General features: G+C 67.5%; 51 protein-coding genes and 1 pseudogene. 30 read left to right on the top strand and 22 right to left on the bottom strand.

Going from position 1 to position 54,992, the window contains the following annotated elements; genetic code table 11:
- From FFS49_RS35000 to FFS49_RS35020, 5 genes are all read right to left on the bottom strand, one after another.
- On the bottom strand, positions 1-266 hold a 266-nt coding region (locus FFS49_RS35000; RefSeq protein WP_283204869.1), incomplete at its 3' end, for an acetyl-coenzyme A synthetase N-terminal domain-containing protein.
- A 193-nt stretch (positions 267-459) separates the two neighbouring features.
- Positions 460-2,367, bottom strand: coding sequence for a sigma-70 family RNA polymerase sigma factor (locus FFS49_RS35005; RefSeq protein ID WP_137910381.1), 1,908 nt, complete (start codon positions 2,365-2,367; stop codon positions 460-462).
- A complete protein-coding gene (locus FFS49_RS35010; RefSeq protein ID WP_039369413.1) occupies positions 2,351-2,665 on the bottom strand; it encodes a high-potential iron-sulfur protein in 315 nt (104 codons plus the stop codon). The genes FFS49_RS35005 and FFS49_RS35010 overlap by 17 nt, the downstream gene beginning before the upstream one ends.
- A gap of 98 nt (positions 2,666-2,763) precedes the next feature.
- Entirely contained in the window at positions 2,764-3,972 is a 1,209-nt protein-coding gene (locus FFS49_RS35015; protein ID WP_137910382.1) for a c-type cytochrome, read from the bottom strand.
- Between the two features lie 80 nt (positions 3,973-4,052).
- Entirely contained in the window at positions 4,053-5,774 is a 1,722-nt protein-coding gene (locus tag FFS49_RS35020; protein ID WP_039369421.1) for a methanol/ethanol family PQQ-dependent dehydrogenase, read from the bottom strand.
- Between the two features lie 416 nt (positions 5,775-6,190).
- Here FFS49_RS35020 and FFS49_RS35025 point away from each other — a divergent pair, with 416 nt between their 5' ends.
- Entirely contained in the window at positions 6,191-8,536 is a 2,346-nt protein-coding gene (locus FFS49_RS35025) for a TonB-dependent receptor (protein ID WP_137910383.1), read from the top strand.
- A 79-nt stretch (positions 8,537-8,615) separates the two neighbouring features.
- Here FFS49_RS35025 and FFS49_RS35030 read toward each other — a convergent pair whose 3' ends face one another.
- Positions 8,616-9,641, bottom strand: a complete 1,026-nt coding sequence (locus FFS49_RS35030; protein ID WP_137910384.1) for an alpha/beta fold hydrolase — start codon at positions 9,639-9,641, stop codon at positions 8,616-8,618.
- A 315-nt stretch (positions 9,642-9,956) separates the two neighbouring features.
- On the opposite strand from FFS49_RS35030, the gene FFS49_RS35035 reads away from it, so the two are divergent.
- From FFS49_RS35035 to FFS49_RS35075, 8 genes are all read left to right on the top strand, one after another.
- Positions 9,957-11,975: a sigma-54-dependent Fis family transcriptional regulator gene (locus FFS49_RS35035; protein ID WP_039369430.1), complete on the top strand. Its 2,019-nt coding sequence runs from the start codon at positions 9,957-9,959 to the stop codon at positions 11,973-11,975.
- Between the two features lie 332 nt (positions 11,976-12,307).
- Entirely contained in the window at positions 12,308-12,382 is a 75-nt protein-coding gene (pqqA, locus tag FFS49_RS35045) for a pyrroloquinoline quinone precursor peptide PqqA (protein WP_006485436.1), read from the top strand.
- A 61-nt stretch (positions 12,383-12,443) separates the two neighbouring features.
- Complete coding sequence (gene pqqB, locus FFS49_RS35050; protein WP_137910385.1) at positions 12,444-13,367, top strand: pyrroloquinoline quinone biosynthesis protein PqqB; 924 nt, start codon at positions 12,444-12,446, stop codon at positions 13,365-13,367.
- Positions 13,368-13,369: 2 nt separating this feature from the next.
- Positions 13,370-14,089, top strand: coding sequence for a pyrroloquinoline-quinone synthase PqqC (pqqC, locus tag FFS49_RS35055; RefSeq protein ID WP_071332047.1), 720 nt, complete (start codon positions 13,370-13,372; stop codon positions 14,087-14,089).
- Positions 14,086-14,367 carry a pyrroloquinoline quinone biosynthesis peptide chaperone PqqD gene (gene pqqD, locus FFS49_RS35060; RefSeq protein ID WP_039369440.1) on the top strand — a complete coding sequence of 94 codons (282 nt, stop codon included), beginning with the start codon at positions 14,086-14,088 and terminating at the stop codon, positions 14,365-14,367. The genes pqqC and pqqD overlap by 4 nt, the downstream gene beginning before the upstream one ends.
- 1 nt (position 14,368) lies before the next feature.
- Positions 14,369-15,508, top strand: coding sequence for a pyrroloquinoline quinone biosynthesis protein PqqE (gene pqqE, locus FFS49_RS35065; RefSeq protein ID WP_137910386.1), 1,140 nt, complete (start codon positions 14,369-14,371; stop codon positions 15,506-15,508).
- Between the two features lie 138 nt (positions 15,509-15,646).
- Entirely contained in the window at positions 15,647-16,429 is a 783-nt protein-coding gene (locus tag FFS49_RS35070; RefSeq protein WP_171026885.1) for an energy transducer TonB, read from the top strand.
- A 255-nt stretch (positions 16,430-16,684) separates the two neighbouring features.
- Positions 16,685-16,951: a hypothetical protein gene (locus FFS49_RS35075; RefSeq protein WP_083417568.1), complete on the top strand. Its 267-nt coding sequence runs from the start codon at positions 16,685-16,687 to the stop codon at positions 16,949-16,951.
- Positions 16,952-17,011: 60 nt separating this feature from the next.
- On the opposite strand, the gene FFS49_RS35080 is transcribed toward FFS49_RS35075, so the two are convergent.
- Positions 17,012-17,350 carry a helix-turn-helix transcriptional regulator gene (locus FFS49_RS35080; protein WP_039369453.1) on the bottom strand — a complete coding sequence of 113 codons (339 nt, stop codon included), beginning with the start codon at positions 17,348-17,350 and terminating at the stop codon, positions 17,012-17,014.
- 79 nt (positions 17,351-17,429) lie between these two features.
- On the opposite strand from FFS49_RS35080, the gene FFS49_RS35085 reads away from it, so the two are divergent.
- Together FFS49_RS35085 and FFS49_RS35090 are read left to right on the top strand one after the other, a co-directional pair.
- Positions 17,430-18,329: a hypothetical protein gene (locus FFS49_RS35085; protein WP_039369455.1), complete on the top strand. Its 900-nt coding sequence runs from the start codon at positions 17,430-17,432 to the stop codon at positions 18,327-18,329.
- A 207-nt stretch (positions 18,330-18,536) separates the two neighbouring features.
- Positions 18,537-18,770, top strand: a complete 234-nt coding sequence (locus FFS49_RS35090; RefSeq protein ID WP_039369627.1) for a hypothetical protein — start codon at positions 18,537-18,539, stop codon at positions 18,768-18,770.
- A gap of 103 nt (positions 18,771-18,873) precedes the next feature.
- On the opposite strand, the pseudogene FFS49_RS35095 reads toward FFS49_RS35090, so the two are convergent.
- The 7 genes and pseudogenes from FFS49_RS35095 to FFS49_RS35125 form a co-directional block, all read right to left on the bottom strand.
- Positions 18,874-19,131: pseudogene (locus FFS49_RS35095) on the bottom strand (aldo/keto reductase); the annotation flags it as partial.
- 11 nt (positions 19,132-19,142) lie between these two features.
- On the bottom strand, positions 19,143-19,469 hold the full coding sequence (locus FFS49_RS35100) for a carboxymuconolactone decarboxylase family protein (protein WP_039369463.1): 327 nt from the start codon (positions 19,467-19,469) through the stop codon (positions 19,143-19,145).
- A gap of 132 nt (positions 19,470-19,601) precedes the next feature.
- Entirely contained in the window at positions 19,602-20,495 is an 894-nt protein-coding gene (locus FFS49_RS35105; protein ID WP_039369467.1) for a LysR family transcriptional regulator, read from the bottom strand.
- 82 nt (positions 20,496-20,577) lie between these two features.
- The gene (locus FFS49_RS35110) at positions 20,578-21,468 is read right to left on the bottom strand and encodes an alpha/beta hydrolase family protein (protein ID WP_137910388.1); all 891 of its coding nucleotides are present in this window, start codon (positions 21,466-21,468) and stop codon (positions 20,578-20,580) included.
- Positions 21,469-21,565: 97 nt separating this feature from the next.
- On the bottom strand, positions 21,566-22,306 hold the full coding sequence (locus tag FFS49_RS35115) for an alpha/beta hydrolase (protein WP_137910389.1): 741 nt from the start codon (positions 22,304-22,306) through the stop codon (positions 21,566-21,568).
- Positions 22,303-23,109: a DinB family protein gene (locus FFS49_RS35120; RefSeq protein WP_137910390.1), complete on the bottom strand. Its 807-nt coding sequence runs from the start codon at positions 23,107-23,109 to the stop codon at positions 22,303-22,305. Before FFS49_RS35120 ends, FFS49_RS35115 begins: the two co-directional genes overlap by 4 nt.
- 88 nt (positions 23,110-23,197) lie before the next feature.
- Positions 23,198-23,968 carry an alpha/beta hydrolase gene (locus tag FFS49_RS35125; protein WP_039369476.1) on the bottom strand — a complete coding sequence of 257 codons (771 nt, stop codon included), beginning with the start codon at positions 23,966-23,968 and terminating at the stop codon, positions 23,198-23,200.
- A gap of 182 nt (positions 23,969-24,150) precedes the next feature.
- Between FFS49_RS35125 and FFS49_RS35130 the strand changes: the two genes are divergently transcribed.
- Positions 24,151-24,747: a TetR/AcrR family transcriptional regulator gene (locus tag FFS49_RS35130; RefSeq protein ID WP_137910391.1), complete on the top strand. Its 597-nt coding sequence runs from the start codon at positions 24,151-24,153 to the stop codon at positions 24,745-24,747.
- 69 nt (positions 24,748-24,816) lie between these two features.
- On the opposite strand, the gene FFS49_RS35135 is transcribed toward FFS49_RS35130, so the two are convergent.
- Positions 24,817-25,248, bottom strand: coding sequence for a YciI family protein (locus tag FFS49_RS35135; RefSeq protein ID WP_137910392.1), 432 nt, complete (start codon positions 25,246-25,248; stop codon positions 24,817-24,819).
- A gap of 159 nt (positions 25,249-25,407) precedes the next feature.
- Positions 25,408-27,171, bottom strand: a complete 1,764-nt coding sequence (locus tag FFS49_RS35140) for an ATP-binding protein (protein ID WP_137910393.1) — start codon at positions 27,169-27,171, stop codon at positions 25,408-25,410.
- Between the two features lie 161 nt (positions 27,172-27,332).
- On the opposite strand from FFS49_RS35140, the gene FFS49_RS35145 reads away from it, so the two are divergent.
- Entirely contained in the window at positions 27,333-27,563 is a 231-nt protein-coding gene (locus FFS49_RS35145) for a hypothetical protein (RefSeq protein WP_039369487.1), read from the top strand.
- Positions 27,564-27,908: 345 nt separating this feature from the next.
- Here the strand turns inward: FFS49_RS35145 and FFS49_RS35155 are convergent, their stop codons facing one another.
- The 3 genes from FFS49_RS35155 to FFS49_RS35165 form a co-directional block, all read right to left on the bottom strand.
- Positions 27,909-29,318, bottom strand: coding sequence for an MFS transporter (locus tag FFS49_RS35155; protein WP_137910394.1), 1,410 nt, complete (start codon positions 29,316-29,318; stop codon positions 27,909-27,911).
- 164 nt (positions 29,319-29,482) lie between these two features.
- Positions 29,483-30,244 carry an ABC transporter permease gene (locus FFS49_RS35160; protein ID WP_039369495.1) on the bottom strand — a complete coding sequence of 254 codons (762 nt, stop codon included), beginning with the start codon at positions 30,242-30,244 and terminating at the stop codon, positions 29,483-29,485.
- A 3-nt stretch (positions 30,245-30,247) separates the two neighbouring features.
- Positions 30,248-31,192, bottom strand: a complete 945-nt coding sequence (locus FFS49_RS35165) for an ABC transporter ATP-binding protein (protein WP_137910395.1) — start codon at positions 31,190-31,192, stop codon at positions 30,248-30,250.
- Between the two features lie 434 nt (positions 31,193-31,626).
- On the opposite strand from FFS49_RS35165, the gene FFS49_RS35175 reads away from it, so the two are divergent.
- The 10 genes from FFS49_RS35175 (at position 31,627) to FFS49_RS35225 (ending at position 41,840) form a co-directional block, all read left to right on the top strand.
- A complete protein-coding gene (locus FFS49_RS35175) occupies positions 31,627-31,923 on the top strand; it encodes a cupin domain-containing protein (protein WP_137910396.1) in 297 nt (98 codons plus the stop codon).
- Positions 31,924-32,539: 616 nt separating this feature from the next.
- A complete protein-coding gene (locus FFS49_RS35180) occupies positions 32,540-34,153 on the top strand; it encodes a DUF2957 domain-containing protein (protein WP_137910397.1) in 1,614 nt (537 codons plus the stop codon).
- Between the two features lie 71 nt (positions 34,154-34,224).
- Complete coding sequence (locus FFS49_RS35185) at positions 34,225-35,478, top strand: DUF2957 domain-containing protein (protein ID WP_071332060.1); 1,254 nt, start codon at positions 34,225-34,227, stop codon at positions 35,476-35,478.
- A 73-nt stretch (positions 35,479-35,551) separates the two neighbouring features.
- On the top strand, positions 35,552-36,376 hold the full coding sequence (locus tag FFS49_RS35190; protein ID WP_137910398.1) for an OmpW family outer membrane protein: 825 nt from the start codon (positions 35,552-35,554) through the stop codon (positions 36,374-36,376).
- A gap of 121 nt (positions 36,377-36,497) precedes the next feature.
- Complete coding sequence (locus FFS49_RS35195) at positions 36,498-37,001, top strand: hypothetical protein (protein WP_039369510.1); 504 nt, start codon at positions 36,498-36,500, stop codon at positions 36,999-37,001.
- Positions 37,002-37,183: 182 nt separating this feature from the next.
- Positions 37,184-37,687, top strand: coding sequence for an activator protein (locus FFS49_RS35200; protein ID WP_071332062.1), 504 nt, complete (start codon positions 37,184-37,186; stop codon positions 37,685-37,687).
- A 234-nt stretch (positions 37,688-37,921) separates the two neighbouring features.
- Entirely contained in the window at positions 37,922-39,013 is a 1,092-nt protein-coding gene (locus FFS49_RS35210; RefSeq protein WP_137910399.1) for a hypothetical protein, read from the top strand.
- 595 nt (positions 39,014-39,608) lie between these two features.
- Entirely contained in the window at positions 39,609-40,751 is a 1,143-nt protein-coding gene (locus FFS49_RS35215) for a glycosyltransferase (RefSeq protein ID WP_039369512.1), read from the top strand.
- Complete coding sequence (locus FFS49_RS35220) at positions 40,748-41,242, top strand: hypothetical protein (protein ID WP_137910465.1); 495 nt, start codon at positions 40,748-40,750, stop codon at positions 41,240-41,242. The genes FFS49_RS35215 and FFS49_RS35220 overlap by 4 nt, the downstream gene beginning before the upstream one ends.
- A gap of 13 nt (positions 41,243-41,255) precedes the next feature.
- Positions 41,256-41,840 carry a dual specificity protein phosphatase family protein gene (locus tag FFS49_RS35225; RefSeq protein WP_137910466.1) on the top strand — a complete coding sequence of 195 codons (585 nt, stop codon included), beginning with the start codon at positions 41,256-41,258 and terminating at the stop codon, positions 41,838-41,840.
- A gap of 84 nt (positions 41,841-41,924) precedes the next feature.
- Here FFS49_RS35225 and betA read toward each other — a convergent pair whose 3' ends face one another.
- Genes betA through betI form a run of 3 tightly spaced genes read right to left on the bottom strand, consistent with a single transcriptional unit; the run spans position 41,925 to position 45,737 of the window.
- Complete coding sequence (betA, locus tag FFS49_RS35230; RefSeq protein WP_137910467.1) at positions 41,925-43,625, bottom strand: choline dehydrogenase; 1,701 nt, start codon at positions 43,623-43,625, stop codon at positions 41,925-41,927.
- A 25-nt stretch (positions 43,626-43,650) separates the two neighbouring features.
- The gene (gene betB, locus FFS49_RS35235; protein WP_137910468.1) at positions 43,651-45,120 is read right to left on the bottom strand and encodes a betaine-aldehyde dehydrogenase; all 1,470 of its coding nucleotides are present in this window, start codon (positions 45,118-45,120) and stop codon (positions 43,651-43,653) included.
- Between the two features lie 32 nt (positions 45,121-45,152).
- Positions 45,153-45,737, bottom strand: coding sequence for a transcriptional regulator BetI (betI, locus tag FFS49_RS35240; RefSeq protein ID WP_021160333.1), 585 nt, complete (start codon positions 45,735-45,737; stop codon positions 45,153-45,155).
- Positions 45,738-46,458: 721 nt separating this feature from the next.
- On the opposite strand from betI, the gene FFS49_RS35250 reads away from it, so the two are divergent.
- The 7 genes from FFS49_RS35250 to FFS49_RS35280 all read left to right on the top strand — a co-directional run bounded on the left by FFS49_RS35250 (position 46,459) and on the right by FFS49_RS35280 (position 54,925).
- Positions 46,459-47,361, top strand: a complete 903-nt coding sequence (locus FFS49_RS35250) for an alpha/beta hydrolase (protein WP_046549620.1) — start codon at positions 46,459-46,461, stop codon at positions 47,359-47,361.
- 67 nt (positions 47,362-47,428) lie between these two features.
- The gene (locus FFS49_RS35255) at positions 47,429-47,998 is read left to right on the top strand and encodes an isoprenylcysteine carboxylmethyltransferase family protein (RefSeq protein WP_039369527.1); all 570 of its coding nucleotides are present in this window, start codon (positions 47,429-47,431) and stop codon (positions 47,996-47,998) included.
- A 17-nt stretch (positions 47,999-48,015) separates the two neighbouring features.
- The gene (locus tag FFS49_RS35260; protein WP_137910469.1) at positions 48,016-49,299 is read left to right on the top strand and encodes a nucleotide disphospho-sugar-binding domain-containing protein; all 1,284 of its coding nucleotides are present in this window, start codon (positions 48,016-48,018) and stop codon (positions 49,297-49,299) included.
- Positions 49,296-50,891, top strand: coding sequence for a DHA2 family efflux MFS transporter permease subunit (locus tag FFS49_RS35265; RefSeq protein ID WP_137910470.1), 1,596 nt, complete (start codon positions 49,296-49,298; stop codon positions 50,889-50,891). Before FFS49_RS35260 ends, FFS49_RS35265 begins: the two co-directional genes overlap by 4 nt.
- Before the next feature lie 10 nt (positions 50,892-50,901).
- Positions 50,902-51,840, top strand: coding sequence for a glycosyltransferase family 2 protein (locus FFS49_RS35270; protein WP_137910471.1), 939 nt, complete (start codon positions 50,902-50,904; stop codon positions 51,838-51,840).
- 8 nt (positions 51,841-51,848) lie between these two features.
- Entirely contained in the window at positions 51,849-53,735 is a 1,887-nt protein-coding gene (locus tag FFS49_RS35275; protein WP_171026886.1) for an efflux transporter outer membrane subunit, read from the top strand.
- A complete protein-coding gene (locus FFS49_RS35280; RefSeq protein ID WP_137910473.1) occupies positions 53,735-54,925 on the top strand; it encodes an efflux RND transporter periplasmic adaptor subunit in 1,191 nt (396 codons plus the stop codon). Before FFS49_RS35275 ends, FFS49_RS35280 begins: the two co-directional genes overlap by 1 nt.
- The last annotated feature ends 67 nt before the right edge of the window (positions 54,926-54,992 follow it).

Below are 54,992 nucleotides of genomic sequence, written 5' to 3' on the forward strand. Positions count from 1 at the left end.
GGCGGGTTGGACTCGTCGAGCACTGTCGTGAACGGCTTGTGCCACGCCAGACCCTCGCGCGCGAGACGCGCCCAGAATCCTTCGTAATCGTTTTCGGCTTCGGCGGCGAGCGCACGATAGGCCGGCATGCCGGAAATGGTCGCCGCCTGTTCGAGCGCCGCGGGCGGCGCAAACTGACGGGTTTCGTGAAGAACCGATTCAATCTTGGACAAGCGTGTCTCCTTGCGTTCTTGTGATGCCTGGCGGTATTCCGGAAAACGCAACATGCATGCCAGCATCGGCGATCGACGCGCGCCGGCGGCGACAACCGCGGCAGCCGGGGCGCGTGCCGAACGATCGTTACCGGCGGACCACGTCGTGCACGGCAGCACGATGCGGTCGGTCGTTCAGAAATGCAGCATGGTGTGTTGCAGTCCTGAGCATTGACGTGAAGCTTGAAAGGCCGCCGGTACCGCCGCGTCAGGCGAGCAGCGATCGCAGCGCCGGTGCGTGTCCGAATTGCCGGATGCGCTCGAGCGCCGCCACCTCGATCTGGCGAACGCGTTCGGCCGACAGGTTCAGTTGGCGGCCGATCTCGCGCAGCGAATACTCGCTGTCCACGTCGATGCCGTACCTCAGGCGAAGAATCCACGCTTCGCGTGCGGGCAGGCTGTCGATCAGCGCCGCCACCGCGGAGCGAAGCTGGCCGGCGCTCGCGGCGTCTTCCGGGTTCGGCGCATCGGGATCGATCGTGACGTCGCACAACGTGAGGTCGTGATCGGGCGAGACGGGCGAGTCGGCGGAGACGGGCTCGCGCACGATGCGCATCAGTTCGCGTACCTTGTCGACGGGCAGTTGCATCTGCGTGGAGAGTGCCGGCGCGTCGGCGACATCGCCGGTGCGCTGCCGATGCGTTAGCGCGAGCCGCGACAGCTTGTTGAGCGCATCGACGGTATGCGCGGGCACCCGTATCGTGCGGCCCTGATCGGCGAGCGCGTGCGTGATCGCCTGCCGGACCCACCAGGTCGCATACGTCGAGAATTTGAAGCCGCGCCGGTGGTCGTAGCGATCGACGGCCTTCAACAGGCCGATATTGCCCTCCTGGATCAGGTCGAGGAACGGCAGGCCGCGATCGGGATACCGTTTGGCAATCGATACGACGAGCCGCAGGTTGCCGCGGAACAGTTTCGTTCTCGCGGGTTGCATCGTGCGCTCGATGCGCGACAGCCGCGCATCGAGCGCGACGGCGATGGCGAGCGGCAGCGGCGACTGGCCGGCGAGGCGGGCAAGCGCGATGCGCGCGTCGATCAGCGCCGGTGCGTGGCGGGCGAGGGCGGCGGCGCATTCGGGATGCACAGCGATGCACGCGCGCAGCCAGGCGTGCGCGTCGTCGCACGGCGCGAAGCGGTCGCGGCGCGTCGATCCGGTACGTATGCCTGATGCGGCCAGCGTATCGACGAGCCGTTTTTCGACCTGGCGCGCCCGGGTGGCGCGTTCACCGTTCGCATGAGCGATGCGCTCGATCGCGCGCGACGTGAAGCGGATCCTGCCGGTCAACGCGGCAGCTTCGCGAATCAGCGCGCGATAACGGGCCGACGCGAACCCGTCGGCGTGCAATGCGCGCCGCATCGCCGGCGCCAGCGCACCGGCGCGCCCGAGCGATTCGGCAACTGCATCGCGCCACGCCGGGCTGTCCGGCGAGAGGCCGGTGTCGCCCGATTCCATGGCGGGGTCGGGCGCCGTGTCGTTCCCGGGCGAATCGTCGTGCAAATCGTCGGGCGGCATCGCGGGCGCTAGCGCGAGCGATTCGGCGTCCCCGGCGAACCCCGTCACGTAGACCGACGCCGCGACCTTGCCGGCGCGGATGTCGTCTGCGATCGCGGCGAGGCCGGCGAGTGCCTCCGGATCCCGGCTCAATGCGTCGATGCATGCCGCGCGACCGCTTTCCAGGTGAAGCGCGAGCGCGATCTCCTCGTGGCGTTCGAGGAGCGGCGTCGCGCTCATGTCCCGCAGATAGAGCCGGACCGGATCGTTGGTCCGGCCCGTGAGCAGATCGTCGGGCGCGAGCGGCGCCGATGCGTCCGCAAGCCGCAGCGTCACTTCCGGCGCCTGCGCGAAGTGACGGTCGAGCGTCCACGCGGTACGCGAGCCGGCATGCGCGCGCACCTCGATGCCGAGCGCGCGGAGCGTCGACGCGGCCGCATCGACGTCCGTGCGTTCCGCCGCATCGTCGGGCAACGCGTCGGCGATTTCGCCGGGTGTCACGTAACCGCGATCGATGCCCAGCGCGATCAACGAATGCAGATGGGCCGCGTGGTCGGCATCCGTGTCGCGACGCGGTGCGCTGTCGCGTCCGCGCGCGGCCCCGGGATCAAGCGAGCTTTGCATAGACGTTGCACCAGCCTTCGGCGGCAACCGTCTTGCCCGCGAACATCGGGCACGTGCCGAAGGATTCACCCGCGGCGGCCTTGTAGAAGCGGCAGTTCGAACAGGTTTGGCCGGCCTGGTACTTCGGGAACTTGCCCGCGTCGACGGTCGTGGCTTTGGCGCGGTAGCCGAGCGTTTTCGCGGCCGCGTCGTTTTCGTCGACGGGCGGCGGCGCGGCGAATGCGCGGGTGCCGGCCGCGAGTGCGGCGCACAGGCCGGCCGCGTGGACGAAGAAGGTTCTGCGGTTGGAAGAGATCATCGCGTTGTCCTGAATGAAATGAAAAGATGAAGCCGGACCCGCGCGCCGGGCATGCTGCCCGGCGCGGCGGTCGGTCGAAACGAAAGCGGGCGGGGAAGTTACTTGCGCGGTCCGGCGATGAGCGGCGCCTTCGACGCGGTGGCGGCATCGGCGGTCAGCTTGCTTTTGGACGCGTCATAGCCGTTCGAGTAAAGCAGGAACGCCATCACGTCCTCGTATTCCTGTGCCGTCATCTTGCCCGGGCGATCGGCCGGCATGTTGTTCGACATGTACTGGAAGATGCCGCCGACCGTGATGTGCGACTTGCCTTCGGGAGCGAAGGATTCCCCGCTCAGCGCGGGGGCGGTATTGCCTTCGAGCTGGTCGCCGTGACATTTCGCGCAGGCGTCGCCGTAGAGCTTCTTGCCATGCTGGACCTGCGCCTGGTCGAACGACGGCATGTCGCTGCCTTCGCTGGCCGACACCTTGATGAAGCCGCTCCTTGCCGGCATGGATGGTGCGGATGCGATCGCGCCGTCGAGAAACCGGCCCGGCGCACGCGCGCTGGCGGCTTGCGCAACGGTGTCCGGAAGCGCCCAACCGCGCGTGAGCGAGGCGAGGCGGCCGTCGCCGCTCATGCGGGACAGCGTTGCGTCGATGCGCTTTTGCAATGCGTCCTTGCCCGGCCCGAATGCGAACGACAGTTGCCAGTTGGAGTACGGCGATGAAGTCGCCGCGACCCGGAACCGTTGGCGCGGGTGCGCTCGCTCGTACGCTACGACGCTCGGATACCAGACGATCGCGCGCTGGGCACGGCCCGCGGCGACCGCGCCAATCGTCTGCTCGCTCGTGTTTTCGAGGTCGAAGCGGGCGTTCGCCTGCTGGGCGGCGATCAGTTGAGACGGGCTGCCATACGTGGCCGCGATCGTTTCCTTGACGTCGGACGAGGCCTGCGCGTCGAGCAGCGACACGCTGACGTAGCCGGAGCGCAGATAGCCTTGCGAGAACGTCATTTTCGATCCCGATGCATCGGCGATTTCCGAGCGTGGGAAGCCGGCGATCACGTCGCAGTCGTGTTCGAGCGATTTCTTCAGCTCGCCGGCGGAGATGCCGTCGTCGCCGCCATCGTCATCGACGCCGCGCTTGTTGAACGTCGCGGCGATGCCTGCAGAGCGGAATACTTCGCGTGCAACGGATCGGTCGAGCGCCGTGGTCGGGCTGCCGGGCAGCGTGCAGATGCGCACGCCGGCCGACGCGGCAGCCGGTGTCAGCGCCACGCCCACGGCGAGCAGACTGGCGACGGTAACGGAAGTGAGACGAGTATTCATGATCCTGTGTCCGGTTGAAGCGGGGAGGGCGTCGCGCCCGCATCGGGCGCATGCGGGCGCGACTCGGGCCTGGTGCCTGATCAGTCGAGCGCGAACACGTAGAGCGTGCCGCCGCGCGGAACGTCCTTCGCGATGTCGGCCATCGGGCCGCCCCAGATCGGGTTCGCGCCGCCATAACCGGCCAGCACGGCCACGTATTCCTTGCCGTCGACCTCATACACCGACGGCTGCGAAATGATGCCGCTCGCCAGTTGCGGGCTTTCCCAGAGCACCTTGCCGGTCGCCGTGTCGAACGCATACAGGTGACCGTCGAGCGAGCCGCTGAACGCGAGACCGCTCGCGGTGGTCGCGACGCCGCCGTTCCACGGCTTCTTCGACCAGTGGCTCCACAGCTTCTTGCCGGTGTTCACGTCGATGGCCGTCAGTTCGCCGTAGCCTTCGCTGCCCGGTTCGGGCTTGATCTCGAAGCCTTCGCCGAGGTACGGCAGGCCCTCCATGTAGCTGACCGACTTGCCGGTGAGACTCATGCACGCATGCAGCGCGGGCACGACCGCGATGTTGCGTTCCTGGTCATAGGAGATCGACCACCAGTTCTTGCCGCCGAGGAAGCTCGGGCACGTTTCGATCGTCGTGCCGGCCTTCGGGAACTTCGATGCGTCCTGGATCGGCTTGCCGTCGGCCGTGTAGCCGGTGACCGACAACGCCGTCACGAACGGCGTCGCATAGATCAGCTTGCCGGTCGTGCGGTCGATCGCGTGGAAGAAGCCGTTGCGGTCCGCGTGGATGATCGCGTCGTAGTCCTTGCCTTTGTACTTGATGTCCGCAAGCACGGCCGCGTTCACGCCGTCGTAGTCCCACGTGTCGTTGTTCGTGTACTGGTAGTGCCACTTCAGGTTGCCGTTCTTCGCGTCGAGCGCAAGCAGCGAGTCGGAATACAGGTTGTCGCCGGGGCGCAGCGCGGCGAGCCACGGGCCCGGGTTGCCGACACCCCAGTACAGCGTGCGGGATGCGGCGTCGTAGGTGCCGGTGAGCCACGCCGCGCCACCGCCGTGGCTCTGCATGCCGTCGGGCCAGGTTTCCGCGCCCTTTTCGCCGGAAGCGGGGATCGTGTAGCGTTTCCAGACTTCGGAGCCGTTCTCCGGGTTGAGCGCGACGATATAGCCGCGAATGCCGTATTCGCCGCCCGACGTGCCGACGACGATCGCGCCGTCGAGTGCGAGTGGCGCGAGCGAGAATGCGTAGCCGAGGCCCGGCTCGAACATCTGCTTCTTCCACACGAGATTGCCGGTCTGCGCATCGAGCGCCGCGACTTCGCCGCTCAACATCGCGACGTAGACGTTCTTGCCGTACAGCGCGACGCCGCGGTTCACGACGTCGCAGCACGCGGTCTTGAACGACGCGGCGCCGAGCTTCGGCTCGTATTTCCACAGCTGCTTGCCTGTCTTCGCGTCGAATGCATAGACGTTGTCCTTCGGTGTCGTCACGAACAGATAGTTGCCGTTGATGATCGGCGTGGCTTCGAAGCCCTGCTTCAGGTCGGCGGGAAACTTGTAGGCCCACACCTGCTTGAGATCCTTCGCGTTCGACGTGTCGATCTGCTTGAGCGGCGAATGCGAGCGGCCGTCGTAGGTGCGGTAATAGGTCAGCCAGCCGGGATCGCCATGTGCATCGGTCAGGCGCTGGTAGGTCACGGCCGGGTAGTCCGCGGCCGCTTCGACGAGGCCGGGGTTCAGCGCGACGGCGGCCGCCACCGCGATTCCGATCGTCGCCAGCCGGCTCGCTGAAGCCGAGAATTTCTTCATGGTTGTCTCCTGAGTCATTGTGGTCGCACCGCCGCGAACGGTTGGTCGCGCCGGCACGGTTGGTAATCCGGGCCGAGTGCCCTGCCCGTCACGCAAGTCGCATGCCATCGCGATGCGAAGCCCGCGCGGCGCGGCATGGCGGCGCAGCGCGCGCGATGCGCCGTCGAACACGCCGGGCTCCGGCACCGTCGAAGGTGTTGCATTCAGGTACACCGCCGCGCACGAGGTGTTGCCAAACATGACAGGTGACGCAGCACGCGGGACAGATGGGCCGTCGCACGCTTCCATGCCGCGCGGAACCGATGCGCGGTGCAGGCAGCGCTGGCATGGTTCTCGCACGCGCGCTTCTCGACACCTCATCGCCGCGCGCTGCATTGCACGATCCGGCGGAACATAAAAATACGGAGACAACGGAAATGATCAGGAGGCCAAAGGCAGCCGGGCGACATAGCGCGATGCGAGGCGGCCGGCGGGCGCGATGCGTCGGCACGGCCATCGGTGCGCTTGCGCTCGCCGGGCTGTCGCCCGGCAGCGCGCGTGCGCAGCAGCAGGCGGAGGGTGCCGCGCCACCGGCCGCCGCCGTCGCGTCGCAAGCGTCGGCCGTGATGTTGCCGGCGGTGGTCGTCGTCGGCACGACGCCGCTGCTCGGAATCGGCACGCCGCTGTCGAAGGTGCCGGCAAACGTGCAGACGGTGCGCGGCGAGGAACTCGACGCACAGCACCGTGCGACGCTGACCGATTTCTTCGCCGCAAACCTGCAGAGCGTGACGATCTCGGAGGCGCAGGGCAACCCGTACCAGACGGACGTCAACTATCGCGGCTTCACCGCGTCGCCGCTCCTCGGCACGCCGCAGGGGTTGTCGGTGTTCGTCGACGGCGTGCGCGTGAACGAGCCGTTCGGCGACGTCGTGAACTGGGACATCCTGCCCGCGCAAGCGATCGATCGGGTGCAGCTGATTCCGGGCTCCAATCCGGTATACGGACGCAATACGCTCGGCGGTGCACTCGCGATCACGACGAAGGACGGCAAGACGAACCCGGGCGGCGAAGCGGAGGTGTCGGGCGGCTCGTGGGGGCGCAAGACCGCCAGCATCGAGCAGGGCGGGACGATCGGCGCGAACCTCGACTACTACGCAACCGCGAACGTCGCGAACGATGGCGGCTGGGCCGACCACAACGCGAGTCACGTGCGGCAGGCGTTCGGCAAGCTGCGCTACACCGATGCGGACACGACGCTGTCGATCGCCGGCGGTGGCGCGGACAACACGCTATACGGCACCCAGACGATTCCGCGCTCGTTCCTCGGCAACCCGAAGCAGGCGTATACGTATCCGGACCAGAACCGCAACAGCGCCGGCTACCTGACGCTGTCGGGCGACCGGTTCTTCGGCGAGCACGTCGAACTGAGCGGCAACGCGTACTATCGGCATCTGCGAAACGCCAATACGAGCAGCAACAACAATACGGATTACGGATCGACCGGTGAGGACGGTACGGTCGACACGGTGCAGGGCAGCAATGCGCGGTCGACGATCGTCACCGACAGCTACGGCGGCAGCGTGCAGCTCACGCTGCTCGGCAAGCTCGGCGGGATGGCCAACCGGTTGATTGCGGGCGTCGCGGCCGATGTCGCGAATTCCAGCTACGTCGCGTCGTCGCAGGACGCGTATTTCACCGATACGCGCGCGGCGATCGGCGTCGGCGATTTCGTCCAGCAGACCAGCGCGAAGACGCGCAACGCGAACGTCGGCGTGTACCTGAGCGACGCGCTGTCGCTGACGCCGCACTGGACGCTGACGCTGTCGGGCCGCTACGACTGGTCGAAAGCGCAGATCGGCGACGAGAGCGGCGTGCAGCCGCTGCTCGACGGCAACCATACGTTCTCGCGCTTCAATCCGGCGGTCGGGCTGAACTGGAACCCGGTCCCGGGCTTCACCGCGTATGCGGCGTACAACGAAGGCATGCGTTCGCCGACCGCGATCGAGCTGGCATGCGCCGACCCGTCCGCGCCGTGTTCGTTGCCGAACGACTTCATCGCCGATCCGGCGCTCAAGCCGGTGATCTCGAAGACGTTCGAAGCTGGCGTGCGCGGCCGCATCGGCGCCGCGACGACCTGGAGCGCCGCGGCCTACCGCACGACACTGACCGACGACATCCAGTTCATCAGCAGTCCGGCAAGCGCGCAGGGCTATTTCCGCAATGTCGGCGATACGCGGCGGCAGGGCATCGAACTGGCGGGCCGCACGCGGCTCGGGCCGCTCGGTGTCGGGCTGTCGTACAGCTACGTGGATGCGACCTACCGTTCGTCGTGGACCGAACACAGCCCGGCGAATTCGGCGGCCGATGCGAACGGCAACGTGGCGGTCAAGTCCGGCGACCGCGTGCCCGGCATTCCCGCGCACACGGTGAAGCTGAGACTCGACTACGCGGCGACGCCCGCATGGGATATCGGCGCGAACGTCACGTGGCGCAGCGGCGTGTATGCGCGCGGCGACGAGAACAACCAGGACGTGAACGGCAGGCTCGCGGGCTACGTGCTCGTCGATCTCGACATGCGCTACCGGATCACGAAGCGGTTCGAGGTGTTCGCCAGCGTGACGAACCTGTTCGACAAGCGCTATGCGAGCTTCGGTGCGCTCGGCCAGAACTTCTTCAACGGACCGAATCACACGTTCGACGGCGCCAATCCGGTGAACGAGCAGTTCGTCGGGCCGGGCGCGCCGCGCGGTGCGTGGATCGGTGTGCGCTACGCGTGGGATTGAGCGTGGCGCGGCCGCGCCGGTCGTCGTGTCATGCGTCGCGTCGCGGCGTGAACAGGCGCAGGTTGCACGGCATCCGCGATCACATGAATGCTGGCGCCGCGAACATCGTTGCCACGGCGCGTGCGACGCTGTGTGCCAACGCCGGATCGCTTGCGAGATGCCCGGAATGCACGCGTTCGATCACCACCTCGGGTGCGGCACGCGCGAGGCGAACGACGTTGGCGACCGGGCACACGGGGTCGTGCATCCCGTGCGCGGCGAACAGCGGCACCCCCGCCCGCGCCGCCCGACGCGCGAGCGCAAGCACGCAGCGCTCGCCGAGCCAGCAGCCGCGCTGCAGGTAGTGCGCCTGGATCCGGTATTTGTCGATCAGCCTGCGAACAGTCTTCTTTGAGCGGATCGCCCGCGCAGTCGAGCGGCGCGTCCGCGCCGAGGCGAGGACGGCGTTTTCGTACGCGTGCCACGCGAGCGCCACTGCGCGCTGGTGTGCCACGCTCGCGCCGCGGCGCAGCCGCCGCGCGCAGCGCGACAGCAGTCGCTCCACCTGGCCGCCGCCGGCCGCCGCATGCAGGCGCCGCCATTCGCGGGGCGCTCGCGTGCGCGACGTCGTGAACAGTCGGCGGACTTCGCGTGGCGACGTCAGGAACAGGCCGCGCAGTACGACGCCGGTCACCCGCGCGGGGTGCGTGCCCGCATAGGCGAGTGCGAGCGCGGCGCCCCACGATCCACCGACGACACCCCAGCGCGCAATGCCGAGCTGTTCGCGTACGGCCTCCAGGTCGGCGATCAGCCGCGCGGTGCTGTTGTGGCGCGTGCCGCCGCGCGGCGCGGAGGCGCCTGCACCGCGCTGGTCGACGAGCACGACGCGCACGCGGGTCAGGTCGAACAGCCGCAGGATGCCGGCCTGGCTGCCGCTGCCGGGGCCGCCGTGCAGCACGACGACCGGGTGGCCGTGCGCGGCGCCGGCCACGGCGAACGCGATCGATTGGGCATCGCGCCGCAGACGGCGGACGGCGAGGACGGCGGGGACGGCGGGCGGCGCCGGTGTATCGGGCAATACCCGCATCGCGGGCGACAGCGTGGATCGAATCGTGCGGCGTGTCATGTCGATAAGGCTCGGTGTGGAGTCGGCGCAACCGTCACGCGGCCGCATGGATGTCCGGGCGGCCGCTGGTCTTGACCTGCGACAAAGCCAGAAACGCGCCAGCCGCGAAGATCGGGATTCGCACGGGTAGTCACGCGTCCGGAAATCGCGGTATCACGAAGCCGGCCTGTCGCGCGGCGCACATGCACCGGTGTGCCCGGATCGTTTATTACGTCCTGCTTTCAGTTCGAGTGGCGACGCTGGCGTGGCCCGATGCTTGCTTGCAATGACGGCAAAGAGTCCGGCACATGACCGGAAGGATCCCCGGAGGAGACAATGCGCGATGACGTAGAGCAGGCGGCCGGAACACGGGCCGCGCATCCCGCCGGCTGGCCCGCGCCGTCGATTCAGAAAGCCCACGAGCGGTCCGAGACGTTCGGCCTGCAGGTATCGGCCCGGCCCGACTACGATGTGCTGCCGAGCTCGGCGCTGGTGCTCAAGCGTGAGCAGAGCCGGGTGCTGTGCGTGCACGCGATGCCGGTGATGGAGACGCTGCACGAGCAGATCGTCAATACGCAGAGCATGATCGTGCTGACCGACGCCGAAGGTCTGATCCTGCATTCGATCGGCGACGACGATTTCCTGCGTCGCGCGGAGAAGGTGGCGCTGCGCCCGGGCGCGAACTGGGCGGAAAACCGCCAGGGCACCAATGCGATCGGGACGGCGCTTGCCGAACTGTGCCCGATGGTCGTCCACGGCGACCAGCACTTCCTGGCGGCGAACCGCTTCCTGACCTGTTCGAGCGTGCCGATCCTCGATCCGTACGGCGATGCGATCGGCGTGCTCGACGTGACGGGCGACCACCGCAGCTATCACCAGCACACGATGGCGCTCGCGAAGATGTCGGTGCAGATGATCGAGAATCATCTGTTTACGACGACCTTTCAGGAAACGCTGCAGGTGTCGTTCCATGGCCGTCCTGAATTCCTCGGCACGCTGATGGAGGGAATCGTCGCGTTTACCGCCGATGGCCGCTTCCTGTCGGCCAATCGCAGCGCGCAGTTCCAGCTCGGCATGCCGCTCGCCGCGCTGCGCGCGCACACGTTGTCGTCGCTGTTCGACATCACGAGCGCGCAACTGATCGACCGCATGCGCGCGAGCACCGACCGGCACCTGACGCTGAATCTCGGCAACGGCGCGGTAGTGTGCGCGCGCGTGCACTTCCGGCGCGCGACGCTCGCCGAAGGCAGCCGGCCGACGGACGTCCACGATGCGCTCGCGCCGGCCGCGCGCGCGAATGCGGTGCCGGCGCCGGCCGCCGGCACGTCGGCCGGCCTGTCGCGGCTCAACTACCTCGACACCGGCGATTCGCAGGTCGCCTGCGTGATCGCGAAGGTGCGCAAGGTGATCGGCAAGGACATCCCGATCCTGATCACCGGCGAAACCGGCACCGGCAAGGAACTGCTCGCGCAGGCGATCCACAACGACTCGCCGCGGCGCGACGCGCCGTTCGTCGCGGTCAACTGCGCATCGATTCCGGAGACGCTGATCGAGTCCGAGCTGTTCGGCTATGAGGAGGGCGCATTCACCGGCGCGCGCCGCAAGGGCGCGATCGGCAAGCTGCTGCAGGCGAACGGCGGCACGCTGTTCCTCGACGAAATCGGCGACATGCCGTATCCGTTGCAGGTGCGGCTGCTGCGCGTGCTGCAGGAGCGCCTCGTCAACCCGCTCGGCTCGACGAAGACGATTGCCGTGGACATCGCGATCATTTGCGCGACGCACCGCGACCTGCGCGACATGATTGCGCAGAATCGCTTTCGCGAGGATCTCTACTACCGGCTGAACGGCCTCGTGGTGCGCCTGCCGCCGTTGCGCGACCGCACGGATCTTGCGGTGGTCGTGCAGAAGATGCTGCAACGCGAGGCGTTCGCGGGGCCGGGCCGGCCGCCGCTGTCCGTCGCGCCGGACGTGATGGCGCTGTTTGTGCGCTGCACGTGGCCCGGCAACTTCCGCCAGCTCGGCAACTTGCTGCGCACGGCGGCGGCGATGGTCGACGACGATGGCGAAATCCGGCGCGAGCATCTGCCGGACGACTTCTTCGACGACCTGCGCCGCGGCGATGCGCAGGCCGCCCAGGTCGCACACGAGCCGTCTGCCGGACCGTGCGTCGCGGATGCGCTCCCGCCCGCCGACGCGCGCCTGCAGGACGTCGCGGCGTCCGCGATCGCCGCCGCGCTCGCGCGCCACGGCGGCAACGTGTCCGCCGCGGCGCGCGCGCTCGGCGTCTCGCGCAACACGATCTACCGGAAGATGCCGGCCGCCGACACGGAGCGCCGCCCGTCGGACGAGAACTGACGCGCCGGCCGCGGGATCCCGGCCGGCGCACTGCGCGCGCCCTGTCACGACCGGTGTGTCAAGTTGCAACACCGGTGTTCAACGATTCAACACCTGTCACACCCCTCGCACACCGCGCCGCACGGGCGGCGGATCGCGTGTGCGCGAATCCTGTCGGCTTTTCGTAAGGATGGCATCCCGATGCCCGAACGACGGCCTTATGCGGCCTGCGGACGGCCGACGCGAGGTTTCGGCACGCTCCTTGCTGAAGAGGAACCGACCGCCCGATTTCCGCGGTTGTTCGACTCACCACGCAACGCATCAACTCATCAACTCGATCAGGAGACAACATCATGCAGTGGACGACACCGTCTTACACCGACCTGCGCTTCGGCTTCGAAATCACGATGTACATCGCCAACCGCTGATCGCCGTGCGTGCCGCCCGTTTCGCCGTGATCGGCGCGGGCGGCCTCGGGAGCTGACGCCCATGAAGATCAAGATACTCGGCTCGGGAGCCGGCGGCGGCTTGCCGCAATGGAACTGCAATTGCGCGAACTGCCGCCGTGCGCGCAGCGGAAGCGGCCACGTACTGCCGCGCACGCAGTCGTCGATCGCGGTCAGCGACGACGGCATCGACTGGGTCCTCGTCAACGCGTCGCCCGACATACTTTCCCAGTTGCGCGCGGATCCGGACCTGCAACCGGCGCGCGCGATCCGTGACAGCGGCATCGCCGCCGTCGTGCTGTGCGATGCGCAGATCGATCACGTGACGGGGCTGCTGATGCTGCGCGAGCGCTCGACGCCGCTGCCGCTCTACGCGAGCGCGCCGGTGCTCGACGACCTGTCGACCGGCTTGCCGCTCGTGCCGTTGCTCGGCCATTACTGCGGCGTCGCCGCGCAGACGATCGTGCCCGGCGAGCCGTTCGAAGTGCCTGCCGCGCGCGGGATCCGATTCACCGCGATTGCCGTCGACAGCAAGGCGCCGCCTTATTCGCCACGGCGCGTGTCGGCCGCGCCCGGGGACAACATCGCGCTGTCGATCGAAGACGTCGCGAGCGGCCGCCGCGCGTTCTATGCGCCGGGGCTCGCGACGGTCACCGACGACGTGCGTGCGGCCATGGACGGCGCCGATCTCGTGCTGGTGGACGGCACGTTCTGGACCGGGACCGAGATGATCGATCTCGGCCTGTCGGGCAAGCACGCAGCCGACATGGGCCACCTCGCGCAGTGCGCGGAACACGGGCGGCCCGGCATGATCGACTGGCTCGACACGCTGCCCGCGCATACGCGCAAGGTGCTCACGCACATCAACAACACGAACCCGATTCTCGATCCGCATTCCGTCGAGCACGCGCATCTGCGCGCGCACGGCATCGACGTCGCACACGACGGCATGCAATTCCAGGTCTGACGATGAACGCACCGATCCCCGCTACGGCGTTGCACGCGACGCCCTGGACCGCGACCGAATTCGAGACGCGCCTGCGTGCGCTCGAATCGCGCTACCACATCCATCACCCGTTCAACCGGCGGCTCAACGGCGGCGCCTGTTCGCCCACGCAGATCCGCGGCTGGGTGGCAAACCGCTTCTACTACCAGATCAACATCCCGCTCAAGGATGCGGCGATCCTGTCGAACTGCCCCGACCGCGACACGCGGCGCCGCTGGATCCAGCGGCTGGTCGATCACGACGGGCAGGGCGACAACGAAGGCGGCATCGAGGCGTGGGTGCGGCTCGGCGAGGCATGCGGTCTCGCGCGCGCCGAACTGTGGTCGCTCGAGCACGTGTTGCCCGGCGTGCGGTTCGCGGTGGATGCATACGTGAACTTCGCGAGGCGCGCGCCGTGGCAGGAAGCGGTGTGCTCGTCGCTGACCGAGATGTTCGCGCCGCAGATCCATCTCGACCGCCTCGCGGGCTGGCCGTCGCATTACCCGTGGATCGAACCGGCCGGGCTGCATTACTTTCGCAGCCGCGTGCCGCTCGCGCAGCGCGACGTCGAGCATGGCCTCGCGGTCACGCTGCAGCATTTCACGACACCGGATGCGCAGCAGCGCGCGCTCGGCATCCTGCAATTCAAGCTCGACATTCTGTGGTCGATGCTCGACGCCGTCGAAAGGGCCTACCCGCTATGAACGCGATCGAAGCCGCCAGCGGCGTGCCGCTGCGCCCTTGCCTCAGTGGCATGTACCGCCTGCAATGGGAGGCGGCCCAGGATGCCTACGTGCTCCTCTATCCGGAGGGCATGGTCAAGCTCAACCCGAGTGCGGGCGAGATTCTCGCGCGTTGCGACGGCACGCGCGAGCTGGACGACATCATCGGCGAACTCGAGCGCCTGTTCAGGCAGTCGGATCTCGCGACCGACGTCTATCGTTTCCTCGATCATGCGCGGCTGCGCGGCTGGCTCGACTGACATGGCGCCCGACACTTCCCGTCCATCCGCGCCGCTGTGGCTGCTCGCGGAACTCACGTACCGTTGCCCGCTGCACTGCGCGTTCTGCTACAACCCCGTCGACTTCGCGGCGCACGGCGCGGAACTCGATACCGATGCATGGCGCACGGTCATCGGCGGTGCGCGCGCGCTCGGCGCCGCACAGATCGGCTTCTCGGGCGGCGAACCGCTGCAGCGTGACGACCTCGAGACGCTCGTCGCGCATGCGCGCGGGCTCGGCTTCTATACGAACCTGATCACGTCGGGTATCGGGCTGAGCGTTGCCCGCATCGAGCGGCTCAAGGCGGTCGGGCTCGACCACATCCAGTTGTCGCTGCAGGATTCGACGCGCGAGCTGAACGATTTCCTGAGCAGCACCCGCACGTTCGAACTGAAGCGCGGCGTTGCGCGGCTGATCAAGGCGCATGGCTACCCGATGGTGCTCAACTGCGTGCTGCATCGCTACAACCTGCCGCACGTGGGACAGATCATCGAGATGGCGCTCGACCTCGGCGCCGATTACCTGGAGCTCGCAAACACGCAGTATTACGGGTGGGCGATGCTGAACCGCGACCAGTTGATGCCGACCGTCGAACAGGTGCGCGAGGCCGAGGAAACGGTCAACCGCTATCGCAAGCTGGTGGGCGAGCGTTGCAAGATCCTGTTCGTCGTGCCCGACTATTTCGAGCGGCGCCCGAAGGCCTGCATGAATGGCTGGGGCTCGGTGTTCCTGGGCGTTGCGCCGGACGGCACCGCGCTGCCGTGTCATGCCGCGCGGTCGCTGCCCGGACTCGTGCTGCCGAACGTGCGCGACCGGTCGCTGCGGGAAATCTGGTACGACAGCGACGCGTTCAACGCGTTTCGCGGCGACGGCTGGATGCGCGAGCCGTGCCGCACGTGCGACGAACGGCATGTGGATCACGGTGGATGCCGATGCCAGGCCTACCTGCTGGCCGGCGACCCGAAGGAGGCCGATCCGGTGTGCGAGAAATCCGCGCACCACGGCCAGGTCGAGCAGGCCGTGCAATTCGCGCGTCGTGGCACGCCGCGCGACGAACAGCCGCTGATTTTCCGCAGCCGGGAGAATTCGCTGGCGCAATGCGGCGCCGCGTGCGATTGCTGAGGGCGCGCGGCGAAGACGGCGGGCGTGAACGGGGCACGGCGAAGCGATGGGGACCGTGGCGATCGATACGCAATCCTCTTCATATGGGCGATCGGGTGCGTACACGCGAGGATCATTGAACGCCGGATGGAGGGTGCGATGAGTACGGCTGCCTTCGATACGCGAGCGGCGGGCGGCTCATATCGATTCGCCCGCAATCGTTCCCGTCGTCGCGGAATGTACGTCGCGTCGACCGTGGCCGTCGTGAGCGTGCTTCATGCAGGCGTATTCGCCCTGCTTGCACGCGAGCCGGCCGTGCGAAGCGCGCCCGTGCAGCGGCAGGTGATGGTGGCGACGCTGATTGCGCCGGAACCCGAGCAGGAGGTATCGATCGTGGCGACTGCCGCGACGCGGCCGAAGGCGGCGTCGCACACGACACGTCGGGCGAATGCCGCGGCCCGATCGTCAACGGGCAGCGTGTCGCAGCCATCCGGGCCGGTCGCACCGGGTCGCACCCGGCAGCGTGCCGGTGATGCGCTTGCGCCGCCGCGGCCGGTGCCGTACGCGGCGGCGGTCGAGCGACACGAGGCGCCGCACGACGACGCGGCTTCCGGTGTCACGCCGACGCAAGCCGCGTCACCGGCACCTCCGGCGCCTGCGATACCGCGCTTCGTCGCGCATCCCGAATGTGCGCTGGTCACACCCGACTACCCGTCGCAGTCGCTGCGCGCGGGTGAGCATGGCACCGCGCTCGTCGAACTCGAGACCGACGCGGCAGGCCGGGTCGTCGCCGCGCGGATCGTGGCCGGCAGCGGCTCACCGCGTCTCGACGCGGCGGCGCGCGACGCGGTGCTGGCGAGCCGCTGCGCGCCGCATGTGGAAAACGGCGCGGCGTTGCCCATGCGGGCGCGCGCGCCGATCACGTTCAATCTCGACGAATGACAGGACACTTCGTCATGACAGTCTAAGGAAGCGGTCACGTATGGGCGCAGGGCGACCCGATGACGCGGCGATCCCCGCGGTGCTCGGCTATCACGCGCCGGTGCGATTGTCGCGCGATATCGTCGCGCGCCTGAACCGCTTCGCGCATGGGCTGCACCTGTTGCTGCTCACGGGCAGCGTGCCCCCGGCGGCTGCATGCGCCGGACGCGCGGCCGGAATGCCGGCCGCGCGTCCGGCTCCCGACGGAGCACGAGCATGCATGACGATGCGGCCGGTGGCAACGACGGGATGGCCCTGGCGGCGGACATCAGCATGACGCCGCTGATCGACGTGATGCTCGTGCTGCTGGTGGTGTTCATGGTGACGTTGCCGGTGCTGCATCACGCCGCGCCCCAACCGGAAGTGCGCCTGTCGGCCGACCACGCGGCTCGCTACGACAGCATCGCGAAGTTGCTGCCGGCGGCACCGGCTGCCGGCGTTGCAAGGGTTGGTTTCGTCACCGATCCCGCCGCGGGCCGATAACACGCGGCGCGCTGCTGCCGCGCCAGCGATGCGACCCGGCGGCACCGCGCGGCCGCGACGTCACCCATCATCCGCCTTCGCCTGCAACCCCTTCAGCCCCTGGATCACGACCAGCAGCGCGCGCCCGTGCTCATCCGACCCGTCCCACGCGTCGACGATCGCGTCGCGCAGCAGGTCGTTGAACTGGCGGCGCGACGGCCCGGTATCGACACCATAGAAACTGCATAGCTTATTGAATGGCGCGCTGCGGCGCAGCCGTTGCCCGTTCGACAGCCTCAGGCGCGATACGGTCGGCTGGCTGACCCCGGAGAGTCGCGCGATTTCGCTGGACGAGCGTGTATCTGCCATCAGGCGGCGCAACAGGTCTTGAACGGGAAAATCTTGGTCCGGGGCTTCCATGCAATGCATTATACCTATACAGTTACGGCTGTTGAATGGGCTTGCTGTCACCGGCGAGGCTGTATCCCCGAGAAAGTTGATGACACTGAAACACCTCCCACCCACGTTCTGCTGGACCAAGATCGGTACCGAGTCCGGCGAGGAACTGCCGACCGTCGTGCTCCGCAAGGAATGGGAGCGCCGGCTCGGGGGCGGGCGTTTTCTGTGGGGCATCAACCAGCCGCTCGGCAGCAGCGCGCAAGTCGCCGCGCATCGCACGGGCTCGCTGCTCGCGCTGTTTTCACCGGTCGCATCGCGCCCGCGCGCAGGCGAGCGGAAAGACATGCTGCTGTGGAATGCATGGGTCGACGCAAGCGGGCAGGTGCGCCCGCTGCCGCCGCACACGTTCATCGCCAGCCGCGCGACCTTGCCGTCGGGCCGGCGCCGCGAACAGCACTACGCGCTCGTGTGCGCGTCGTCCACCGCACTGACGGTCGGCACGCAGTTGCGCGTGTTTCCCGATCACCTGCGCAGCGTGAGCACCGGCCAGCCGCTCGGCGCCGCACAGGGGGCGGCCGTGGTCGATTGCGTCGGGCGTGCGAAGGAGCAGACGGGCAAGAGCTATCCGCTCGCGCTGTCGGTCGAGCTCGAAGCACCGTATTTCGTGCGGCTCGCACAGCCGTGCGTGCTGAAGGCGCGCGATCTCGCGGAAGTGAACAAGGCCACGCGCGCGGGCGATTTCGATCGCTTCGTCGAACTCGTCGCGCGCTTGCGCGGCCGTTCGCCGACGGACGCCGTGCGTGGTGTCACGCGCGATCTGTTCGACGTGCCGCCGATTGAAACGGCGGCCGCGTATGTTGCGCCCACGCACGCGGCGCGCTTGCGCAACCGGCCGGCGGCCGAGCATCCGCGTGATCTCACCGGCGACCTGTTCGACCTGTCGCCGGGTGAAGCGGCCGCGTTCGCCGGCCTTGCGCTTCCCCGTATCGGGCGCGCGTGACGAAACGCGTGCAGCAGGTCGCGCAAGAATTTGTTGCAATCTCGCCATAGCGGAGCGGCGAGCGCAGAGAGACAATCGGCACGAAGCGCGCTGCGCGGTGGCCGATGCGTCGAGACTCGATGGGTCGTGGTTCACGCCGCCGACATGCGCACCACGCACACTGAGCGTCGGCGTGCTTCACACTGCAACCCTGAGGGAGAAGTGTCGATGTCGACCCACATCTGTTCGCGGGAAGCCCGGGCCGCGCAGCGCTTCGTCGAAGCCACGCGCAATGTCGATCAGGCGTTTCGCGCCGTGCGCGGCGAAAGCGACGACGACGTTTCGTCGGCCGAATACGCACGCGCGATGTCGCGCCTCGACCGCGCGCTCGACGAGCTGGCGCGTGCGCAGGAATTTTTCGATCGCGTAGTCAGTGCGGACGCAACCGCGCACGACAACTGATCGAGCTGCATCGACGTGAACGCGCGTCGAGCGGCGCGCCTTCATCATCATCATCTTGCCGGGCTGCGCGCCCGGCATGTCAGTCACGCATCCCGTTCCGACTTCAGACCTTGCGGCCTTCGACCGGATAGCCGGGGTCGGTATAGCCGTGCGTCGATGCATGCCCGGGCGGCACGAGCGAATCGACGAATCGCTCGTCGTCCGGACCGAGTTCGAGCGTCAGCGCATCGATGTAGCTGTCCCAGTGCGCTTCGGTGCGCGGCCCCGCGATCGTCGAGCTGACGATGCGGTTCTTCAAGACCCACGCGAGCGCGAACGCAACCGACGTCGTGCCGCGCGCGGCGGCGTGCGCGGCCACCTGCGCGGCCGCGCTTACACGCCGGCTTCGTCGAACACGCGCTGCGCGATCGTGAGCGCCGAGCTTGCGGTCGGCCAGCCCGAGTAGAACGCGAGGTGCGTGATCGCTTCGACCAGCTCGTCGCGCGTGAGGCCGTTGTCGAGCGCCTTCTTCAGGTGGAAAGGCAGTTCGTTGACGCGATACAGCGACACGAGGCTCGCGACCGTGACGAGGCTGCGATCGCGCGGCGACAGGCCGGGGCGCTGCCAGACGTCGCCGAACAGCACGTTGTCGGTGTAGTCGGCGAGGGCGGGGGCGATGGCGCCGAACGCTTTGCGCGCGGCGGAAGTCGGTTCGGACATCGAGGGCTCCGGGGAAGGTGGGGAACACCGTCGATGGTAGCCACCGATGCGTCTATCGATAATCCCCGCCGATCCGCATGCACTTATCGACGCGATTCATGAATCGGCGCGCATCGGCGCCGCCGCGTCGGCTCATGCGCGATAGCGCAACGCGTCGACGATCACGGCAAGCGCGCGCGACGACTGCCGCCGGCTCGCGTAGTACAGGTGATGGCCGGGGAACGTCGGGCACCAGTCGTCGAGCACACTGTCGAGGCGGCCGGCGGCGACATGCGGCGCCGCGAGTTCGGCGGGCACGTACGCGAGCCCGTAGCCCGCGAGCGCCGCGTCGAGCGTTTCGTAGGTGCCGTTGAAGGTGACCTGCCCGTCGACGCGCACCTGCAGCATGTCGTCACCGCGCGCGAGCTCCCACGCGTACAGCGCGCCGTGCGTCGGCAGGCGCAGGTTGATGCAGTCGTGCGCGAGCAGATCCTGCGGCGACACGGGGCGCGCGCGTTCCGCGAAATACGCGGGCGCGCCGACGATCGCCATCTTCATGTCGGCCGAGATGCGTACGGCGATCATGTCCTTCGCCACCTGGTCGCCGAGCCGCACGCCGACGTCGAAGCGTTCCGCGACGATGTCGGACAGCCCGTAGTCGTTCACGAACTCGACCTTCAGGTCGCGATAGTCGCGCAGGACCGGCGCGAGCTTCGGCCACAGCAGCGTGCGGATCACGAAGTCGGTCGCGTTGATGCGTACGGTGCCCGCGGGCTGGTCGCGCAGTTCCGCGAGTGCAGCCAGCTCGGCCTCGATTTCGTCGAAGCGCGGCGCGAGATTGAGCAGCAGTCGCTCGCCGGCTTCGGTCGGCGCCACGCTGCGGGTCGTGCGCGTGAGCAGCCGCACGCCGAGGCGCGTTTCGAGCGAGCGGATCGTATGGCTGAGCGCGGATTGCGAGACGCCGAGCTGAGCGGCCGCCCGCGTGAAACTGCGCTCGCGCGCGACGGCGATGAAGGCGAGGAGGTCCGCAAAGTTGTCGCGCGGCATGGAAGGTGTCGGGTGGTCGATGCCCGCGCATCGTACCACCGGGTTCGCCGGGCCGCGTCGCGGCGCGGCGATGCGGCGCGCGTCAGCCCGCGCGCGTCATGCCCGGCGCATGGGGCGCCGGATGGTATGCATAGCCGCGCTGCTGGAACGACGTCGCGAAGAACCGCATCTGGTAGCGGATCGCATTCGCCCAGTAATCCCACGTATGACCGCCCGGCCGCTCGGCATAGTCGTGCGGCACGCCGAGCGCGACGAGCCGTTCGTGCAGCGTGCGGTTCGAGCCGACAAGCGCGTCGTCGCGGCCGCAATCGATCGTCAGGTCGAGATGCGCGCGCACGAACGCGCTGGCGCTGGCGACGATCACGTTGCGGTTCCAGAACGACGGATGGCGGTCGGGGTCGCCGAACACGTGTGCGATGCCCGGCTCGTCCGAGCAGCAGCGCGGATCGACCGCGCCGCTGATGCTGCCGACCGCGCCGAACGTGTCGGGCCGGTCGAGCGCGATGCGCAGCGCGCCGAAGCCGCCCATGCTGAGCCCGGTGATCGCGCGGGCGCGTTGCATCGCAATCGTGCGGAAGTGCAAGTCGATGTACGACACGACTTCGTCGCCGATGAAGGTTTCGTAGCGGCTGCCCGAGTCGAACGGGCTGTCGATGTACCAGCTCTCGTGCCCGCCGTCGGGCATCACGAGGATCACGTGGTAACGGTCGGCCAGCGCGGCGATGTGCGTGTTCGACGTCCAGTCGGTGTGATCGCCGCCCGAGCCGTGCAACAGGTAGACGACCGGATAGCGGTCGCCGTCGCGGGCGCCGCGCGCATAGGCGTCGGGCAGCACGACGGTGGCCTTGAGCGTCTCGTTCATCGCGGCGCTGGGAATGGCGACGACCCGCGAGTGGAATGCGAGAGCAGGGCCCGAAATGGCGAGCAGCAGAATCAGCCAGAAAGCGCGTGCCAGGTTTGTCGATCCTCGCATGTGTCGATCCCGTCCGGCGCAGACGCCGGGAAAACCCTGTTCTGGCGACTCTAGCAACCGCGCCTTTCAACCAAATTTCGGCGAATCCTACGGGTTGTCAGGCGGGCGACGCGGACACGATGCGCCCGAGCGCCGCGCGAAACGCATCGGGTTGCTCGGCCGGGATCAGGTGCCCGCAACGCTCGATCGTGTCGAAGCCGGCGCAGCGCGCGAGCGCCCAGTCGGGCACGTGCCAGCCAGCGCGCGAGCGTTCGCCGGCCATCAGCCAGACCGGGTGACGCTCGAACACTTGCGCGAGTGCCTGCAGATAACCCGGTTCGCCCGTCGTCGCGACCACCGAGCGGCCCATCGCGCGCAGCGTCGATGCGGGTTGATGCGCGAGCCAGCGGCGGGCGTCGTCGAGCAGGCCCGGCGACGGCGCATCGATCGCGCCGCGCAGCCAGCCTTGCGGATCGGCACGCAGGCCGTCCAGCATCGCATCGGCTTCGGCTGGCGTCATGCGGCCGACCGACGCCGACCAGAACGCATCGTCGAGCGTGAAGTTGCCCTCGACGTTGACGATTCGCCGCACGCGCTCCGGGTGCGCATGCGCGAACAGCATCGCGATCGCCCCGCCGACCGAGTGGCCGACGACATCGACCGGCTGCGCGCCGAAGTGCGTATCGACGGCATGGCGAAGGTGCTCGACCTGCGCAGCGAGCGTGATCGCGTCGAACGGCGTCGCGCGATGCGTGCCGTAGCCGAGCAGGTCGGGAGCGAGATGCGGGCCGTTCCACCCGCGCACGTCGAGCGTGCCGATGAAACCGTGAATGAAGACGACGGGCGTGGGCTGGGTCATGGTGCGGGCGCGGTAGGCAGGGGCGGCAATTCGAGTTCGGCGAGCAGTTCGTCGAGTTCGAGCACGTGCGTGCGGTCGTGGTCGAGCAGCTCGCGCACGAGTTCGTCGAGCGACAGGCGGCGGATGCCGTCGCGCAACCCGCAGCGGGCGAGCTGCGCGGAATCGAGCGCGGCCGCGGTTGCACACAGCGCGGCGCGGCCCGTGCGGAATGCCGTGACGGCAGCGTCGAGCGGCTGCGCGAGATAGTCGCGTTGTGCGGCAAGCGCGGTGCCGTCGACGGATGCAATCACGGGCAGGTCGAGCGTGCGTACGGCGTCGATGCGCTCGGCGAACACCGCGTCCAGATCGCGCAGGTGGCACGCATGCTCGACGAGCGAGAAACCGGTGCCGTCGGGGCGGCGTGTCCGCAGCGCGGCCGGCACTTGTGCCGCATACGCGGCGAGCCGGTCGGGCAGGCGCGCCAGCGCGGCGATGACGTCGGCGAAAGGCAGCACCTGCGGATACGCGCTGAACACCGCGCCATAGCTGAACGGCGTGCCGCCGAGCCGCCCGCGTGCCTGCACGACATCGTGCCCGTGGCGGCGCATGATCTCCGCGACCATCGCGCCGCAGAACTGGCGGGCCGTGGTGTCGGTTTCGATTTCGGGGAATTTGTGCGCAATCTCGTGCTGGATCGCACCGATCGCGGCGACGCCGACGCGCGACAGCGCCGCGAATTCGACGTAGCGCTCGGGTTGCGCGATCAGCGCTTCGAGCTGGGCGCCGAGCGGTGTGGTGCGGAAACGGTCGAAGCGGGAGTGCATGACGGAAGGATTTCGCCGAGTAACGTAACAAAACGATACGTTACTCGGCGGCGGAACGTCAACAGGCGGAATCGGGCACTACCTTGGCTCACTCCTTGCCGGCGCCCTTGGCTGCCTGTTCGATCAGCTTCGCGACTTCGGCCGGATGCGAGATGTACGCGACGTGGCTCGACTTGAGTTCGATCGTCTTGCTGCCGGCGCGTTGCGTCATGAAGCGTTCGAGTTCGGGGTTGATCGCGCGGTCGGCCGTGGCGACCACTGCCCAGCTCGGCTTCGTCCGCCATGCGGCATGCGTGATCGGCACGCCGAACGACTGCGCGGCCGGCGTCACCTGCGAGATCGCCATGAATTTCGCTTCGGCGGCCGGCACGTCGGCCGCGAAGTCGGCGTGGAACGACGCTTCGTCGAAATACAGGTGGCCGTCTTCGGTGGCCTTGATCGCTTTCGTCGCGGGCGGCGTCTTCTTGGTCAGGTCGAGCGGGCTTTCTCCGGTGTCGGGCTGGAACGCGGCCACGTAGACGAGGCCCGCGACCTTGTCGTCGTTGCCGGCTTCGGTGATCACCGCGCCGCCATAGCTGTGGCCGACGAGGATGCTCGGGCCGTCCTGCGCGTCGACGACGCGCCGGGTTGCCTTCACGTCGTCGTCGAACGACGTTTCCGGCTGCTGAACGACGGAAACCTTGTAGCCGTCGCGCGTCAGGATGTTCGAGACGGCTTGCCAGCCCGAGCCGTCGGCGAAGTAGCCGTGAACCAGCACCACGTTCTTGACGGGGGCGGCGACGGCTGCGTGCGAACCGAAGGCGGCGGCGGAAACGGCGAGTGCGGCGGCGAGCTGGCGGATTCGGGAAAGGCGCTTCATTTTCATTCTCCAGAAGAAAGGCAGGTTGGGAACCGTCGGGTATCGACAGTTGTCTTGTTCCGTCGATGTAGCCATCCTACTAGTAGGTAGTTTTGATTTCAAGGAGAAAGCACGGCTGGAAAACAGTATCTCGTAGCGGTAAACTATCCTGGTTTTTTCATCCGACTAGATGGTAGGTAGATATGACGATCACTGGGGACAGTACCGCGGGCCGCATTCTCGAAGCCGGGCGGCAACTGATCATGCGGCGCGGCTACAGCGGGTTCAGCTATGCCGACATCGCCGACGCGATCGACATCCGGAAGGCGAGCATCCACCACCATTTCCCGACGAAGGCGGATCTGGCGGTCGCCGTGCTGCAGCAGTCGCAGGCGAATTTCGATGCCGACATGTCGCTGCTCGACGCGAGCGGCGCCGACGCGCTGGTGCAGATGCGCGCGTACATCGGCTACTGGGAACGCTGCATCGCGGACGACAGCGCGCCGTTCTGCGTCGCCGGCATGCTCGGCGCGGAACTGCCGGCGCTGCCCGACGACGTCGCGCGGGCGGTGAGGGCGCATTTCGACGACCTCGCCGCATGGCTGGTGCGCGTGCTCGAAGCAGGGGTGAAGGCCGGCGTCGTGCAACCGGGCATATCGGTGCAGACCGAGGCCGCGACGTTCGTGTCGCTGGTCTATGGCGCGATGCTCGCCGCGCGGGCGTACGGCAATGCCGGGATGTTCAGGGACGTGACCGGCGGCGCGGTCGAACGGCTCGCGGTGCCGCGCAAACGCGGGTGAGCCGAGCACGTATCAGCGGGTAGGGGCGGCGCCCGGCGGTCGTTCGAAGTCGTCAGGCGCCGCCGCGATTTACGCGTGTTTTCCGGCCTCGGCTTGTGCGCTCAGCCGCGCCTTTTGCGCTTGCAGCGCGTCCGTGAAAGCCGGGCTGAAGTCTTCGGCCTCGAACAGCGGGCGGATCTCGATGTCGGAATCGCCGGGCATCGGGTTCGGGCAGCGCTTCACCCATTCGACTGCCTCTTCCATCGATTTCACCTGCCACAGCCAGAAACCGGCGACGAGTTCCTTCGTTTCGGCGAACGGGCCGTCGACGACGGTGCGGCTCTTGCCGGCAAAATGCACGCGCTTGCCGCGCATGCTCGGGTGCAGCCCGTCGGCGGCGAGCAGGATGCCGGCTTGCGCCAGTTCTTCGTTGAACCGGCCCATCGCGGCGATCATTTCAGGGTCGGGCATCCGGCCGGATTCGGAATCGGTGGTGGCTTTGACGATGACGAGGACGCGCATGGTGAACTCTCCTTGAGTGGAATGAGGGGGCGCCGCCGGTCGTGCCGACGGCAAAACGAGCGGTTACGACAACACGACGCGCGACGGCGGCGCGAATCGACATCGCAGGGAAAAAACCTCAGGGGTGACCGACGTGTGCGGCGTTGCGCCGGCAATCCGTCATGTCGTGCCGGCGCCCGCATCGAGCGCGCTGCGGATCCGGGCGGCGAGTTCGTCGCGCCGGTATGGCTTGCCGAGCAGCATCACGCCGGGGTCCAGCCGTCCCGCATGGAAGATCTCGTCTCGCGTGTAGCCGGACGTGAACAGCACGGGCAACGGCGGCTTGCGCAGCGCGGCACGGCGTCCGAGTTCGCCGCCCTTCACGCGGCCGGGCATGATCACGTCGGTAAACAGCAGGTCGATTGGCGTCTCGCTGTCGAGCACGCGCAATGCGGCTTCGCCGCTGGACGCCGTGATGACCTTGTAGCCGAGCTGCGCGAGCATGTCGACCACGGTCAGGCGGACGTCCGCGTCGTCCTCGACGACGAGGATGGTCTCGTGGCCGCGCACCGCGTCGTGCTGCGGTAGGCGGGCCTGCTCCTCGGCCGCGCCGTGGCAGCGCGGAAACGTGAGGCGCACGGTGGTGCCCTGGCCCGGCGTGCTGTCGATCGACACATGGCCGCCGCTCTGCTTGACGAAGCCGAACACCATGCTGAGCCCGAGCCCCGTGCCTTCGCCATCCGGCTTGGTCGTGAAGAACGGTTCGAACGCGCGCTCGAGCACGTCGGCCGTCATGCCGGTGCCCGTGTCGGCAAGCTCGAGCGTCACGTATTCGCCGGGTGGCGTCGGCGCGCGGCAGGGGCCCGACGCATCGCCTGACTGCACGTTGTAGGCGGCGATCGTCAGCGTGCCGTCGCCGCGCATCGCGTCACGCGCATTGAGCGCAAGGTTCAGGAGTGCGTTTTCGAGCTGGTGCCGGTCGGCGAGCACGTTGCCGACATCGGGCGACAGCGCGGGGACGATCCGGACCGTTTCGCCGAGCGCGCGGCGCAGCATCTCGCTCATGTCCACGATCAGTTGCCGCGGATTCAGCGTCGTCGGCGCGAGCGGCTGGCGGCGCGCGAAGGCGAGCAGGTGCGACGCCAGTTGCGCACCGCGCCGCACCGCGTTGTTCGCGTTCTCGATCCGGGGTTGCGCGCCCGCATGGGCGCCGAGTTCGACGGAGAGGATCTGCAGGTTGCCGCTGATCACCTGCAGCACGTTGTTGAAGTCGTGCGCGATGCCGCCGGTCAGGTTGCCGATCGCTTCCATCTTCTGTGCGTGACGCAACTGTTCCTCGATCGCCGCGCGCTCCGCGATCGCGTCGGTCACGCGCTGCTCGAGCGTCTCGGTCAGGTCGCGCAGCCGGGCATTGGACGCCTGCAGCGCCGCTTCCGCGCGATCGCGGTGGCGCGTGGCGAGCACGCGTTCGGTGGTCTCGACGACGACGGCGAGCACGCCGCCCGGTGCACCGTCGTCGTCGGGGATCGGGCTGTAGTGCAGATCCATCCAGACGTCTTCGGGGCGGCCGCTGCGCAGCAGCACGAGGGCCTTGTCGCGATAGGACAGCGTGCCGCCGGCGAGGCAGGTATCCATCACGTTGCGGTTGAAATCGGCGACTTCGGGCCAGCCGAGTTCGACCGGCTGGCCGAGCAGATACGGATGGCGGCCGCCGGCAAACCCGGCATACGCGTCGTTGTAGATCATGTAGCCGGGGCGGCCCCACAGCATCACCAGCGGCAGCGGCGACGCGAGCACCGTGCGCACGGCCGTGACGAGGCTGGCCGGCCACCCGTCGAGCGGCCCCAGCCCGGTGGCGGCCCAGTCGAATGCGGCGATGCGCCGGGCCATGTCGCCCTGCCAGCCGGTACAAGCGTGATGCTGCGCGAACAACTCGACATGCATGGGAGCGCTCCGATGAGGACATGCGGTCTCGGGCGGGGGACAAGTCGCGAAAGCGTGCTCCATTCTAGGGCAGATCGATTCGTGCGGCGACGCTGCGCCGTTCCGGAGCCCGTCGCCAAAACTGGTATGCTGATCCTCACCACGTTCACGCGGAGGGCGCCATGGCTGCTAAAGAAGTCTCGAAGAAGAAATACCTGAAAATCCTGAACAAACGCCTGCGTGCGGAGCCGGCGGCGCCGGCCGGCGCGTCGTTCGTGTTTTTCCCGCTCGGCGCGAAGGCGAAGCACGCGACGGGTGTCGTGTCCGGCGACTCGCGCAGCAAGCGCGAACTGGCGGTGATGGCCGCGGTGCAGCGCAAGGCGGCCGAAGAGTTCATCGTCGCCGGGGCCTGACCGGCACCTGCTGTACCGCACCTGGATTGCCGCCTCCGCCACCTATGCGGGGGCGGTTTCGCAATGTGCGATCGCACCGGCATGCACGCGCGGGATGTCGTGCATGAGGGCCGGGCCGTGCCTCGGCAGGATGAGGTCGAGATCGAGCGGCTGGATCGGGCGCAGCGCACTGGCCGGGCAGGCGAGCGACAGGGCGTCTCGGCTCGGTCCGGCAGCGTCGGTCCGGCCGCGATTCTGGCCGCGAATCCGGCCGCGAATCCGGCCGCTTCGCGCAGCAGCCGGGCACGGCGCTGCGCACCGTCCCGGCTATCGTGAACATCCGGGTCGATCGGGCGCTCGGGACACCTAGTCCGCCGCCGCATAGCGGCCGCCGCCACCCGCTTCATCGCCCGCTGCGAGCTGTTCCAGCGCAAGGCCCTTCGTCTCGATCCCGAGCGTCCACACGGCAAGCGCTGCCGCGATGAACGACAGCGCGCCGAGCGTGAACACGCCGCCCTGGCCGAACACCGGCAGCACGACGCCGACCACGTAAGGCCCGATCAACGAGCCGACGCGCCCGATCGCCGACGCGAAGCCCGAGCCCGTCGCGCGCGCGCCGGTGCCGTACAGCTCCGGCGTGTACGTGTACAGCGCGGCCCACATCCCGAACAGGAAGAACTGCATCGCGAGGCCGGTGCCGATCAGCAGCGCCATGCTGCCGCCGTACAGCGCGCTCTGGCCGTACGCGTACGCCATCACGGCGCCGCCGATCAGCGACGCGATGCAGGTCGGCTTGCGCCCCCAGCGTTCGACGAGCCACGCGGCGCACAGGAAGCCCGGCACGCCGCCGAGCGAGATCAGTACCGTGTAGAACACCGATTTCGTGACCTCGAAGCCGGCCTGCTGCAGCAGCGCGCCGAGCCACGACGTGAGACCGTAGAAACCGAGCAGCGCGAAGAACCACAGCAGCCACACCATCACCGTGCGGCGGCGGTACACGCCGCTCCAGATTTCGCGCAGCGCGCCGTGGCCACGCGCGACGGCCGGCTCGGCGAGCCGCGACGGCGGCGGCAGCGTCGTCACGCCGGCCGAGCGCATCACCTTCGCCTCGATCGTGTGCATCACCGTGTCGGCTTCCGTGTGCCGGCCCGCATGCTCGAGCCAGCGCGGCGATTCCGGCACGATGCGGCGCACCACGAGCACGAACACGGCGGGAATCGCGAGCAGCGCGAACACCGTGCGCCAGCCGAATTGCGGCAGCACGAAGTACGCGACGATGCCGGCCGTGATGAAGCCGAGCGGCCAGAAGCCGTCCATCAGCGCGATCAGGCGGCCGCGCTTCTCGGTCGGCACGAATTCGGACAGCAAGGTCTGCGCGACCGGGAATTCCATCCCCATCCCGATCCCGAGCAGCACGCGGTAGACGATCAACGCGTCGACGCTCTGCGCGGTCGAGCACAGATAAGAGGCCGCGCCCCACAGCACCATGCTCCACTGGAACACGGGCCGGCGGCCGAAGCGGTCGGCGAGCAGGCCGGCCACGGCCGCGCCGAGCACCATCCCGAAGAAGCTCGCGCTCGCGACGAGGCCGGCGGCCGCGGTCGACAGCCCGAACTCCTTGCGGATCGAGCCGAGCACGAACGTCATCGTGCCGAGGTCGACCGAGTCGAAGAAGAACGCGATCGCGATGATGAAGAAGATCCGCTTGTGATAGCCGGAGAACGGCAGGCGTTCGAGCCGGGCGGCGGCGGAGGCGGGAGCGGTGGCGGCGGGCATGGCGTCCTCTGAAATGAAAAGGGGCCGCGAAGCGCGTGCTTCGCGGCCCCGATGCTTCATGTTCAGTAGACGCGACCACAAAATGCCGCATCAGAGGAAAAGCGCCGCCTGCTTGCCCAAATGCGTCATCGGCGGCCGCGCGGGGGGCGGCCGTCGCGCATCAATTAATTCTTCAGCTTGTAGCCGGTGCGGAACATCCACGCGACGATCGCCAGCAGGATCACGAGGAACAGCGACGTCGCGCCGAGGCTGACGCCCACGTGCACGTCGGCGATCCCGTAGAACGACCAGCGAAAGCCGCTGACCAGGTAGACGATCGGGTTGAACAGCGTGACCACGCGCCACGCGGGCGGCAGCATGTCGACCGAGTAGAAGCTGCCGCCGAGGAACGTGAGCGGCGTGATGATCAGGAGCGGCACGAGCTGCAGCTTCTCGAAGCTGTCGGCCCAGATGCCGATCACGAAGCCGAACAGGCTGAACGTGACCGCCGTCAGCACGAGGAACAGCACCATCCAGAACGGATGCAGGATGTGCAGCGGCACGAACAGGCCGGCCGTGGCGAGGATGATCACGCCGAGCAGGATCGACTTCGACGCGGCCGCGCCCACGTACGCGATCACGATTTCCCAGTACGACACGGGCGCGGAGAGAATTTCGTAGATCGTGCCCGTGAAGCGCGGGAAGTAGATGCCGAACGACGCGTTCGAGATGCTCTGCGACAGCAGCGACAGCATCACGAGCCCCGGCACGATGAACGAGCCGTAGCCGATGCCGTTCACGTCGCTGATGCGCGAGCCGATCGCGGAGCCGAACACCACGAAGTACAGCGATGTGGAAATCACCGGCGCGATGATGCTCTGCATCAGCGTGCGGCGCGTGCGGGCCATTTCTGCGCGGTAGATCGCGCGAATGCCATGCCAGTTCATGCGTCAGGCTCCTTGCGTGCCGTTGCGGCGGTTGTCGATCAGGCTGACGAAAATGTCCTCGAGCGAGCTCTGCGTCGTGTGCAGGTCGCGGAAGCCGATGCCGGCCGAGCCGAGCGCGTTGATCAGCTTCGCGATGCTCGCGTCGTCGCGCTGCGAGTCGTACGTGTAGACGAGCGCGGCGCCGTCGTCCGCGCGTTCGAGCCCGAACGGCGCGAGTGCGGGCGGCACGTCGGCGAGCGGGTGCTCGAGCTGCACGGTGAGCTGCTTCTTGCCGAGCTTGCGCATCAGCTCGTGCTTTTCCTCGACGAGCACGAGCTCGCCGCCGAGGATGATGCCGATCCGGTCGGCCATTTCCTCGGCTTCCTCGATGTAGTGCGTGGTCAGCAGGATCGTCACGCCGTTGTCGCGCAGCGAATCGACGAGCTTCCACATGTCGCGGCGCAGCTCGACGTCGACGCCGGCCGTCGGTTCGTCGAGGAACAGGATGCGCGGCTCGTGCGACAGCGCCTTCGCGATCATCACGCGGCGCTTCATGCCGCCCGACAGCGTCATCAGCTTGTTGTCGCGCTTGTCCCACAGCGACAGTGCTTTCAGCGTCTTCTCGATGTACGCGGGATCGGGCGCCTTGCCGAACAGGCCGCGGCTGAACGACACGGTCGCCCAAACGGTCTCGAACGCGTCGGTGGTCAGTTCCTGCGGCACGAGGCCGATCATTTCGCGGGCCGCGCGGTATTGATCGCGGATGTCGTGGCCGCCGACCGTCACGCGGCCTCCGGTCGGCGTGACGATGCCGCAGATCGAGCCGATCAGCGTCGTCTTGCCGGCGCCGTTCGGCCCCAGCAGCGCGAAGATCTCGCCGGGGCGGATGTCGAGGGTCACGTGCTTCAGCGCCTGGAAGCCGGACGCGTAAGTCTTGGAGAGGTCGGAGACGGAAAGGATCGGTTGCATGCTCACGGATGGCACGGCCGGCCGGCGCGACGGCGTGCGCCGCACGTGCCCGGCGTCGCCGCCGCTGCGAAGCGGCCGGGATCGGGGACGGCATGGCGAACGGGCGTCATGTCGAACGGCGTTGTGGTGCGGGATCGCAGGACCGACATATTAGCAATCGGTAGATGGAAATGCATTCTCGTGGAAAGGGCGTGCGGTGTCGGTGCCGGATTTGCGGGAAATGGTCACGCATTGCTCAATAAAGCTGCGCTTTATTTGAGCCGTACGAACAATTCGAAGTGTTTTCGGCGAACCGGGCGGCGAGCGCGTTTCGGCGTGGCGGCAGCGCGGCCGGTCGGACGACTGTGCCGCCCGAAGACCGTCGCGCCGTACCGGGACGGCATCCGCCGCGCTCGCGATAATGCGTTCCTTTCATCGTTCACGGAGCGGCGCGCATGTCTTTGATCGACTTCAAATCCGTGGCGGCGGCGCAGCCCGTCGCGTGGAAATCCACGATCGTCGGCGAGGTCGGGCCGGCCAGGATCAAGGTGCTGCGCATGGATGCGCAGGCTTACGAAGCGGAAGTGCACGGCTACAACGAGGGGCTGCTGGTGCTCGACGGCCGGATGATGCTCGAGGTCGCAGGCGAGACGATCATCGTGGAGGCCGGGCAGATGTACCTCGCGCTTGCCGGTGTGCGTCATGCGGTGCTGCCGGGCAGCCACGGCACGCTCGCGATCATCGACGTGTAAGGTTGCGCCGCAACATGCAGCGGGCGGCTGAGGCCCGGCTGGCGTGGCCAGGCGCGGATTGGCGGTCACCATTCAAACGCGTGTTATACCGCCTGGGTATTTGTCTGAGCAAATAAAATGAAGGCTGTTTGAAAATCTGTCAAATACCGTGTAAACGCTAGGATTGCGTGGTTTCCGTCGTTTGGAACTCTGCATCCATTTACTTGTGGGTATCGTCCGATCATAGTCTCGACAAACGACGCATCACGATAACGAATCAAGCGTACGGATGGAGACCCATACATGAGACGCCTATCCGCTGGGCCAGTCGGACTGCCGTTTCCCGTTTTTTCGCTGAATGCAGGCGCGATGCAGATCGCGTGTCTGCATTGCTCTCTCGCCGTGTAGCGGCGAACCACTTCCCGTTTCGATCGTTCTCACGGCGCCTTGCTGCTTGACGGCGCCGCGGGAGAGCGCTTGTCTGCCGCCGCGGCGTGTGCCGCATTTGCCTGACCGGCATCGCGGCCGTCTTGCGCGCACCGTCATGCGCCGCGCTTTCGTGCCGCGGCGCGATACCAACCGGCGGGCCATGCAGCCTGTCCGGACGAGACTTGTCGTACCTGAAAAGGAGGGGTTGATGCTTTGCATTCCTGAATGGCGGAAGGCGATTCTGTCGTGCGCGGTACTCGCGCTGCCGTTCGTCGCCGGTTGCGGCGGCGGCGACGATCCGGGGCCGATCAACGTGCCGCAGTGCTCGGGCAGCGCGTGCGGGCCGAGCGGTGCCGAAACGACGCCGCCGGTCGTGACGAAGCTGTGTCCGGACGCGCTCGATTACACGACGACTTATACGGGCGGCGCGGGCAGCGGCGAGTACGTGAAGGTGAAGTTCGATACCACGAAGCTCACCTATCAGATGCAGTTCCTGGAATCGTCGGTGCCGACGTCGGCCGGGCAAGTCAACAACACGCGTGCGGGCCTGACGATCAGCGGCGCATTCCATCATCCGACCACGCTCCCGACCGCCGAGCAGAACCGCTGCGCGTTCGTGCTCGACAGCGGCGCGACGAGCGACGGTGCGTATTCGGTGACGATCAACCGTGCCGATCCGCCGATGCTGTTCGTCGGCAATGGCGTGGTGGGTGGCGGGATTCCGGGGGCGACGATTGCGTACAAGGGTATCGACCTCGGGGCCCCCACGCCCATCGGCTACGTGCCGTCGCGGACGTTCGATTTCTACCCGTTCATCGGCTTCATCGAAACGGAAACCGACTTTTCGAAGGTCGCGGGCAATTACAACGAGGTAGGCATCCATCTGTCGCCGATCGGCGGGGGTGGGCAGAGCGCGCCGGGGCCAATCGGCTGGGAGCCGGACGTTGTCAACTGGAACCAGACGCTCAATGCGGACGGTTCGTGCACGATCACGCAAGGCAGCGACTACTCGTGTCAGACGACCGGGACCCCCTGGACGCTTCGCAAGAATGCGGACGGGGCGGCCGACAACGTGTTCGTGAGCAACGGGCTGCCGAATGCGTTTGGCGTGGCCTCGTATCCGATCGCGGGGCAGGGGTCGTCGCTCATCCTCCTTGCGTCGAGTCAGGCCAAAGGCATCATGATCGTCGGCAAGCTGAACGGCGTACGGATACCGGTCGTGATTCGTGTCGGCTATACGTATGTCGATCCGGCCAATCCGCTCGCGTCGGTCGCCGATGCCGAAGTCGGGATCTCGATGCTGTCGTCAGCCACCGCGATTGCCGCCAATTCGCTGAAGGGCGGTTACATCGGCGCGACCAGCGCATCCGCATGCGGCGTCGTGACGTCTCCCGGCACGACGAGCTTCTTCCCGTCGGCAGGCCCGAGCTTCAATCCAAACGTGCCGCACCCGGATCTGCCTGGCAAGTTCGTCAATGGCACCTTCCTGACGGAAGCCGGAACCTGTAACGACGGCACTGCCGTGTCGACGATGGCCGCGAACTATACGTCGACGCTGTTCCAGGGCAATACCGCGGCGTTCATTGATCCGCAGACGTCGTCGGTGACCTCGCAGTTCGCGCTCGACTATACGCAGGCCACGCCCGGCAAGATCAAGGTCACGGCCTCGCAGGACTTCAACGCGAAGGGTGCGAGCGGCAACGTGGCGATCTTCAAGAAGGGCGATACGGGCTGGATCGTGACGGCCGGCAACGTCTACGCGATGGTCGTCAACAACAGCCAGGTCAACCCGTTCTTCACGGTCGGCGCGTTCGTCCAGTAACCCTGCATTGAACACGTAAAACCGGCGGCGCATGCGTCGCCGTCGGCGAATCGAATTTCAAGAGGATTCCTATGAATTTGAAGCAATGGATGGCAGCGGCGTCGCTCGCACCCGTGCTGGCCGCATGCGGCGGCGACGGCGACCCGCCGCCCGCACCGGTAGTTCGGCTGTGCCCGCAGACGATCGACTACAACACGGTGTTCGTCGGCGGGTCGGGATCGGGCGAGCTCGTGAAGGTGCAGCTCGACACGACGAAAATGACGTACCGGATGACGTATCTCGCATCGCCGGTGCCGACCACCACGGGCACCGTGCAGCCGACCCGCGACACGACGCCGGCCAACGTGGTCGACGGCACGCTCGCCGACGAAACGGGGCTGCCGACGGTGAAGCTGAACCAGTGCACGTTCCGGATGCAGAACGCGAGCCTCGACCCGAACCGGCCCGCGCGGCTGTTCCTCGGCGAGGGCGTGCTGGGCGGCGCGATTCCCGGCGCGACGATTCAGTTCGACGGCGTGATCGGCGTCGGCAAGATCACGAAGACGACGTTCCCGTACTACCCGTTCATCAGTTTCTCGTCGCTGGAAACCGACCTGACGAAGATCGCCGGCAAGTACAACCAGCTCGGCTATCACCAGGTGCCGTCGCAGAGCTTCCAGCCGGTGGCGCTCGACCAGCAGGTGACGATCAATGCGGACGGCAGCTACGTCGAGACCGACAACTTCGGCAAGAAGAACGGCGGGCAGCCGCTTGCATCGAGCGCGACCGTGAACCAGCCGTTCACGCTGCGGCCCGATGCGCCGGCGTTCCAGTCGCTCAACTACCTGCCGCAGATTCAGCCGACGCTCGCGGCGGTCGATCCGGCGAAGGCCGGCAAGGGGATCCTGATCGTCGGCAAGCTGCGCAACCAGCTCGTGCCGATCTTCATCCGCACGGGTGCAGCCAACGCGGACCTCACGCAAGGCCCGCCGAGCGCGGACGACGAATCGGGCATCTCGTTCCTGAGCCCGCAGACGGCGATCGCGCAAGGCTCGCAGAACGGCGAGTACACGGGTGTCGACAGCGCGTTCAACTACCGCGCGACCGCGCTCGTCGGCGCGCAGGCCACGCTGCTCGATCCGTTCAATGCGTCGCAGGCCGCGCTCACGCGTGCGCTGAATCTCGACTACACGCAGAAGGTGCCCGGTGTCGTCACGACCGTGCATGCGGATGCGGCGTCGGGGCCGGCGACCGGCAAGTTCGTGTTCACCGGCGGCGTATTCGGGTTCCTCGACATGAACGATACGAGCAACCCGTACTTCACGGTCGGCGCATTCGTGCAGTGACGCACGCCTGGATGGAGACACGGTGGCGCCGCGCGCGGATGCGCGGCGCCCGGACAGAATGAGGGGAGACTTCATGAAGAAGCTGATTGTCGCGGGTGTCGTCGCAGGCGTGTCGACGCTCGCATCGGCCCAGCAGGCGGGCGACAACGTCGCGACGCTGGGCTGGCTGCACATCATGCCGCAGGATTCGACCAACGGGCTGACGACGAATCTTGCCGGCATGCCGATCAACGGGCCGTTGCGCCTGCCCGGGTCGTTCACGTCGCCGGGCACGAGCCTGACGGTCAACAACGCCGATACCGTCGGCCTCACGCTCACGCACTTCCTCACCGACCATATCGCGGTGACGTCGGTGCTCGGCGTGCCGCCCGAGTTCACGCTGACCGGGCACGGCTCGATCCGGCCGCCCGGCCCGGCCGGTGCGCTCGGCAGCGTCAACATGGACAACCCGGCGAACCAGCCGGCGGTGAAGAACGCGCGGCAGTGGAGCCCGACGATCATTCTGCAGTACTACTTCAACTCGTCGACCGCGCGGTTCCGGCCGTTCGTCGGGATCGGCGTGGCCTACAGCTGGTTCAGCAACATCGAGCTGAATGGCAACTTCGCCAAGGACATCAACGAGAACCTCGGCAGCGTGCTTGCGGCCGGTGCCGGCAAGCCGGGGCCGACGTCGGTGGAGGGCAAGGCGTCGTCGTCGTTCACGCCGGTCTACAACGTCGGCGCGAGCTATGCGATCGACAAGCACTGGGGGCTCACGGCGACGCTGACCTACATGCCGCTGAAGACCTACTCGTCGCTCGTGATCAAGGCGGCCGACGGCTCGACGCTTGCCACCACGCGCACGCGGCTGAAGGCTGACCCGCTGATCACGTTCGTCGGGATTTCCTACAAGTTCTGAGCCGACCGGTGCGCATGACGCGCGTCGGCGGCTTCCTGCGACTGGCTGGCCGGACCTTTTCGGTCGGGAGGTCGCGTTCCTGGCGGCGTGCCGCCATTTGTGAAGAGAGGGGGCAGTTCAAATGAGCATTCGCAAAATCGTATCGCTTGTTGCTGCAGTGGCTTTCACCGCGGTTTCGGCCGCGCCTGCTTTCGCAGTTACCGTTACGCGGGCCGACGGTCAGCCGATGAACCCGAACGGCGAGCCTTTTTCCGCGACCGGGCTCACGAACCTCAGCAAGGGGCAGATCACCGCGGCCTGTAACGCGACCTTCAACGGCACGATCACGTCGACCGGCATCGTCAACATCACGTCGACGACGTTCTCGGGCGGTGCGACGTGCGGGCTGATCAACGGCAGCGCGAGCAGCGCGTCGCCGTGGACGGGGCAGGCCGACAGCACGACGCAGTTGACGATCAATAACGTCAAGGTGAACGTCACGCTGCTCGGTACCTGCGGGCCGAGCAAGGTCGTGACGACGTGGAGCGATCCGAACTCGTCGCTGACGTTCAACAACGCCACGCTGACGCCGGATTGCACGGTGGGCGGCACGGTCGCGACGTCGCCGAAGTTCCACGTGCAATAAGCGATCGCGGATCGAAGCGGGTGCCCGCCGCGTGCGAGGGCCGTGCGGCAGGCGCGGTGGGTATTGGCAGCTTCGATGGGTCCGTGCCGTCGCGTGATTCGGCACGGCGGCCGGATTCGTTCCGCAGAGCGGCCGTGTTTCTCGTGTAAGGCCGCCATATATCAAGAGAGAGGGCCATTCAGATGAAAATTCGTCAAATCGCATCGCTTGTTGCTGCAGCGGTGTTCACTGCGGTCTCGGCTGCGCCTGCTTTTGCGGTGACCGTTTCGCGTGTGGACGGCCAGTCGATGAATCCGAACGGCGAGCCGTTCTCCGCGACGGGGCTGACCACGCTCAGCAAAAAGTCGATCGTCTCGAACTGCTCCGTGACGTTCAACGGGACGATTACGCCGGCGGGTATCGTCAATATCACGTCGGTGCAGTACAGCGGGGGGAACTGGTGTCCGGCGACCAGCAGTACCGCGAGCAGCGCTTCGCCGTGGACGGGGCAGGTGGACAGCGCGACACAGCTTTCGATCGACAACGCGCAGGTAGACTTCAAGCTGCTTGGCGCTTGCGGGCCGAGCAAGCTCGTGGCGGCATGGAACGATTCGAATGCATCGCTGACGTTCAACAATGCCGTTTGGACACCCGACTGCGTGTGGTCCGGCACGTTGATGGCATCGCCGAAGCTCCACGTGCAGTAAGCGTCACTGAGTGAAGCCGGGCGCCTGTGGTGCACGAGGGCCGCGCGATAGGCATGGCCGACGCCTCATTCCCCGATGCAATCGTGTCGTCGCGCGTATCGGCGCGACGGCCGGCTGACCGCCCGTGTCGCGATCCGATCCGGGTGGACAGGCAGGGCCGGCGCGGCGTGCCGCGCTGCCCGATTCGATTGAAACAACCAAATTCAAATTGGCCAGAACACTCCCGGAAGACCCATGCTTACCGATCCAGCAAAGTATGGAGATGCCCGCGGCGCGACGCCCGACCGGCTGCGCACGGCCGCGTGGCTGCAGTACCTGATCGAACGACTCGACGCCGCCGCGTGCGCGGCGGACACGGGTGACGCCGGCGACACGACCGTCATCTCGTCACACGCGATACGTATGCGGGTGGGCGCGAACTTGTCCCGAGAAGCGACCACGATTCTTGGTCGGCTCGCGCCGTGGATCGCCTCGGACGGCGGCATGTGCGCATGCGATCTGAGCGACCCGCGCGGTCCGTGCTCGCATGTGCCGTCGATGCAGCAACTCGCCGAAGCCGAACGTAGCTGCCCCGGCTCGCGCGCCGTGTTCGACACCGCGTACGGCGTGATCGATGCATGCGCGTTCGACGACCCCGATGTCGGCTGGGCCGCACTCGAGCGGATTGCCGGCGGTGTCGAATGCAACGGGGGCGATGGCCGTGAATGTACCGAACATGAAAAGGGCGCGCAGGACGACATGCCGCCTGCGAAGAACCTGAGAGAAAGGCTGGCCGTCGTCGCGGCGGCGAGTGGAGAAACGTCGGCCATGCCGGGCGCCGTCATCGACGCGATCGTGCTGCGTGTGTGCGGGCCGCGCAACGACGCGTCGCGCATCGACGAGATGGCTGCGCTCGTGACCTTCTCGGCCGCACTCGCCGCTGGCGACGGGACCGCTGTTGCCGCGTATGACGGTCAGCACAACCTCGTTGCGCGGGCGATTCGCACGCATCGTGCCGATCTCGCGTCGGTGGACGGGCTGCTCGCGGCGTTGTCCGTGTGCCGGCTCGATCAACTCGTCGGCGCGGGCAGCGTTTGGGCCTACTACTTGCTGGCGGGCATCGTGATTGCAGCGCCGGACGCCGTTCGGGAAGTCGGTCACCGCTTTCATGGTGATGAATGGCAGGCGTGGCTCGATCACGTGCTCGCGTGGCCGGCGGTCAGCCGCTTCGGGCCGCAGGAGGACGTCGCGTTCGAACGCCTGCAAGGCGCGATGAGCCTGACGTCGCGATGGAATCCGATCGTCCGCGGGAAACGGATGCGGAAGCGGGGTGTCGTATCGCCCTGAATCGGGGGCACGTGGGACACGGCCGACTGATGCATCGCCTTGACCGAAGCGACATGCAAGGATTCCAAACGAATCGCGCACGAGCACCCTGGCTCGCGCCGAAGTGCCGGGCCTCGTTCGCAAGCGCGAACGGGCATCAGGCGGCGGCGCGCTGAGCCTTCGTGCCGTCGGTGCCCACGCCGTCCACGCCATCTATCCTTCCTGACCGCCTGACCGCCTGACCGCCTGACCGCCTGACCGCCTGACCGCCTGACCGCCTGACCACCTGACCGCCTGACCGCCTGACCGCCTGACCGCCAGACCGCCAGACCGCCAGACCGCCAGACCGCCAGACCGCCAGACCGCCAGACCGCCAGACCGCCAGACCGCCAGACCGCCAGACCGCCAGACCGCCTCGCGCCTCCCCCGATCCGGGCACCCTCGACCGAACGCAGTATGATTCCGCAGGCGGTGCCGGCGATCGCTGCGCTGTAATCGCCCGCCCGCACCGCCAAAGATCTGCCAAGCTTGTTGTAAGCCGGACCCAAACAGCCGCCGCGTGAGAGCGCCGCCGCGAACCCGCGTCCGGGCCACCTTCATCGAAACGGTCAGTCAGATGTCAAAGCAAAACAAGAAGATCCTCCTCCTGAGCGTCAGCGCCGGCGCCGGCCATACCCGGGCGGCCGAAGCGATCCGCGCGTTTGCCGACCACCATCCCGCCGGCATCGAAGCCACCCACCTGGACGTGATGGATTTCGTATCCACCGGCTTCCGCAAGCTGTACACCGATCTCTACATCAAGCTCGTCAGCAGCCAGCCGGCACTGTGGGGCTATCTGTACCAGAAGACCGACGAGGTCGATCCGGCCGCGGCATCGCAGAAGATCCGCCGCGCGATCGAGCGGCTCAACTGCCGCCAGCTGCTCGCGGAGATCGAGCGGCAACGCCCGGACGCGATCATCTGCACGCACTTCCTGCCCGCCGAACTGCTGTCGCGCGAGATCCGCAAGGGGCGCGTCGACACGCCGGTGTGGGTGCAGGTGACCGATTTCGACCTGCACAGCATGTGGGTCGTGCCGAACATGCGCGGTTATTTCGCGGCCAACGACGAAATCGCGTGGCGCATGCATGCGCGCGGCATGGCGCCCGACACGGTGCACGTCAGCGGCATCCCGATCATGCCGGCGTTCGGCCAGCCGCTCGATCGCGCGGCCTGCGCGGCCGAATTCGGTCTCGATCCCGCGCGCCCGACGTTCCTGATGATGTCCGGCGGCGCGGGCCTCGGCGGGCTCGACGTGCTGGCCGCGCGCCTGCTCGAGATGGAGGCCGACTTCCAACTGATCGCGCTGGCCGGCAAGAACAAGGCGATGCTGGCGTCGTTGCAGGAACTGGCCGCGCAGCATCCGGGCCGGCTGTTTCCGCAGGGTTTCACGCAGCAGGTCGAACGCCTGATGGCCTGCGCCGATCTCGCGATCACGAAGCCGGGCGGCCTGACGACGTCCGAATGTCTCGCGATGCAACTGCCGATGATCGTCAACTCGCCGATTCCGGGCCAAGAAGAGCGCAATGCGGATTTCCTGCTCGAACAGGGCGTCGCGCTGAAGGCGATCGACGACGATGCGCTCGTCTACCGGATCCGCGCGCTGCTGCAGGCGCCGGAGCGTCTCGCCGACATGCGCCGCCGCCTCGCGCCGCTCGGGCGGCCGCTCGCCGGCCGCTTCGTGCTCGATCGCGTGCTGGGCCTGGAGCCGGCCGCATGAGCGTCGCGCGTTTTGTGCCGACGCGCCATACGGTGTTCGTCGTCGCGTGGGTCGTGCTGCTCGCGTACTTCTTCGCGAACGTCGAGATCCAGATCGAAGGCAGCGCGGGCTGGGCCGCGAACCTGCCGACGTGGCGCATCGAGCATCACTGGCTGCTCGACCTCTTCTGGGGCGGGCGGTCGATGACCGGCTACCACGCGTGGGTGTTCCCGTTCGTCGCGCTGTTCTTTCACCTGCCGGCCGTGTTCAACGGACGGTGGTCGTGGCGCATCGAAGCGCGGATCATCGCGTGCATCATGGTGTTCTGGCTGACCGAGGATTTCCTGTGGTTCGTGCTGAATCCGGCGTATGGCCTGGCCCGCTTCAATCCGGCGAACGTGCCGTGGCATATCCACTGGCTGGGCGTGGCCCCGACCGACTACTGGACGATGAGCGCCGCCGCGATCGTGCTGTTCATCGTTTCCCGCGAGCGCAAGCGCGCTTTTTACTGATCTCCGACCCGACATGAAAATCGCCGTCATTGCCGCGCTCGCCGCTACGCTCGCAGGGCTCGTGCAGCCGGCCCACGCGGATCCGGCCTCCGAGGTGTCCGTCCGCCCGATCAAATGGGCGCAGAGCGTGGCCGATGCGCATGTAAACAACCTGCACCGCATCACGCCGACGCTGTACCGCAGCGCCCAGCTGTCGCGCTCGGACGTGCCGGAACTGCAGAAGCTCGGCATCCGCAAGGTCATCAGCTTCCGTTCGTTTCACGCGGACGACACCATCCTGGCCGGCACGCAGATCAAGATGCAGCGCATCCGGATCAACACGTGGGACATCCGCGACGAGGACATGGTGACCGCGCTGAAGGCGCTGCGCACGGCCGACCAGGACGGCCCGGTGCTGATCCACTGCCAGCACGGCGCCGATCGTACCGGCCTCGTGTCGGCGTTGTACCGGATGGTGTACCAGGGCTGGACGCGCGAGCAGGCGCTCGATGAACTGCAGCACGGCGGCTACGGGTTCCATCCGATCTGGCAGAACATTACGAACTACTTGAAAAACGTCGACGTCGAGCGGTTGAAGCGGGAAGTGAACAGCGGCTGACGATCCCATGCAAAACGCCGCCGACACGTGCTGTCGGCGGCGTTTCGTCAGTACGTCGATGCGCGGGCAACACGCCCGCCGCGGTCAGGCCGTTTCCGGCTGCCGCACGGCCTTCGCGACATTGCGGGCCATCGCCCCGTTCGCGACGAAGTAAGGCACCTCCACGCGCGCAAGCGGCTTGCGCCCGCGAATCTTGTCCGCGATCTTCTCGGCGATCATGATCGTCGGCGCATTGAGGTTGCCGGTCGTGATGATCGGCATGATCGACGCATCGACGACGCGCAGCCCTTCGAGCCCGTGCACGCGGCCTTCTTCATCGACCACGGCCATGTCGTCGTAACCCATCTTGCACGAGCACGACGGATGGAACGCGGTCTCCGCGCGAGCGCGCACGAACGCGTCGAGTTCCTTGTCGGACTTGCAGTCGGCGCCCGGATTCAGCTCGCGGCCGCGATATCGATCGAGCGCGGGCTGCCGCATGATTTCGCGCGTCGCACGGATCGCATCGCGGAACTCGCGCCAGTCGAGCGCTTCGGCCATGTAGTTGAACAGGATGCTCGGATGGTCGTTCGGATCGCGCGAGCGCAGCTTCACGCGGCCGCGGCTCGGCGAGCGCATCGAGCCGACGTGCGCCTGGAAGCCGTGCATCTCGATTGCGTTCGAGCCGTTGTAGTTGATCGCGACAGGCAGGAAGTGATACTGGATGTTCGGCCACAGGTCGTCGTCGCGCGTGCGGATGAAGCCGCCCGCCTCGAAGTGGTTGCTCGCGCCGAGGCCGGTGCCGTTCAGCATCCATTCGAGGCCGATCTTCGGCTGGTTCCACCACTTGAGCGCGGGGTACAGCGAGACCGGCTCCTTGCACTCGTACTGGATGTACATCTCCAGGTGATCCTGCAGGTTCTGGCCGACACCGGGGAGGTCGAGCACGACGGGAATGTCGAGTGCCTTCAGCCATGCGCCGGGGCCGACGCCCGAGCGCTGCAGCAGTTGCGGCGACGCGATCGCACCGCTGCACACGAGCACTTCGCGGCGCGCATGCGCGGTCGCGCGTTCGCTGCCGCGCAGGTACGTGACGCCCGACGCGCGCTTGCCGTCGAACAGGATGCGATCGGCGAGCGCGTGCGTGACGATCTCGAGGTTCGAGCGCACCTTCGCCTGGTCGAGGTAGCCGCGCGCGGTGCTGGCGCGGCGGCCCTTCGGCGTGACCGTGCGGTCCATCGGGCCGAAACCTTCCTGCTGATAGCCGTTCAGGTCGTCGGTGCGCGGATAGCCGGCCTGCACGCCGGCATCGACCATGGCCTCGAACAGCGGGTTCACGCCGGGCTTGCTGGTCGTGACCGACACGGGGCCGCTGCCGCCGTGATAGTCGTTCGGGCCGACGTCGCGCGTTTCGGCCTTCTTGAAGTACGGCAGGCAGTCGAGATACGTCCAGTTCTCGAGGCCCTTGTGCGTCGACCAGTTGTCGTAGTCGAGCGCGTTGCCGCGGATGTAGCACATGCCGTTGATCAGCGACGAGCCGCCGAGCCCCTTGCCGCGGCCGCATTCCATCCGGCGGTTGTCCATGTGCGGCTCGGGGTCGGTTTCGTAGGCCCAGTTGTAGCGGCGGCCCTGCAGCGGGTAGGCGAGGGCGGCCGGCATCTGCGTGCGGAAGTCGAAGCGGTAGTCGGGGCCACCCGCTTCGAGCAGCAGCACCGTCACGTCCGGATCTTCCGTCAGGCGCGTTGCGAGCACGTTGCCCGCGGAACCTGCGCCGCAGATGATGTAGTCGTATTCGCGTGTCGTCATGACGGTCAATCTCCTTTCGTGATCCTTAAAACACCGGGTTGTAGCGGCCGAGCTCGACCTGCACCGACTTGATTCGAGTGTAGTGCTCGAGCGTCGTGATGCCGTTCTCGCGTCCGACACCGGATTGCTTGTATCCGCCAACCGGCATCTCTGCCGGCGATTCGCCCCACGTGTTGATCCAGCAGATGCCGGCTTCGAGGCGATGGATCGTGCGGTGCGCGCGCGACAGGTTCTCGGTCACGACGCCGGCCGCAAGGCCGTAGTGCGTGTCGTTCGCGCGGGCGATCACTTCGTCTTCCGATTCGAAATCGAGGATGCTCATCACCGGCCCGAAGATTTCCTCGCGGACGATCTTCATGTCGTCGCGGCAATCGCCGAACACGGTCGGCGCGACGTACTGGCCGCCGCCGAAGTGGCCGTCGGTCAGGCGCGTGCCGCCCGCGAGCAGCTTCGCGCCTTCGGCCTTGCCGCTTTCGATGAAGCCGAGCACCTTGTCGAGCTGCGCGGCCGACACGAGCGGGCCGAAGTTGGTCTCGGCATCGGTCGGCTTGCCGACACGGATGCGCTTCACGCGTTCGAGCACCTTTTGCGTGAACGCGTCCTTGACCGAACGGTGAACGAACACGCGAGTGCCGTTCGTGCAGACCTGGCCCGAGCTGAAGAAGTTGGCGGTGACCGCGATGTCGGCCGCGCGGTCGAGGTCGGCATCCTCGAACACGATCAGCGGTGACTTGCCGCCGAGCTCCATCGTCACTTCCTTCAGCGACGACGCGCCGGCCAGCGACATCACCTTCTTGCCGGTTTCGACGCCGCCCGTGAACGACACCTTCGCGATGTCCGGGTGGCCCGTCAGCAGCGCGCCGACCGAGCCGTCGCCCTGCACGACGTTGAACACGCCGGCCGGCACGCCGGCTTCCGTATAGATTTCCGCGAGCTTCAGCGCGGTGAGCGGCGTGACTTCGCTCGGCTTGAACACCATCGCGTTTCCGGCCGCGAGCGCGGGGGCCGTCTTCCAGCACGCGATCTGGATCGGGTAGTTCCACGCGCCGATGCCCGCGCACACGCCGAGCGGCTCGCGGCGCGTGTAGACGAACGACTCGGCGCGCAGCGGCACCTGCAGCCCTTCGATCGCGGTCGCGAGGCCAGCGTAGTACTCGATCACGTCCGCGCCGGTGACGATGTCGACCGCGAGCGTCTCGCCGATCGGCTTGCCCGTGTCGCGCGTTTCCAGCGCCGCGAGTTCGTCGTTGCGCTCGCGCAGCAGGTCGACCGCGCGGCGCAGGATGCGCGAGCGCTGCATCGCGGTCATCGCGGCCCATTCACGCTGGCCTTCCTGTGCGGACGCCACCGCGCGGTCGACGTCGGCCGCGCTGGCCTGCTGCACCTGCGCGAGCAGTTCGCCGGTGGCGGGATCGAAGGTGTCGAAAGTCTTGCCGCTCGTGGCGTCGACGTAACCGCCGCCGATGTAGAGGCGCTGCAAACCGAATACGGACATGAGGATCTCCTTGAGGGCGACTGCGTGACGCGTCAGTCGGACGCGAGCAGCAGGTCGATGTAATCGTGGGCGAGCTTCAATGCAGCCCGGGTGTCGATCGGGCCGCCGGCGAGTGCGCCGCGCAGCCACAGGCCGTCGATCAGCGCGGCGAGGCCGCTGGCGGCCTCGCGCGCTTGCGTGCGCGGCAACGCCTTCGCGAATTCGGCGCACAGGTTCGAGTGGAGGCGCCGCGTGTTGACGTGCTGCAGGCGCTTGAGCATCGGGTCGTGCATGCTCTGCGACCAGAACGCGAGCCAGGTCTTCATCACGGGCGCGCTGACCTGCGTGTCGTCGAAGTTCGCGGCGACGATCGCGCGCAGCCGGGAGCGCGGATCCTTGCGTGCCGCCACCCGGCGGCGCGTGGTGGCCGACCACAGGTCGCGCAGCACGTGCCGCATCGTCGCTTCGAGCAGGCCGTCCTTGTCGCCGAAGTAGTGGCTGACGATGCCCGTCGAGATGTTCGCGCGTTGCGCGACCGATGCGAGCGTCGTGCCGGGCAGGCCCGCCTCGTCGATCGAGCGCAGCGTGGCGTCGATCAACTGTGCGCGGCGAATCTCCCGCATTCCGACTTTCGGCATCGCGACTCCTTTCGCCCGGACGGGCCGTCCATGGAAGTCGAGAGCTTAGCGGTTTTTTATTGATCGTTCAATCAATAAAAAAATCGGGGTCGGACGGTGACGGCGGCTGCGCGGCAGGTGAGCGGGGCCCTGTTCGAGCGTTGTGCAGGTGCGGAAAAATAATTGAAAGATGTTTAAAAAAGTTGGAGTTTGTTTAAAACGCTTTCTGAATTTGGCGATCAATCCGGTTAATCGTTTCGGGTGTCGAAGCGATTACTGAATGAAAGAACATTGAGCTGTGTGATATTTGGTTAAGCGTGGAAGTCGATGCGCGAAACGACGTCACGATTCGGTCATGAAAATCCGTTTGAAATAGGCGAATGAAACGATGTAACTTGATGATTGTGAACGAATGTTGGTCGTTTTTACGGAAATGAAGCACCCTCCCGCAAACGATTGCTATCGCCCTCGAGCGAATTCCGCTTACCATAAAAAATGCGGAAATAATTTGAATCGGCCGAATTTCCGGACGGAGTAGAGGGTATCGTTGGAATGACTTGAGTCAGTAATATTGTCCGTATTAGTATGGCGCCGCACTACGAGGAATGAATCGATGCCGCCGGTATTGCCGCGGTGCATTGGCCAATCGCGCGATTCGGATCGCGAGTAAGAAACCGGCGCAGTCATTGCGCACCTGCAGCATGCCGCGACGTCGAGACGCCGCATCAACCGGAGAACGACGATGCTGACCGAAAAACACGTGGTCCCATTGCCGAATGGTCTGAAGGTCTATGTCGAACGCAACGTGTTCGACCCGGCGTTCGACACGGCAATGCTCGTCAACGGTGCCCTGGCGACGACCGCGTCGTTCGGGCAGACCGTCCAGTATCTCGGCGAGCGGATGAACACGATCTGCTTCGACCTGCCGTATGCGGGGCAGTCGCGCCAGCACAACCCGGGCTGCTTCATCCTGACGAAGGACGACGAGGCCGCGATCCTGCAGCACCTGGTCGAGCGCTTCGCGCCGGCGTACCTCGTGTCGGTGTCGTGGGGCGGTGTCGCGTCGCTGTTCGCGCTCGCACGCGGCTGCCCGAGCGTGCGGCGCGCGGCGATCTGCTCGTTCTCGCCGTTCCTGAACGACGCGATGGTCGACTACGTGACGCGCGCCCGCGACCACATCGCGGCCGGCGAGAACCTGAAGGCCGCGCAGCTGCTGAACGACACCGTCGGCCGCTACCTGCCGCGCATCATGAAGCTGTACAACTACCGCTATCTCACGCGCCTGCCGCGCGACGAGCAGGACCAGGTTGCGTTCCACGTCGACCAGATCCTGTCGCTGCAGCCGGAGCGCTACCTCAGCGAGTTCTCGAACATCGGCTGCGAGCTGTTGTTCCTGAACGGCGAGCGCGACGAATACACAACGCCCGCCGACGTGCGCCAGCTCGGCGCGCACGTGCCGCGCGCACGGTTCGCGACGGTGCCGGACGCCGGCCACTTCCTCGACATCGAAGGCCGCGCGCAGCGCGAATACACGCGTTCGGCGTTGCTCGACTTTTTCTGCGGCGGGTCGTCGCTCGCCGCCGGCATGGCGCTCGCCGCCGCGCAGTCGTGCGTGCCGGCTCCGATGCACGCGCTGTCGTCGTGACGCCGTACGCCGTGCGTCCGGTACGCGCGGCGCTCCCGAATTCCCATCCCAACGAGGCAGGCCAGCCGTGAATATCGTTCAGACCATCGCCATCGTCGTTCCGTGGGCCGTGTGGCTCGCCTACTGGATCGCCACTTCGCAAGGCGTGAAGACGACCGTGCGCAAGGAAGCGTCGCGCTCGCGCACGTTGCAATCGATTCCGCTGATCGTCGGCGGCGCGCTGATCATCCTGCCCGATCCGTCCTGGCAGGCGCTCGTGCCGGACTGGCAGCGCTTCGGTCTGCAGACGCAGTGCGGGCTCGCGGTGCTGGTGGCCGGCCTGCTGTTCTCGGTGTGGGCGCGGCTGCACCTCGGCACGAACTGGAGCGTGTCGGTCACGCTGAAGGAAGACCACGAGCTCGTCCGCACGGGGCCGTATGGGCTCGTGCGTCACCCGATCTATACCGGCTGCCTGATCGCGCTCGTCGGCGCGGCGCTGATCGGTGGCGAATGGCGCGGCGCGATCGGCGTGCTGCTCGTGTTCGCGTCGCTCGCGTACAAGGTGCGTGTCGAGGAAAGCTGGCTGACCGGGTATTTCGGGCCGGCGTACACGCAGTACCGTCGCGAAGTCGCGGCGCTGATTCCCGGCTTCTACTGACTCCCGCGAGGCGCGCGATGGCGAAGATGATCGTGACCGCGATCGGCTCGGCGGGCGACGTGCATCCGCTGCTCGGCGTCGCACGCACGCTCGCGGCGCGCGGTCACGACGTCGTGTTCTGCACGCATGCGCCGTTCGAGGCGGTCGTGCGCCGTTGCGGGTTCGCGTTCGTGCCGATCGGCACCGCGGCCGAATACGAGGCCGCGATGGCAAACCCCGCGCTGTGGGATTCGCGCACGTCGTTTCGCACGCTGTGGGAGGTGATCGCGCCGACGCTGCGCCCGCACTACGACGCGCTGCGTGCGCTGACCGACGACGATACGGTGCTCGTCGGCACGCTGTGGGCGTTCTCCGCGCGCTTCATGCAGGAGTTGCACGGCACGCCGTACGTATCGGTGCAGGTGTCGCCGTCGACACTGCTGTCCGCGCATGCGCCGCCGACGCACCCGCGCCTGACGATTCCCGCGCGCTGGCCGCTGCCGGTGAAGGCGGCGCTGATGACGCTGATCGAGCGGCAGGTGCTCGATCGCACGTGCGGGCCCGCGCTCAACGCGGTGCGCCGCGCGCTCGGGCTCGCGCCCGCGCGGCGCGTGCTGGGCCGCTGGCTGCATTCGACCGATGGCGTGCTGTGCCTGTTTCCCGGCTGGTTCGCGCCGCCGCAGCCGGACTGGCCGTCGAATCATCTGCAAAGCGGTTTCCCGCTGTTCAACGATATTGCGACCTCTGAAGACGATGTGGCACTCGATGCGTATCTCGCGGCCGGTGAACCCCCGGTCGTGTTCACGGCCGGTTCGACACGCGTCGATCACGCGGCATACGCGCACGCGGTGGCGGACGCGCTGCGCGCGACCGGCGCGCGCGGGATCCTGCTGACGTCGCAGGATGCGGCGCCGGACAGTGACCGTTTGCTCGTGCGCCGCTTCGTGCCGATGCGCACGCTGCTGCCGCGCTGCCGCGCGCTCGTGCATCACGGCGGGGTCGGCACCGCGGCGCTCGCGTTCGAAGCCGGGATCGCGCAGGTCGTCACGCCGTTCGCGCACGACCAGTTCGACAACGCGCAACGCGTCGCCGTGAGCGGCTGCGGCGTGCGCATCGACGGCCCGATCGACGGTGCGCGTCTCGGCGCGGCGCTCGCGCGTGTGCTCGGTGAACCTTCGTTCGCGGTGCACGCGGCGCGCACGCGCGCGCTGCTTGCCGCCGAGCGGGACGGCTGCGACGCCGCCGCCGATTTCATCGAACGGTTCGCACCGGCGCACGGGCGGGCTGCTGTGCGGCCCGAAGCTGTGGTGGCCGGCGCATGAGCACCGCGTCGCCGCTTCACGACGGGCCGGTCGCGCCTTCCGCGTTCGACGTGCCGGCGCTCGCGCCGGCCGCGCAGCCGGTGCGCGGCATCCGGCTCGCGCTGCTGACGTTCGCGCTGTCGCTCGCGACCTTCATCGAGGTGCTCGACTCGACCGTGACGAACGTCGCGGTGCCGGCGATCTCCGGCAGCCTCGGCGTATCGAACAGCCAGGGCACATGGGTGATCAGCTCGTATTCGGTCGCGGCCGCGATCGCGGTGCCGCTGACGGGCTGGCTCGCGCGCCGCGTCGGCGAGCTGCGGCTGTTCGTCGGCGCGATCCTGCTGTTCACGCTGACGTCGCTGCTGTGCGGGCTCGCGCGCGACCTGCACGTGCTGGTGATCTGCCGCGCGCTGCAGGGGCTGTTTTCCGGGCCGATGGTGCCGCTGTCGCAGACGATCCTGCTGCGCACGTTCCCGCCGGACAAACGCACGATCGCGCTCGCGCTGTGGGCGATGACGGTGCTGCTCGCGCCGATCTTCGGGCCGGTGGTCGGCGGCTGGATCGTCGACAACTTCTCGTGGCCGTGGATCTTCCTGATCAATCTGCCGATCGGGCTGTTCTCGTTCGCGGTCTGCACCGCGATGCTGCGCCCGGACGCGCAACGCGGCCAGGCCGGACCGATCGACGTGCCGGGCATCGTGCTGCTCGTGATCGGCGTCGGCTCGCTGCAGGCGATGCTCGATCTCGGCCACGATCGCGGCTGGTTCGGCTCGCCGCTGATCGTCACGCTCGCGGTGGTCGCGGCGCTCTCGATCGTGTCGCTGCTGATCTGGGAGGCGGGCGAGGCGCACCCCGTCGTCGATCTCAGCCTGTTCCGCGATCGCACGTTCTCGTTCTGTGTACTGATCATCTCGCTCGGGATGATGAGCTTCTCGGTGGTCGGCGTCGTGTTCCCGCTGTGGATGCAGGCCGTGATGGGCTACAACGCGTTTCATGCGGGGCTCGCCACGGCATCGCTCGGCGTGCTCGCGCTGGTGTTCTCGATCCTCGTGGGGCTCCATGCGCATCGCTTCGACGCGCGCGTGCTCGCGACCTTCGGCTTCCTCGTGTTCGCGGCCGTGCTCGCATGGGACGCGCATTTCACGCTGAAGATGACGTTCGCGCAGATCGCCGCGCCAGGGCTGATCCAGGGGATCGGGCTGCCGTGCTTCTTCATTCCGCTGACCGCCGCGACGCTGTCGCGCATTCCGGATGACCGGCTCGCGGCCGCGTCGAGCCTGTCGAACTTCCTGCGCACGCTGTCCGCCGCGTTCGGCACGGCGATGAGCGTGACGCTGTGGGACAACCGCGCGACCTATCACTACGACGTCGTGTCGCAATCCGTCACGAACGCGTCGGCGAACACGCAGCGCTTCGTGCACACGCTGAACGCGATGGGCGTGGATGGCGTGCGCGAGCTGTCGACGCTGCACCAGGTCGTGATGCAGCAGGCCTACATGATGGCGACCAACGACATGTTCTGGATGGCGAGCATGACGTGTCTCGCCCTCGCGGCAATGATGTGGCTGACGCGGCCGAAGCGCGGCGCGGCGGCCTCGTTCGGGCATTGAGGAGAGGAACATGACGACACTCGGCGCACTCGTGATCCTGTATCACCCGAGCGATGCACAGCTCGACGCGCTCGGCGCATGGCGGCACGCGTGCGACGCGCTGCTCGTCGTCGACAACACGCCGCAGCCCGATGCACGGGCCCGCGAGATGTGCGCGCGCGAAGGCATCGCGCTGCTGCATCACGGCAATCGCGGCGGGATCGCGGGCGCGTACAACGCGGGGCTCGCGGCGCTGTTTCGCGACCGGATCGATGCCGTCGCGCTGTTCGACCAGGATTCGTCGGTGCCGGCCGCGTATTTCCCCGCGATGCGCGATGTGTGCGCGGGGCTCGGCAGGCGCGCGTTCCTGGCCGGCCCGCGCATCTTCGACGAAAACGCGCGCAGCTTCCTGCCCGAACTGTCGACCAACGGGATCGGGCTGCGCCGCCTGCACATCGAGCCGGGCGCGCCGCTGCAGCGCTGCGCGTTCCTGATTTCGTCGGGCTGCGTCGTGTCGCGCGACGCATTCGACGTGCTCGGCCGTTTCGACGAGACGCTGTTCATCGATCACGTTGATACCGAATACAGTTTCCGCGCGTTGTCGCGCAACGTGCCGCTCTATGTCGTGCCGTCGCTGGTGCTGCCGCACCGGATCGGCGCGAAGCAGCGTCATGCGATCGGCCCTTTTGAAATGACGTCGATGAATCACTCGTGGCAACGGCGCTACTACAGCGCGCGCAATGCAGTGCAGCTCGGGATGCAGTACGGGTTGCGTTTTCCGGTGGCGATCGTGCCGAACCTGTTGACGATGTGGCAGGTCGTGCAGATCGCGCTCGTCGAACGCGACAAGCGCGCGAAGCTCGCCGGCATCCTGTTCGGCGTCGCGGATGGCCTGTTCGGCCGGCTCGGTCCGCTCGAACGCACGCGGCCGCGTCTGGCCGCGCGTGCGCAACGCGTGCAGCGGGGGTGAGGGGCGCGATGCGGCGTATGAATAAAGCGGCGAGTGCGGCGCGTCGCGTGAAGGGCGGATCGATGACGATCGCCGCCGCGGCCGTGTTGCTGGCGTTGAGCGGATGCGTGCCGTCGGGCTTCCTGCCGTCGCTGTCGTTGCGCGCGCCGGCCGACGATGCGCTCGTGCATACGGCCGGCCCCGGCGTGAACGGCGCGTGGCCCGCGCCCGACTGGGTGAAGCAGTTGAACGATCCGCAGCTCGATGCGCTGGTTGCCGAGGCTTCGCAAAACAACCCGGACCTGCAGGTCGCGCAGGCGCGGCTGCGGATCGCGCAGGCGCAGCTTCAGCAGTTCGATTCGTTGACGGGACTGACGGGCACGGCCGGCGCGACCGTCAGCCGCGCGCGCATGCCGAAGCCGGGCGACGACGTCGCCAACGTGTCGGTCAGCGGCTATCGCGTGCCCGTGGAGATCTTCGGCGATCCGAACACCTCGCCGTCGTCGGTGTTCGTCGGGCTGACCTACCAGCTCGACCTGTGGGGCAAGAACCGCGCCGCGACGAAGAGCCTGATGTCGCTGCGCGAAGCGGCGCGGGTCGAGGCCGAGCAGGTGCGGCTCACGCTGGCGGTCGCGATCGTCACCGTGTACTGCCAGCTCGACCAGGCGTATGCGACGCAGGATCTGCTTCAGCAGAAGCTGAAGGTCAGCCAGCGCGTGACGACCGTGCTGCGCGAGCGTACGGCGCGCGGGCTCGACAACGCGTACGACGCGAGCGACGCCTCGATCAAGCGCAGCAAGCTGCTCGCGCAGATCGCACTCAACGACGAACAGATCAAGCTCGCGCAGCTGCAGCTCGGCGTGCTGTCCGGTCGCGGCCCGGAGCGCGGGCTCGCGCTGCAGCGGCCGCGCGTCGGCACATTCGCGGGCGGTGCGCTGCCCGCGCGGCTGCCGGCCGATCTCCTGGGTCGCCGGCCCGACATCGTCGCCGCACGGTTGCGCGTCGAAGCCGCGTTCGCGAATGCCGATTCGACGCGCGCGCAGTTCTATCCGGACTTGAACCTCGTTGCGCTCGGCGGCGTGTTCGCGCTCACGCCCGCGTCGCTGTTCTCGCGCGACGCGCTTGCCGGCTCGGTCGGCCCGGCGATCTCGCTGCCGATCTTCGATCGCGGCCGGCTGAAGGCGAAGCTCGGCGCGGATGTCGCGCAGGCCGACGTCGCGATCGGGCTGTACAACAAGACCGTCGACGATGCGCTCGGGCAGGTCGCGCAGTTCGTCACGTCGCTGCAGACGTCGCAGACGCTCGTCGCGCAGCAGCAGGACGCGGTCGCGGCCGCGCAGAAGATCGTGGAGATCGCGACCGACCGGCACCGGCGCGGCGTGCTGATGCAGAAGGACGTGGATGTCGCGGATATCACGCTGATCGACGAGCGCGCGCAGATGATCGCGTTGCTCGGCCGGCAGCGGTCGCTGCGCGTCGGACTCATCGGCGCGCTGGGCGGCGGGTTCGATGCGGGCGCGACGGTTGCGCAGGCGCCGGCCGCGCATCGGGCGCGTAGCGGGGCGGCGAAGCGAGGCGCTGCGATTGCCGCGCCCGCCGTTGCGGTTGCGACTGCTGCGGCTGCACCGGCTGCGCCGACCGCACCGACCGTGAGCCAACCTGTGGCGGCGCCGTCGGCCGATGTGCGTGCGGCGAGCGTGGCCATGCCGCCGATCGTCGCTGCGTCGAATGCGGGGCCCGTACGACGCGACGACTTGGCGCGCACGCCGGCCGCCGCCGCGACGCCTCGCAGCACCCCCGTTCTCGCGCGCACGGCAGCGGCGAGTCCGGCGCCGAGCCCGTCGGCAAGCCCGTCGGTCACGCCACCGATTCCCCTGTTCCAGCACGATCGCCTGATCGTTACGCAAAGCGACTGATGCATCACGACAACCTCCATACCGCCGCGCCGCCGGCCGCACTGAACGACCCGGCACTCGACGCACGCCGCGCGACGCGCCGCAAGCGCTTCATCGCGTTCTTCGCGGTCGTGCTGGTGGCCGCGCTCGCATGGATCGCGTACTGGCTGCTGAGCGATCGCTATTACGAAGACACCGACGACGCGTACGTCGCCGGCAGCATCGTCCAGGTCGCCGCGCAGACCCCCGGATCGGTGACCGACGTCGTGGTTGCCGATACGCAGGCCGTGCGCGCCGGCCAGACGCTCGTGAAGCTCGACGATACCGAGGCGTCCGTCGCGTTCGCGCAGGCGAAGGCGCAACTCGCGCAGGCCGTGCGGCAGGTCGCGAACGCGAAGATATCGAACACGATGTACGTCGAGGCCGTGAATGCGCGGCGCGCCGACCTGGCGCTCGCGCAGCGCGCGTTCGCAGCGCGCTCGGGCGCGTCGGTCGAGATCGTCGCCCCCGAAGAGCTCGCGCGAGCGCGCGCGGCGGTTGCCGGCGCGCAGGCGAATCTCGCGGCCGCGCAGGCACAGCTCGAGGCGGCACGTGCGCTCGGCACACGGTTGCCCGTCGACGAAAGCCCGGCCGTCGTGCAGGCGGCCGCGCAGTTCAAGCTCGCGTACCGGAACCTGAAGCGCACGACGATCGTCGCGCCGGTGGACGGCACGATCGGGCAGCGTTCGGTGCAGGTCGGCCAGCAGGTCGGGCCCGGCGTGCCGCTGATGTCGATCGTGCAGCTCAACCAGCTGTGGATCGAGGCGAATTTCAAGGAGGGGCAGATTCGCCACATGCGCATCGGGCAGCCGGTCGAGGTCGTGTCGGACCTGTATGGCTCGCGCGTGACCTATCGCGGCCGCGTGCAAGGCTTCTCGGCGGGCACGGGCAGTGCGTTCTCGATGCTGCCGTCGCAGAATGCGGCCGGCAACTGGATCAAGGTCGTGCAGCGCGTGCCGGTCGTGATCGCGCTCGATGCGCGCGATCTGGCCGCGCATCCGCTGCGCGTCGGGTTGTCGATGCGCGCGACGGTCGACACGCACGATCGCAACGGCCACGCGCTGGACAGCGAGCCGCCGACGCCGGCCGTCAGCACACGCGTGCACGACGGCGTCGCGAGCGATGCGGAAAGCGCCGCCGCCGCGATCATCCGCGAAAATCAGGGCGGGTAACGTCCGAACGAGAGTGGGGCGGCCGGTCGCCGCGAACGGGCCGCCCCACTCTCGTTCGGACGTTACC

Source organism: Burkholderia sp. 4NA327C6 (assembly GCF_005502655.1).
Taxonomy (GTDB): Bacteria; Pseudomonadota; Gammaproteobacteria; order Burkholderiales; family Burkholderiaceae; genus Burkholderia; species Burkholderia contaminans.

What these genes read in the sequence shown, in the direction of transcription:
- betI (WP_021160333.1), bottom strand. Translation starts at nt 45,737, where the DNA reads ATGCCGAAAGTCGGAATGCGGGAGATTCGCCGCGCACAGTTGATCGAC.
- pqqE (WP_137910386.1), top strand. Translation starts at nt 14,369, where the DNA reads ATGGCGCCCGACACTTCCCGTCCATCCGCGCCGCTGTGGCTGCTCGCG.
- FFS49_RS35160 (WP_039369495.1), bottom strand. Translation starts at nt 30,244, where the DNA reads ATGAACTGGCATGGCATTCGCGCGATCTACCGCGCAGAAATGGCCCGC.
- FFS49_RS35225 (WP_137910466.1), top strand. Translation starts at nt 41,256, where the DNA reads ATGAAAATCGCCGTCATTGCCGCGCTCGCCGCTACGCTCGCAGGGCTC.
- pqqB (WP_137910385.1), top strand. Translation starts at nt 12,444, where the DNA reads ATGAAGATCAAGATACTCGGCTCGGGAGCCGGCGGCGGCTTGCCGCAA.
- FFS49_RS35270 (WP_137910471.1), top strand. Translation starts at nt 50,902, where the DNA reads ATGACGACACTCGGCGCACTCGTGATCCTGTATCACCCGAGCGATGCA.
- pqqD (WP_039369440.1), top strand. Translation starts at nt 14,086, where the DNA reads ATGAACGCGATCGAAGCCGCCAGCGGCGTGCCGCTGCGCCCTTGCCTC.
- FFS49_RS35100 (WP_039369463.1), bottom strand. Translation starts at nt 19,469, where the DNA reads ATGTCCGAACCGACTTCCGCCGCGCGCAAAGCGTTCGGCGCCATCGCC.
- FFS49_RS35005 (WP_137910381.1), bottom strand. Translation starts at nt 2,367, where the DNA reads ATGCAAAGCTCGCTTGATCCCGGGGCCGCGCGCGGACGCGACAGCGCA.
- FFS49_RS35195 (WP_039369510.1), top strand. Translation starts at nt 36,498, where the DNA reads ATGAGCATTCGCAAAATCGTATCGCTTGTTGCTGCAGTGGCTTTCACC.
- FFS49_RS35085 (WP_039369455.1), top strand. Translation starts at nt 17,430, where the DNA reads ATGACACTGAAACACCTCCCACCCACGTTCTGCTGGACCAAGATCGGT.
- FFS49_RS35155 (WP_137910394.1), bottom strand. Translation starts at nt 29,318, where the DNA reads ATGCCCGCCGCCACCGCTCCCGCCTCCGCCGCCGCCCGGCTCGAACGC.
- FFS49_RS35190 (WP_137910398.1), top strand. Translation starts at nt 35,552, where the DNA reads ATGAAGAAGCTGATTGTCGCGGGTGTCGTCGCAGGCGTGTCGACGCTC.
- FFS49_RS35200 (WP_071332062.1), top strand. Translation starts at nt 37,184, where the DNA reads ATGAAAATTCGTCAAATCGCATCGCTTGTTGCTGCAGCGGTGTTCACT.
- FFS49_RS35185 (WP_071332060.1), top strand. Translation starts at nt 34,225, where the DNA reads ATGAATTTGAAGCAATGGATGGCAGCGGCGTCGCTCGCACCCGTGCTG.
- FFS49_RS35075 (WP_083417568.1), top strand. Translation starts at nt 16,685, where the DNA reads ATGCATGACGATGCGGCCGGTGGCAACGACGGGATGGCCCTGGCGGCG.
- FFS49_RS35140 (WP_137910393.1), bottom strand. Translation starts at nt 27,171, where the DNA reads ATGCATGTCGAGTTGTTCGCGCAGCATCACGCTTGTACCGGCTGGCAG.
- FFS49_RS35010 (WP_039369413.1), bottom strand. Translation starts at nt 2,665, where the DNA reads ATGATCTCTTCCAACCGCAGAACCTTCTTCGTCCACGCGGCCGGCCTG.
- FFS49_RS35280 (WP_137910473.1), top strand. Translation starts at nt 53,735, where the DNA reads ATGCATCACGACAACCTCCATACCGCCGCGCCGCCGGCCGCACTGAAC.
- FFS49_RS35030 (WP_137910384.1), bottom strand. Translation starts at nt 9,641, where the DNA reads ATGACACGCCGCACGATTCGATCCACGCTGTCGCCCGCGATGCGGGTA.
- FFS49_RS35090 (WP_039369627.1), top strand. Translation starts at nt 18,537, where the DNA reads ATGTCGACCCACATCTGTTCGCGGGAAGCCCGGGCCGCGCAGCGCTTC.
- FFS49_RS35025 (WP_137910383.1), top strand. Translation starts at nt 6,191, where the DNA reads ATGATCAGGAGGCCAAAGGCAGCCGGGCGACATAGCGCGATGCGAGGC.
- betA (WP_137910467.1), bottom strand. Translation starts at nt 43,625, where the DNA reads ATGACGACACGCGAATACGACTACATCATCTGCGGCGCAGGTTCCGCG.
- FFS49_RS35265 (WP_137910470.1), top strand. Translation starts at nt 49,296, where the DNA reads ATGAGCACCGCGTCGCCGCTTCACGACGGGCCGGTCGCGCCTTCCGCG.
- FFS49_RS35135 (WP_137910392.1), bottom strand. Translation starts at nt 25,248, where the DNA reads ATGCGCGTCCTCGTCATCGTCAAAGCCACCACCGATTCCGAATCCGGC.
- FFS49_RS35260 (WP_137910469.1), top strand. Translation starts at nt 48,016, where the DNA reads ATGGCGAAGATGATCGTGACCGCGATCGGCTCGGCGGGCGACGTGCAT.
- FFS49_RS35165 (WP_137910395.1), bottom strand. Translation starts at nt 31,192, where the DNA reads ATGCAACCGATCCTTTCCGTCTCCGACCTCTCCAAGACTTACGCGTCC.
- FFS49_RS35145 (WP_039369487.1), top strand. Translation starts at nt 27,333, where the DNA reads ATGGCTGCTAAAGAAGTCTCGAAGAAGAAATACCTGAAAATCCTGAAC.
- FFS49_RS35020 (WP_039369421.1), bottom strand. Translation starts at nt 5,774, where the DNA reads ATGAAGAAATTCTCGGCTTCAGCGAGCCGGCTGGCGACGATCGGAATC.
- FFS49_RS35035 (WP_039369430.1), top strand. Translation starts at nt 9,957, where the DNA reads ATGCGCGATGACGTAGAGCAGGCGGCCGGAACACGGGCCGCGCATCCC.
- pqqC (WP_071332047.1), top strand. Translation starts at nt 13,370, where the DNA reads ATGAACGCACCGATCCCCGCTACGGCGTTGCACGCGACGCCCTGGACC.
- FFS49_RS35070 (WP_171026885.1), top strand. Translation starts at nt 15,647, where the DNA reads ATGAGTACGGCTGCCTTCGATACGCGAGCGGCGGGCGGCTCATATCGA.
- FFS49_RS35180 (WP_137910397.1), top strand. Translation starts at nt 32,540, where the DNA reads ATGCTTTGCATTCCTGAATGGCGGAAGGCGATTCTGTCGTGCGCGGTA.
- FFS49_RS35115 (WP_137910389.1), bottom strand. Translation starts at nt 22,306, where the DNA reads ATGACCCAGCCCACGCCCGTCGTCTTCATTCACGGTTTCATCGGCACG.
- FFS49_RS35250 (WP_046549620.1), top strand. Translation starts at nt 46,459, where the DNA reads ATGCTGACCGAAAAACACGTGGTCCCATTGCCGAATGGTCTGAAGGTC.
- FFS49_RS35080 (WP_039369453.1), bottom strand. Translation starts at nt 17,350, where the DNA reads ATGGAAGCCCCGGACCAAGATTTTCCCGTTCAAGACCTGTTGCGCCGC.
- FFS49_RS35120 (WP_137910390.1), bottom strand. Translation starts at nt 23,109, where the DNA reads ATGCACTCCCGCTTCGACCGTTTCCGCACCACACCGCTCGGCGCCCAG.
- FFS49_RS35110 (WP_137910388.1), bottom strand. Translation starts at nt 21,468, where the DNA reads ATGCGAGGATCGACAAACCTGGCACGCGCTTTCTGGCTGATTCTGCTG.
- FFS49_RS35015 (WP_137910382.1), bottom strand. Translation starts at nt 3,972, where the DNA reads ATGAATACTCGTCTCACTTCCGTTACCGTCGCCAGTCTGCTCGCCGTG.
- FFS49_RS35210 (WP_137910399.1), top strand. Translation starts at nt 37,922, where the DNA reads ATGCTTACCGATCCAGCAAAGTATGGAGATGCCCGCGGCGCGACGCCC.
- FFS49_RS35130 (WP_137910391.1), top strand. Translation starts at nt 24,151, where the DNA reads ATGACGATCACTGGGGACAGTACCGCGGGCCGCATTCTCGAAGCCGGG.
- FFS49_RS35220 (WP_137910465.1), top strand. Translation starts at nt 40,748, where the DNA reads ATGAGCGTCGCGCGTTTTGTGCCGACGCGCCATACGGTGTTCGTCGTC.
- betB (WP_137910468.1), bottom strand. Translation starts at nt 45,120, where the DNA reads ATGTCCGTATTCGGTTTGCAGCGCCTCTACATCGGCGGCGGTTACGTC.
- FFS49_RS35175 (WP_137910396.1), top strand. Translation starts at nt 31,627, where the DNA reads ATGTCTTTGATCGACTTCAAATCCGTGGCGGCGGCGCAGCCCGTCGCG.
- FFS49_RS35275 (WP_171026886.1), top strand. Translation starts at nt 51,849, where the DNA reads ATGCGGCGTATGAATAAAGCGGCGAGTGCGGCGCGTCGCGTGAAGGGC.
- FFS49_RS35125 (WP_039369476.1), bottom strand. Translation starts at nt 23,968, where the DNA reads ATGAAGCGCCTTTCCCGAATCCGCCAGCTCGCCGCCGCACTCGCCGTT.
- FFS49_RS35215 (WP_039369512.1), top strand. Translation starts at nt 39,609, where the DNA reads ATGTCAAAGCAAAACAAGAAGATCCTCCTCCTGAGCGTCAGCGCCGGC.
- FFS49_RS35105 (WP_039369467.1), bottom strand. Translation starts at nt 20,495, where the DNA reads ATGCCGCGCGACAACTTTGCGGACCTCCTCGCCTTCATCGCCGTCGCG.